The organism is Phytopseudomonas straminea (genome assembly GCF_900112645.1).
In the GTDB taxonomy this organism is placed as follows: domain Bacteria; phylum Pseudomonadota; class Gammaproteobacteria; order Pseudomonadales; family Pseudomonadaceae; genus Aquipseudomonas; species Aquipseudomonas straminea.
This window is the reverse complement of record NZ_FOMO01000001.1, coordinates 681,154-737,036: the sequence shown is the minus strand read 5'-3', so window position 1 is coordinate 737,036 and position 55,883 is coordinate 681,154. Positions and strand designations below refer to the sequence as shown.

Annotated in this window: 55 protein-coding genes (2 of these 55 only partly in view); 15 read left to right on the top strand and 40 right to left on the bottom strand. The window is 64.0% G+C overall.

The window, feature by feature from the left end; all coding sequences use genetic code 11:
- Positions 1-763, top strand: the 3' portion of a protein-coding gene (locus BM279_RS03355; protein WP_093500909.1) for an alpha/beta hydrolase. 71 nt of this gene lie to the left of the window's left edge; 763 of the gene's 834 nt are visible here — the last part of the coding sequence; the start codon falls outside the window, past its left edge; the stop codon is at positions 761-763.
- A gap of 307 nt (positions 764-1,070) precedes the next feature.
- The gene (locus BM279_RS03350; protein WP_208604514.1) at positions 1,071-2,444 is read left to right on the top strand and encodes an alanine/glycine:cation symporter family protein; all 1,374 of its coding nucleotides are present in this window, start codon (positions 1,071-1,073) and stop codon (positions 2,442-2,444) included.
- 139 nt (positions 2,445-2,583) lie between these two features.
- Here the strand turns inward: BM279_RS03350 and BM279_RS03345 are convergent, their stop codons facing one another.
- The 9 genes from BM279_RS03345 to BM279_RS03305 form a co-directional block, all read right to left on the bottom strand.
- Complete coding sequence (locus tag BM279_RS03345) at positions 2,584-4,167, bottom strand: gamma-glutamyltransferase family protein (protein WP_093500907.1); 1,584 nt, start codon at positions 4,165-4,167, stop codon at positions 2,584-2,586.
- A gap of 66 nt (positions 4,168-4,233) precedes the next feature.
- A complete protein-coding gene (locus tag BM279_RS03340; RefSeq protein ID WP_093500905.1) occupies positions 4,234-5,559 on the bottom strand; it encodes a TRAP transporter large permease in 1,326 nt (441 codons plus the stop codon).
- Positions 5,556-6,074, bottom strand: coding sequence for a TRAP transporter small permease subunit (locus tag BM279_RS03335; RefSeq protein WP_093500903.1), 519 nt, complete (start codon positions 6,072-6,074; stop codon positions 5,556-5,558). Before BM279_RS03335 ends, BM279_RS03340 begins: the two co-directional genes overlap by 4 nt.
- Entirely contained in the window at positions 6,071-7,180 is a 1,110-nt protein-coding gene (locus BM279_RS03330) for a TRAP transporter substrate-binding protein (RefSeq protein ID WP_093500901.1), read from the bottom strand. Before BM279_RS03330 ends, BM279_RS03335 begins: the two co-directional genes overlap by 4 nt.
- 356 nt (positions 7,181-7,536) lie before the next feature.
- The gene (locus BM279_RS03325; protein ID WP_093500899.1) at positions 7,537-7,983 is read right to left on the bottom strand and encodes an Lrp/AsnC family transcriptional regulator; all 447 of its coding nucleotides are present in this window, start codon (positions 7,981-7,983) and stop codon (positions 7,537-7,539) included.
- Positions 7,984-8,041: 58 nt separating this feature from the next.
- Positions 8,042-8,497, bottom strand: a complete 456-nt coding sequence (locus BM279_RS03320) for a GNAT family N-acetyltransferase (protein WP_177323593.1) — start codon at positions 8,495-8,497, stop codon at positions 8,042-8,044.
- 70 nt (positions 8,498-8,567) lie between these two features.
- Complete coding sequence (locus BM279_RS03315; RefSeq protein WP_093501232.1) at positions 8,568-9,032, bottom strand: hypothetical protein; 465 nt, start codon at positions 9,030-9,032, stop codon at positions 8,568-8,570.
- 2 nt (positions 9,033-9,034) lie between these two features.
- A complete protein-coding gene (locus BM279_RS03310) occupies positions 9,035-9,871 on the bottom strand; it encodes an amino acid ABC transporter permease (RefSeq protein ID WP_093500897.1) in 837 nt (278 codons plus the stop codon).
- On the bottom strand, positions 9,868-10,689 hold the full coding sequence (locus BM279_RS03305) for an ABC transporter substrate-binding protein (protein WP_093500895.1): 822 nt from the start codon (positions 10,687-10,689) through the stop codon (positions 9,868-9,870). Before BM279_RS03305 ends, BM279_RS03310 begins: the two co-directional genes overlap by 4 nt.
- A 111-nt stretch (positions 10,690-10,800) precedes the next feature.
- Between BM279_RS03305 and BM279_RS03300 the strand changes: the two genes are divergently transcribed.
- Together BM279_RS03300 and glsB are read left to right on the top strand one after the other, a co-directional pair.
- Positions 10,801-11,697, top strand: coding sequence for a homocysteine S-methyltransferase family protein (locus BM279_RS03300; RefSeq protein ID WP_093500892.1), 897 nt, complete (start codon positions 10,801-10,803; stop codon positions 11,695-11,697).
- 83 nt (positions 11,698-11,780) lie between these two features.
- Positions 11,781-12,689: a glutaminase B gene (glsB, locus tag BM279_RS03295; protein WP_093500889.1), complete on the top strand. Its 909-nt coding sequence runs from the start codon at positions 11,781-11,783 to the stop codon at positions 12,687-12,689.
- Between the two features lie 66 nt (positions 12,690-12,755).
- Here glsB and BM279_RS03290 read toward each other — a convergent pair whose 3' ends face one another.
- The 3 genes from BM279_RS03290 to BM279_RS03280 all read right to left on the bottom strand — a co-directional run bounded on the left by BM279_RS03290 (position 12,756) and on the right by BM279_RS03280 (position 15,887).
- Entirely contained in the window at positions 12,756-13,154 is a 399-nt protein-coding gene (locus BM279_RS03290; RefSeq protein WP_093500887.1) for a hypothetical protein, read from the bottom strand.
- A gap of 88 nt (positions 13,155-13,242) precedes the next feature.
- Complete coding sequence (locus BM279_RS03285; RefSeq protein WP_093500885.1) at positions 13,243-14,232, bottom strand: asparaginase; 990 nt, start codon at positions 14,230-14,232, stop codon at positions 13,243-13,245.
- A gap of 206 nt (positions 14,233-14,438) precedes the next feature.
- On the bottom strand, positions 14,439-15,887 hold the full coding sequence (locus tag BM279_RS03280; protein WP_093500883.1) for an alanine/glycine:cation symporter family protein: 1,449 nt from the start codon (positions 15,885-15,887) through the stop codon (positions 14,439-14,441).
- Between the two features lie 165 nt (positions 15,888-16,052).
- Between BM279_RS03280 and BM279_RS03275 the strand changes: the two genes are divergently transcribed.
- Positions 16,053-16,865 (top strand): helix-turn-helix domain-containing protein, encoded by an 813-nt coding sequence (locus BM279_RS03275; RefSeq protein ID WP_093500881.1) that lies wholly within the window; start codon positions 16,053-16,055, stop codon positions 16,863-16,865.
- A gap of 400 nt (positions 16,866-17,265) precedes the next feature.
- On the opposite strand, the gene BM279_RS03270 is transcribed toward BM279_RS03275, so the two are convergent.
- The 3 genes from BM279_RS03270 to aspA form a co-directional block, all read right to left on the bottom strand.
- Complete coding sequence (locus BM279_RS03270) at positions 17,266-18,033, bottom strand: substrate-binding periplasmic protein (protein ID WP_093500879.1); 768 nt, start codon at positions 18,031-18,033, stop codon at positions 17,266-17,268.
- Positions 18,034-18,190: 157 nt separating this feature from the next.
- A complete protein-coding gene (locus BM279_RS03265; protein ID WP_093500877.1) occupies positions 18,191-18,958 on the bottom strand; it encodes a substrate-binding periplasmic protein in 768 nt (255 codons plus the stop codon).
- Between the two features lie 166 nt (positions 18,959-19,124).
- Entirely contained in the window at positions 19,125-20,582 is a 1,458-nt protein-coding gene (aspA, locus tag BM279_RS03260; RefSeq protein WP_093500875.1) for an aspartate ammonia-lyase, read from the bottom strand.
- 177 nt (positions 20,583-20,759) lie between these two features.
- Between aspA and BM279_RS03255 the strand changes: the two genes are divergently transcribed.
- The gene (locus BM279_RS03255; RefSeq protein WP_093500873.1) at positions 20,760-21,671 is read left to right on the top strand and encodes a LysR substrate-binding domain-containing protein; all 912 of its coding nucleotides are present in this window, start codon (positions 20,760-20,762) and stop codon (positions 21,669-21,671) included.
- 52 nt (positions 21,672-21,723) lie between these two features.
- On the opposite strand, the gene aauR is transcribed toward BM279_RS03255, so the two are convergent.
- The 9 genes from aauR to adhP form a co-directional block, all read right to left on the bottom strand.
- Positions 21,724-23,046: a two-component response regulator AauR gene (gene aauR, locus BM279_RS03250; RefSeq protein WP_093500871.1), complete on the bottom strand. Its 1,323-nt coding sequence runs from the start codon at positions 23,044-23,046 to the stop codon at positions 21,724-21,726.
- Complete coding sequence (locus BM279_RS03245; protein WP_093500869.1) at positions 23,039-24,940, bottom strand: sensor histidine kinase; 1,902 nt, start codon at positions 24,938-24,940, stop codon at positions 23,039-23,041. Before BM279_RS03245 ends, aauR begins: the two co-directional genes overlap by 8 nt.
- A 99-nt stretch (positions 24,941-25,039) precedes the next feature.
- Positions 25,040-26,713, bottom strand: coding sequence for a gamma-glutamyltransferase (gene ggt / locus BM279_RS03240; protein ID WP_093500867.1), 1,674 nt, complete (start codon positions 26,711-26,713; stop codon positions 25,040-25,042).
- Between the two features lie 74 nt (positions 26,714-26,787).
- Entirely contained in the window at positions 26,788-27,522 is a 735-nt protein-coding gene (locus BM279_RS03235) for an amino acid ABC transporter ATP-binding protein (protein ID WP_013793461.1), read from the bottom strand.
- On the bottom strand, positions 27,519-28,187 hold the full coding sequence (locus BM279_RS03230; RefSeq protein WP_178109863.1) for an amino acid ABC transporter permease: 669 nt from the start codon (positions 28,185-28,187) through the stop codon (positions 27,519-27,521). Before BM279_RS03230 ends, BM279_RS03235 begins: the two co-directional genes overlap by 4 nt.
- Positions 28,184-28,930 (bottom strand): amino acid ABC transporter permease, encoded by a 747-nt coding sequence (locus BM279_RS03225; RefSeq protein ID WP_093500863.1) that lies wholly within the window; start codon positions 28,928-28,930, stop codon positions 28,184-28,186. Before BM279_RS03225 ends, BM279_RS03230 begins: the two co-directional genes overlap by 4 nt.
- Before the next feature lie 171 nt (positions 28,931-29,101).
- On the bottom strand, positions 29,102-30,010 hold the full coding sequence (locus BM279_RS03220) for a glutamate/aspartate ABC transporter substrate-binding protein (protein WP_013793458.1): 909 nt from the start codon (positions 30,008-30,010) through the stop codon (positions 29,102-29,104).
- Between the two features lie 283 nt (positions 30,011-30,293).
- Positions 30,294-31,091: a hypothetical protein gene (locus tag BM279_RS03215; RefSeq protein WP_093500861.1), complete on the bottom strand. Its 798-nt coding sequence runs from the start codon at positions 31,089-31,091 to the stop codon at positions 30,294-30,296.
- Positions 31,092-31,180: 89 nt separating this feature from the next.
- The gene (gene adhP, locus BM279_RS03210; protein WP_093500859.1) at positions 31,181-32,203 is read right to left on the bottom strand and encodes an alcohol dehydrogenase AdhP; all 1,023 of its coding nucleotides are present in this window, start codon (positions 32,201-32,203) and stop codon (positions 31,181-31,183) included.
- Between the two features lie 250 nt (positions 32,204-32,453).
- Here adhP and purE point away from each other — a divergent pair, with 250 nt between their 5' ends.
- The 4 genes from purE (at position 32,454) to BM279_RS03190 (ending at position 34,969) form a co-directional block, all read left to right on the top strand.
- Complete coding sequence (gene purE, locus BM279_RS03205) at positions 32,454-32,945, top strand: 5-(carboxyamino)imidazole ribonucleotide mutase (protein WP_093500857.1); 492 nt, start codon at positions 32,454-32,456, stop codon at positions 32,943-32,945.
- Positions 32,945-34,030, top strand: a complete 1,086-nt coding sequence (locus tag BM279_RS03200) for a 5-(carboxyamino)imidazole ribonucleotide synthase (protein ID WP_093500855.1) — start codon at positions 32,945-32,947, stop codon at positions 34,028-34,030. Before purE ends, BM279_RS03200 begins: the two co-directional genes overlap by 1 nt.
- Positions 34,031-34,125: 95 nt before the next feature.
- Positions 34,126-34,374: a GlsB/YeaQ/YmgE family stress response membrane protein gene (locus BM279_RS03195; RefSeq protein ID WP_093500853.1), complete on the top strand. Its 249-nt coding sequence runs from the start codon at positions 34,126-34,128 to the stop codon at positions 34,372-34,374.
- Positions 34,375-34,435: 61 nt separating this feature from the next.
- Entirely contained in the window at positions 34,436-34,969 is a 534-nt protein-coding gene (locus tag BM279_RS03190) for a DUF3299 domain-containing protein (RefSeq protein ID WP_093500851.1), read from the top strand.
- A 41-nt stretch (positions 34,970-35,010) separates the two neighbouring features.
- On the opposite strand, the gene BM279_RS03185 is transcribed toward BM279_RS03190, so the two are convergent.
- From BM279_RS03185 to BM279_RS03145, 9 genes are all read right to left on the bottom strand, one after another.
- A complete protein-coding gene (locus BM279_RS03185; RefSeq protein ID WP_143103560.1) occupies positions 35,011-36,162 on the bottom strand; it encodes a lipase family protein in 1,152 nt (383 codons plus the stop codon).
- 33 nt (positions 36,163-36,195) lie between these two features.
- Positions 36,196-36,600 (bottom strand): DUF4198 domain-containing protein, encoded by a 405-nt coding sequence (locus BM279_RS03180; RefSeq protein WP_244154103.1) that lies wholly within the window; start codon positions 36,598-36,600, stop codon positions 36,196-36,198.
- Positions 36,601-36,952: 352 nt separating this feature from the next.
- Positions 36,953-38,188 carry a TIGR02270 family protein gene (locus tag BM279_RS03175; protein ID WP_093500846.1) on the bottom strand — a complete coding sequence of 412 codons (1,236 nt, stop codon included), beginning with the start codon at positions 38,186-38,188 and terminating at the stop codon, positions 36,953-36,955.
- The gene (locus BM279_RS03170) at positions 38,188-39,084 is read right to left on the bottom strand and encodes a hypothetical protein (RefSeq protein WP_093500844.1); all 897 of its coding nucleotides are present in this window, start codon (positions 39,082-39,084) and stop codon (positions 38,188-38,190) included. The genes BM279_RS03175 and BM279_RS03170 overlap by 1 nt, the downstream gene beginning before the upstream one ends.
- Entirely contained in the window at positions 39,081-40,298 is a 1,218-nt protein-coding gene (locus BM279_RS03165) for a PAAR-like domain-containing protein (RefSeq protein WP_093500842.1), read from the bottom strand. The genes BM279_RS03170 and BM279_RS03165 overlap by 4 nt, the downstream gene beginning before the upstream one ends.
- Positions 40,298-41,335 carry a 3-oxoacyl-ACP synthase gene (locus BM279_RS03160; RefSeq protein WP_093500840.1) on the bottom strand — a complete coding sequence of 346 codons (1,038 nt, stop codon included), beginning with the start codon at positions 41,333-41,335 and terminating at the stop codon, positions 40,298-40,300. The genes BM279_RS03165 and BM279_RS03160 overlap by 1 nt, the downstream gene beginning before the upstream one ends.
- Positions 41,332-42,444, bottom strand: a complete 1,113-nt coding sequence (locus tag BM279_RS03155; RefSeq protein ID WP_093500838.1) for a DUF2169 family type VI secretion system accessory protein — start codon at positions 42,442-42,444, stop codon at positions 41,332-41,334. The genes BM279_RS03160 and BM279_RS03155 overlap by 4 nt, the downstream gene beginning before the upstream one ends.
- Positions 42,445-42,453: 9 nt before the next feature.
- Complete coding sequence (locus BM279_RS03150; RefSeq protein ID WP_093500836.1) at positions 42,454-42,903, bottom strand: DUF6484 domain-containing protein; 450 nt, start codon at positions 42,901-42,903, stop codon at positions 42,454-42,456.
- 21 nt (positions 42,904-42,924) lie between these two features.
- On the bottom strand, positions 42,925-45,150 hold the full coding sequence (locus BM279_RS03145; protein ID WP_093500834.1) for a type VI secretion system Vgr family protein: 2,226 nt from the start codon (positions 45,148-45,150) through the stop codon (positions 42,925-42,927).
- A 284-nt stretch (positions 45,151-45,434) separates the two neighbouring features.
- Between BM279_RS03145 and BM279_RS03140 the strand changes: the two genes are divergently transcribed.
- A complete protein-coding gene (locus BM279_RS03140; protein WP_093500833.1) occupies positions 45,435-46,094 on the top strand; it encodes an HD domain-containing protein in 660 nt (219 codons plus the stop codon).
- Positions 46,095-46,102: 8 nt separating this feature from the next.
- Positions 46,103-47,269, top strand: coding sequence for an N-methyl-L-tryptophan oxidase (gene solA / locus BM279_RS03135; RefSeq protein ID WP_093500831.1), 1,167 nt, complete (start codon positions 46,103-46,105; stop codon positions 47,267-47,269).
- A 211-nt stretch (positions 47,270-47,480) separates the two neighbouring features.
- Here solA and BM279_RS03130 read toward each other — a convergent pair whose 3' ends face one another.
- The 4 genes from BM279_RS03130 to BM279_RS03115 form a co-directional block, all read right to left on the bottom strand.
- On the bottom strand, positions 47,481-47,969 hold the full coding sequence (locus BM279_RS03130) for a GNAT family N-acetyltransferase (protein WP_093500829.1): 489 nt from the start codon (positions 47,967-47,969) through the stop codon (positions 47,481-47,483).
- A 19-nt stretch (positions 47,970-47,988) separates the two neighbouring features.
- The gene (locus BM279_RS03125) at positions 47,989-48,450 is read right to left on the bottom strand and encodes an RES family NAD+ phosphorylase (RefSeq protein ID WP_093500827.1); all 462 of its coding nucleotides are present in this window, start codon (positions 48,448-48,450) and stop codon (positions 47,989-47,991) included.
- Positions 48,450-48,920, bottom strand: coding sequence for a type II RES/Xre toxin-antitoxin system antitoxin (gene parS, locus BM279_RS03120; RefSeq protein WP_093500825.1), 471 nt, complete (start codon positions 48,918-48,920; stop codon positions 48,450-48,452). Before parS ends, BM279_RS03125 begins: the two co-directional genes overlap by 1 nt.
- Before the next feature lie 81 nt (positions 48,921-49,001).
- A complete protein-coding gene (locus BM279_RS03115) occupies positions 49,002-49,544 on the bottom strand; it encodes a gamma carbonic anhydrase family protein (RefSeq protein ID WP_093500823.1) in 543 nt (180 codons plus the stop codon).
- 100 nt (positions 49,545-49,644) lie between these two features.
- Here BM279_RS03115 and prlC point away from each other — a divergent pair, with 100 nt between their 5' ends.
- Positions 49,645-51,693, top strand: coding sequence for an oligopeptidase A (prlC, locus tag BM279_RS03110; protein ID WP_093500820.1), 2,049 nt, complete (start codon positions 49,645-49,647; stop codon positions 51,691-51,693).
- Entirely contained in the window at positions 51,690-51,977 is a 288-nt protein-coding gene (locus tag BM279_RS03105) for a YheV family putative zinc ribbon protein (protein WP_093500818.1), read from the top strand. Before prlC ends, BM279_RS03105 begins: the two co-directional genes overlap by 4 nt.
- Positions 51,978-52,040: 63 nt before the next feature.
- On the opposite strand, the gene BM279_RS03100 is transcribed toward BM279_RS03105, so the two are convergent.
- The 3 genes from BM279_RS03100 to BM279_RS03090 form a co-directional block, all read right to left on the bottom strand.
- Positions 52,041-53,567 (bottom strand): tripartite tricarboxylate transporter permease, encoded by a 1,527-nt coding sequence (locus BM279_RS03100; protein ID WP_013793433.1) that lies wholly within the window; start codon positions 53,565-53,567, stop codon positions 52,041-52,043.
- 10 nt (positions 53,568-53,577) lie between these two features.
- Complete coding sequence (locus tag BM279_RS03095) at positions 53,578-54,057, bottom strand: tripartite tricarboxylate transporter TctB family protein (RefSeq protein WP_013793432.1); 480 nt, start codon at positions 54,055-54,057, stop codon at positions 53,578-53,580.
- Positions 54,058-54,118: 61 nt separating this feature from the next.
- Positions 54,119-55,087 carry a tripartite tricarboxylate transporter substrate binding protein gene (locus BM279_RS03090; protein WP_093500815.1) on the bottom strand — a complete coding sequence of 323 codons (969 nt, stop codon included), beginning with the start codon at positions 55,085-55,087 and terminating at the stop codon, positions 54,119-54,121.
- 646 nt (positions 55,088-55,733) lie between these two features.
- On the opposite strand from BM279_RS03090, the gene BM279_RS03085 reads away from it, so the two are divergent.
- Positions 55,734-55,883: the 5' portion of an FAD-binding oxidoreductase gene (locus BM279_RS03085; RefSeq protein ID WP_093500813.1), read on the top strand. It continues 1,269 nt past the right edge of the window; 150 of the gene's 1,419 nt are visible here — the first part of the coding sequence; its start codon is at positions 55,734-55,736; its stop codon lies beyond the right edge, outside the window.

Below are 55,883 nucleotides of genomic sequence, written 5' to 3'. Positions count from 1 at the left end.
TTGCCAGTCACCGCAAGAGCGGCTTGGCGAGCTGACCGGTCAGCACCATCGCTTACAAACGCTCGACAGCAAACCCTTTCCGTTATTGCTCGGTGCCCCAGCCCAGGTGCCGGCGGCGGCGCGTATGCGCGTTTATCTGGAAGGCGATGGCCAGGCTTGGGCGACGCCGTCACAGCCCAGCCTCGACCCCTCGCCGCGCGATCTGCTGGTGGCGCGCCTGGCGTTCGCCGATCCGACGCCCAGCCTGTACCTGGCGCGGCCCTGCCAGTTCGTCACCGCGCCTAGGTGTGCCACGAGCCTGTGGACAAGTCGGCGTTTCGGCAGTGACGTGCTGGGCAGCCTCGACGGGGCGCTCGATCTGATCAAGGCTCGCTACGGCAACCAGACGTTCGAGCTGGTCGGCTATTCCGGCGGCGCCGCGCTGGCACTATTGCTGGCCGCGCGACGCGATGATGTCGTTAGCGTGCAAACCCTCGCCGGCAACCTCAGCCCACGCTACTGGGTTCAGTTGCTGCAGTTGAGCCCCCTCGAGGGTTCGCTGGAGCCGCTGGATTACCGCGAGCGGCTGCGCGCCGTTACCCAGCGGCACCTGGCCGGCGATGCGGATAGCGTGGTGCCGGCTGGCGCGCTGCATCACTACCTGGATGGGCTCGGTGAAGCGCGCTGCGTGCAAACCGTCAGCCTGACGCAGGTATCCCACCACACGTGCTGGGAACAGGCCTGGGCGACCTGGCGTTCACAGCCGATAGCGTGCAACGACTGATTGTCCGGTCGCAGGCGCCGAGGCGCGCCGATCACCTGTGCGAACCCCGTCGCGCAGCTGAATTGCCTGTTTTTTCCGCCCCTTTCGCGGCCAAGTTGTTATAGCCTTGCCGACCTGGCAACAATCGCCCGCGCTGCAATCGATTGATTCGCCTAAACATTTTGTTACGCCCTCGGGCCTGTGACAGACCATCCGATGTTGCACGGACGCAGTTGCGTTCACTCGCTCGGCACCGCGGCTCTACCAGCCAGCGGTGCCTTCCTGCCGGCCACGAGCCGCACTGGACAGAACAACAAGGACACCCGCCATGGATCAATTTCTCGCTGTGCTCACGGCCATCAGCAGCTTTATCTGGGGGCCGTTTCTGCTCATCCCCCTGTTGCTGCTCACCGGCCTGTATCTGACCATCCGCCTGCGTGGCATCCAGTTCCGCGTAATCGGCCACGCCTTCTGGCTGGCCTTCGTCAAACGCTCGGAAAAGGGCGACGTACCCGGTGACGTTTCCCACTACCAGGCCCTGGCCACCGCGCTGGCGGCGACCATCGGCGTTGGCAACATCGCCGGGGTGGCCACGGCCATCGGCATCGGCGGCCCCGGTGCGTTGTTCTGGATGTGGATGACTGGCCTGGTGGGTATGGCCACCAAGTACTCCGAAGCCTTGCTGGGCGTGAAGTACCGGGTCACCGACGCCAAGGGCGAGCAGAGCGGCGGGCCGATGTACTACCTCACCAACGGTGTCGGCGGCACCCTGGGCAGGACCCTGGGCATCGCCTTCGCGATCTTCGGTGCGGTGGCTTCGTTCGGCATTGGCAACATGGTGCAGGCCAACACGGCGGCCCATCAGCTGCAGGACACCTGGGGCATTTCGCCAACGCTCAGTGGTCTGGTGCTGGCCATCGGCACCGCGGTGGTGATCATCGGTGGCATCAAGAGCATCGGCCGTTTCGCCGCCGGCGTGGTGCCGGTGATGATCGTGCTGTACATCATCAGCAACGTCGCCGTGCTGGTGGTGTTCGCCGATCGCCTGCCGGACGCCATTGCCCTGATTTTCATCGATGCCTTCAGCGGTAGCGCGGCAGCCGGTGGTTTCCTTGGCTCGAGCATCATCCTGGCGGTGCAGATGGGCGTGGCCCGTGGCATCTTCTCCAACGAGTCGGGCCTGGGTACCGGCGCGATCGCGGCGGCGGCGGCGAAGACCGACAAGCCGGTGCGCCAAGCCATGGTGTCGATGACCCAGACCTTCCTCGACACCTTGGTTATGGTCACCTTCACCGCACTGGCGATCATCGTCACCGGTGCCTGGACCCAGGAAGGCCTGAAAGGCGCGCCGATGACCGCGTGGGCACTAGAGCAGGGCCTGGGCGGCGGCTGGGGTATCTACACGGTGACCATCGGCGTGCTGGTCTATGCCTTCACCACCATCCTCGGCTGGTCGTACTACGGCGAGCGCTGCATGGAGCGGCTGATGGGCCGCGTGGCGGTGATGCCGTACCGGCTGATCTTCTCGGCGGTGGTGTTCGTCGGCGCGGTGACCTCGTTGGAGGTGGTGTGGACCTTCTCCGACATCGCCAACGGCCTGATGGCGCTGCCCAACCTGATCGGCCTGTTGCTGCTCTCCGGCGTCGTGGTCAAGGAAACCCGGGACTACATGAGCCGCAAGAACTGGAAGACCGAGGACTGACGACCCTTAGGGTGAATCACGCTCTATCGATCTACCGTTGCGCTGGATGTGAAACGCGACGCCCAGCCTGCGAGGCTAGGCACTCGCCAATGCAAGCGCCCCGCTGATCAGCGGGGCGTTTTCGTTCTGCGGCTCAGGATCACAACCCGCACACGCTGCCGTCGCTGCGTGGATCGGCAGCGCCTTCCAGCACGCCATCGGGGTGGCGCAGCAGGGCGCCGGCGTGACCCATGGTGTCGCTGAAGACCTCGTCCAGCACGTCGACGACGTGCCCCGCCTGGCGCAACCGCTCGACCAGTTCGGCCGGGAAGCGGCTCTCCAGCTTCAGCGTGGTGCTCACGTCGCCCCAGGTGCGGCCCAGCAGCCAGCGCGGCGCACTGACCGCGGCCTGCAGGTCGCTGCCCAGTCGGTAGCGGCTGAAGATCGCCGCCTGGGTCTGCGGCTGGCCCTCGCCGCCCATGGTGCCGTAGCTCAGGGTGCGGCCATCGTCGAACAGCGCCAGGGCCGGGTTGAGCGTGTGGAACGGCTTGCGCCCCGGCTCCAGGGCCTGCAGCGCGGTCGGGTCGAGCGAGAAACTGATGCCGCGGTTCTGCCAGGCCACCCCGGTGGACGGCAGCACCACGCCGGAGCCGAACTCCCAGTACACGCTCTGGATGAAACTCACCGCGCGTCCCTCGGCATCGATGCAACCCATCCAGATGGTGTCGCCCGGCTGCGCCGGTTGCGGCCAGGCCAGCGCCTGTCGCGGATCGATCCTGTCGGCCAGACGCTGCAGGTTGGCGTCGGTCAGCAGGCTCTGCGGGTCTTCCGGCACGCGGCGCGGGTCGGTCACCACGCGGTCACGGATCAGGAAGGCCTGCTTGGTCGATTCGACCAGCCCGTGCACATGGGCGAACCCCTCGGCCTGTTCGATGCCGAGCTTCTCGAAGATGCCAAGGATCAGCAGCGAAGCCAGGCCCTGGGTCGGCGGCGGCATGTTATACAGGGTGGCATCGCTCAGCCGCACGCTCAGCGGTTCGACGACGCGGGCCCGGTAGCCCTGCAGGTCGGCCAGGCGCAGCGGGCTGCCCAGGCGCTCGAGGTCGGCGGCCATGCGCGCGGCCAATTCGCCCCGGTAGAAGTCGTCCAGGCCGGCGTCGGCGAGGCGCTGCAGGGTGTCGGCCAGGGCCGGCTGGCGCAGCAGGTCGCCTTCGCGCGGTGGCTGGCCCTCGCGCAGGTAGACCTCGGCAAAGCCCGGCACGTCGTGCAGCTCGGCCAGCTTGGCGCGGGTCAGCTGCGCCTGGCTGCGGCTGACCACGATGCCGCGCCGGGCGTGGCCGATGGCATCGGCGAGCAGCTCGGGCAGCGCCCGCTGCGGCTGCCAATGGGCTGTCCGTGCCAGGGCCTCGGCCCAGCCGCCGACGGTACCGGCCACGGTCAGTGCGGCCAGCGGGCCGCGACTGGGAATCTGCGTGTGGCCGGCGTAGAAATCGCGATCGGCCAGAGCCGCGCTGCTGCCGCAGGCATCGATGGCGATGGGCTGCTTGCCCGGTTCGTGGATCAGCCAGAAACCGTCGCCACCGATGGCATTCATGTGCGGATAGACCACCGCGATGGTGGCCGCCGCAGCGACCATCGCCTCCACGGCGCTGCCGCCAGCCTTGAGCACGTCGCGCCCGGCCTGGGCGGCAAGATGGTGGGGCGCAACGAACAGGCCGCCGGTGGCGTGGGTGCTCTTGAGCATGAGTGAGGATTCCTTGTTGTAGTCGGGCTGCAGCGATCATAGCGTCCGCAGCCCCTGGAAGATCTACTACCAACCGATAGCGGCAGGCAGCCAGGTAGCCAGTTGCGGGAAACAGAACACCACGGCCACGGCGAGCATCTGCAGGAACACGTAAGGCAGGGCGCCGATGTAGATGTCTTTCGTGCTGATCCCCGGTGGCGCCACGCCTTTAAGAAAGAACAATGCCCAACCAAAGGGCGGGGTAAGGAACGACATCTGCAGGTTCAGCGCCACCAGGATGCCCAACCACACCAGGTCGGTGTCGTAGGCGATGAACACCGGCAGGAACATTGGCAGGGCGATGTAGGAGATCTCGATCCATTCCAGAAAGAAACCGAGCACGAACAGCACTGCCATCAGGAACAGGATCGCCCCCAGTTCGCCGCCGGGCAGCAGCGTGAACAGCTCGTGCACCAGCGCCTCGCCACCCAGGCCGCGAAAGGCCAGGGAGAACGGCTGCGAGCAGAACAGGATGAGGAAGATCATCGCGCTGATGGTCAGGGTGCCGTGCAGGGTCGCCTTCAGGGTTTTCCAGTCCAGGCGCCGGGCGCAGGCGGCGATCAGCAAGGCGCCGAGGGCACCCATCGACGCCGCTTCGGTCGGTGCGGCGACGCCGCCGATGATCGAGCCGAGCACTGCCATCACCAGCAGCAGTGGTGGTAGCACGCTGCGCGCCATGTCCTTGAGCAGTTGCGCGCGGCTGGTCAGGGCACGCTCTTCAGCCGGAATCGCTGGCACCCAGTCCGGGCGCAGCCAGCCGAGTAGCAGCATGTAGGCGACATAGATCAGCGCCAGCACCAGGCTGGGAATGAAGGCGGCGGCGAAGATCGAGCCCACCGACTGGCCGAGGATGTCGGCCAGCAGGATCAGTACCAGGCTGGGTGGAATGATCTGCCCCAGGGTACCGGAGGCGCAGATGGTGCCGCAGGCCACGGTCTTGTTATAGCCACGGCGCAGCAGCGTCGGCAGGGTCAGCAAACCGATGGTCACCACCGTGGCACCGACGATGCCGGTGGAGGCGCCGAGCAGCACACCTACCAGAATGATCGCCAGGCCCATGCCGCCGTTCAGGCCGCCCATGGCGCGACCGATGGTGTCGAGCATGTCCTCGGCGACCCGGGATTTCTCGAGCATCACGCCCATGAAGGTGAACAGCGGAATCGCCAGCAGCGTGTAGTTGCTGACCACCCCGAACATGCGCGCGGGCAGCAGGGCGAAGAGCATCGGGCCGAAGCCGACCATGCCGGCGACGAATCCCGAAACCGCCAGGGAAATGGCCACCGGCACACCCACCATCATCATGGCGAAGAAGCCGATGACCATTCCGATGGCCAGCCATTCGTTGGGGGTCATGGGCGTGCCTCCTGCGGTCGCGTCGGCTGCAGCAGGGTGCACAGCGCCCGCAGGCTGTCGGCCAGGCCCTGAAGGCCGAACAGAGCGAAGCCCAGTGGCAGGAATGCCTTGATCAGAAATCGGTACGGCAGCCCGCCGGGATCGGGCGAGCCTTCACCCATGTTGTAGGACTGCAGGGTGTATTTGTACGCCAGGTGGGCGATATAGAAACCGATGGCCGCGGTGGCTATGCCGCTGAACAGATCGACCGCTGCCCTGGTCTTCACGGCGAACTTCTCGTAGAGAAAATCCACCCGCACGTCCTGGCGATGCTTGAGGGTATAGGCGATGCCGAGCAGGGCGATGGGCGAAATCAGGTACCACTCGAGCTCCTGCAGCGCGACGAGGCTGAAGTCGAACAGGTAGCGCATCAATACGTCGAACGACACCAGCAAGACCAGCAACAGCACGCAACCGCGGGCCAGTGCCCCGAGGGCTTCCACCAGCGCCTCGATGCGGCCAACGATGGCCATCATGATTCGCCCATCCCGATTTCCATGAACGCCTTCTCGCCGACGGACGCCCAGGACACGTATTGCTTGCGGAAGGCGAAGAAGTGCTCGTAGATCTTCTTCGTCGCCGGATCGCTCGTCGCCATGCTCGATAGGGTGTCGCGGGTGACTTCGTGCAGGCGCTTGATGATGTCGTCCGGCAGCGGCCGGGCGATCACGCCCTGGTTGTTCACCAGGTCCTGCATGGCCTCGGCGTTGACCGCATCGCACCACGACCAGCTGTCGACGTTGCAGGCCTGAGCACAGAACCGCACGATGGCCTGCAGGTCGGCCGGCAGGCTGTCCCAGGCCTGCTGGTTGATGATCAGCTCGGTGACGTTGGTCGGCTCGTGCCAGCCGGTGGTGTAGTAATTCTTGGCCGCCTTGTGCAGGCCCATGCGGCGATCCTGATAGGGGCCTACGAACTCGGCGGCGTCGATCACGCCACGCTCCAGCGCCGGGAAGATTTCGCCCCCCGGCAGCAGGCGCACGGCCACGCCCAGCTCGCTGTAGACCTTGCCGGCTAACCCTGCGATGCGCATCTTCAAGCCCTTGAGGCTGTCGACGTTTTCCAAGGGCTGGCGGAACCAGCCGGTCATCTGCGTGCCGGTGTTGCCCATGGGCATCGGTACCAGGCCGTGGGGCGCGTAGAGTTCTTCCCAGAGTTTCAGGCCGCCGCCGTTGTACAGCCAGGCATTCATGCCCTGGGTGTTCATGCCGAACGGCACGGCGGTGAAGAACTGTGCGGCAGGAATCTTGCCAGCCCAGAAGAAGGCGTTGGCGGCGTTCATTTCCACCATGCCGCTGGCTACCGCATCGAAGCCCTCCAGCGCTGGGATCAGCTCGCCGGCCGCGAAGTGCTGAATCTTCAGGCGCCCACCGGACATTTCCTCGACGCGCTTGCAGAAGTCGGTCGGGCTGCCCGGGCCCTGCACGTAGAAGGGCGAGCCCGGCGCATAGGCGTTGGTCATCTTCCAGTTGAAGGTCTTGCTGCTGACGGCAGCGCTGGCCACGCCGCTGGCGCCCATCGCCAGGCCAGCGCCGGCTGCGAGGGCGCCGGCGCCGATGAAATTGCGTCGATTGAGGCTCATGGGATTCTCCTTTCGCGGTGGCCATTGCGGCAGGCGTTTGCCTACCGGATGTAAAGTCGTTACCGAGAGCCTTCAGCAACAGCCATGCCAGGAGAAAATTATTTTAAGTATATGATTTTAAATGTATTTGATGATTTTCTTGGTTCGCCCTCCAAATGCCAGGCGCACACAAAACAAGCGTGGCGCAGGGTCGTGAGGTGACGAAACGATAACCGCAGCAGGGAGTACTGAACATTTGTCAGATCACGCCTGCTGTCCGGGTACGTTCCGTCAAGCAGGGCCTTGGTGAGCGTGCGAATGTCATTTGTGCACCAAAACGCATCGGCGGCACGCTTTTGACGCAGTGCGCAGTGAGGTTACAGGCGTGCGCCGCCACGCCGATGCTTGACCCGGGTCATCAGCGCCTTGCAGTCCACCGTGAGGATCTCCGGGTGGTTGAAGATGTGCTGGCGCACGAAAGCGTCGAAGGTCTCGTAACTGTCGGTCAGGGTGTGGATGTGCAGGCTTTTCAGGTCGCTCATGATGTACAGGCTGACCACTTCGCGGGTGGCCGACAGCCGTTCGGCGACCGCCTCGATGGCGTAAGGGGCCACAGTGAGGTCGACGAAGGTGGATATGCCCTTGCCGAGCTTTTCCGGGTTGACCACTGCGGTGAATTTCTCGATCACGCCGCTCTCTACCAGCGCCTGCACCCTGGTGCGGGCGTGGGCGCGGGAGATGTTCAGCTGGCGGGCGATATCGGCGAACGAGGTGCGTGAATCCTTGATCAGGATGTTCAGCAAGGCGTTGTCGAGTTTGTTCATGGGGCACTCTGTCGGTGGTTGAGGCCGACAGAGATGCGGATTATGTGCCAGCCGGTGTTCAGAGCAACTTGCGGTACTGCTCGAACCCCGAGCGTTCGCCGATGCGTTCGTACAGCAGTTTGGCCTTGGCGTTGGTTTCGTGGGTCAGCCAGTGCACCCGTGAGCAGCCGGCCTGGGCCGCCTCGGCGTAGACGTGTTCGATCAGCTGGCGGCCGATGCCGTTGCCGCGCACGTCCTTGCCGATGAACAGGTCCTGCAGGTAGCAGTAGTCGCCGGTGGTCCAGCAGGAGCGGTGGTAGATCCAGTGCACCAGGCCGATGGCTTCGCCGTCGCGCCAGGCCAGGGCGGCGAACATCGGTTCGCTCGGGTCGAGAAAGCGCTGCCAGGTCAGGTCGCTAGTCGCCGCATCGATCTCGGTCATGTAGAAGCGCTGGTAGCCCTGCCACAGCGGCAGCCAGGCGGCGTGATCAGCGGCGCTGACAGCGCGGATGTCCACGGGAATGCGAACGGTCATCGGCAGGTCTCCTGTAACTCGGTCGACCGCCATCCTGCGGGGTGACGGCGCTCACCGCAAGCGCAGTGGCTCAGCAGATGACCAGCTGCCCTTTCGGCCATTCACCGTCCCAGCCGCAGGGGATATGCCCGGCCTCGTAGATCTGGATCAGGCTGTCGAAGAACAGTGGCGGCACCAGCGCCTGGCGGTAGGCGGCTTCCATCAGGTAGGCGTGCAGGATCCACTGCAGGTCGGCGAGGACGGCGTTATCAGCAAGGTCGACCGGCAGCTTTTGCCATAGTGGCTGCAGGGCGGTCTTGGCCTGGCCTGCCAGCTCGTTCCAGGCCTGATACTGGGCCAGATGCAGCCGCGCCAGGCGCCCGGTGATGGCGTTGCGTGCCTCCAGCGTGGTGGCTTCCCAGGCGTCGCCGGCCAGCGACGAGCCCAGCTCGCTCTGCTCGATCTGGCGCACGCCGGCAAGCGCCGCCGGCTTGCCGATGTTGGCGAACCAGTCGATGCGCAGCAGGCGCTCGATGGCGGCGGCGGGTATCTGCATGCTCATCGCACGTTCAGGTAGGCCTTGCCGTAATGCCGTTCCAGGCGTGTTTGAATCAGCTCGAGGCCGATCGACAGCAGCCAGTAGATCACCGCGGCGGTGGTCAGCATCTCGATGTAGCGGTACGACGAGCGGCCGTAGGACTGGGCCAGGAACATCACTTCCCAGACGCCCATCACCGAGATCAGCGACGAGTCCTTGAGCATGGAGATGAACTGGCTGGTGGTCGGCGGGATGATGGTGCGCATTGCCTGGGGCAGGGTCACCCGCCAGAAGATCACCACCGGCTTGAGGCCCAGCGCCAGGGAGGCTTCGCGCTGGCCGGCCGGCACGCCGAGCAGACCGGCGCGGAAGATTTCGCTCAGGTAAGCACCGTAGTTCAGCGACAGGGCGATGATTCCGGCGGTGACCGCACCTGGCACCACGCCCAGCTGTGGCAGGCCCAGGTAGATCAGCAGGATCTGGATCAGCAGCGGTGTGCCGCGAAAGAACGAGGCGTAGAAGGTGGCGATGCCGAACGCCACGGCACTCTTCGAAAGTCGCGCCAGGGCGGTGACGAAGCCCAGCGCCAGGGACGCCCAGATCGAGCAGAAGCACAGGAACAGGGTCAGCGCCGCGCCTTGCAGAAAACCGTTGGGCGCCAGGCTGGTACCGAGCAGGTTGGGCAGCTTGTCGAGGATGATCGAGAACTTCAGATCGAAGCTCAGGAAGAACGCCACGCACAGGGCGAACAGGCTCGCCCAAGTGAGGTACAGGCGAGTGCGAAAGCCGAACAGGCGTTGCAGCAACGACTCGCCCGCCATGGGAGGCGGGCGAGGGGATTCAGGTGGGGGTGTCATTGGCTGATATCGGAACCGATCCACTTCTTGGAGATGGCCGCCAGGGTACCGTCCTGGCGCAGCTCTGCGAAGACGCTCTCGACCTTGGCGCGCCATTCGGCGTCATCCTTCTCGATGGCCACGGCGTTGGGTTCGGCGTACAGCGCGTCGCCGGCCAGCTTGAAGCGTTTGTCCTGATCGATGCGCGGCTGGGCGGTGACCAGGTTGGTGAGGATCGCGTCGAGGCGCACGCCGGCACCCAGGGCCAGGTCGTGGAAGGCCACGGTATCGTTGTCGTAGGGCGCAACCTGCACGGCGTCGAACGGATAGACCAGCGGCTTGTCCTCGGCGCCTTCGATAACCAGGTCCTTGTTCAGGTAGCCCTCGTAGGAGGAGGCGCTGGTAACGCCGACCTTCAGGCCCGAGAGGTCCTTGGCCGAGTGGATGCGGTCATCGCTGGCGTTGACTACGATCACTGCCGGCGATGCGTAATAAGTGACCGGGAAATCGAACACCTGGGCGCGCGCCTGGCTGGGCGTCATCGAGCAGATGCAGATGTCGTAACGGCCGTTCCAGCGGCCGGCGGCGATCACGTCCCAGGACGGCGTTTCCAGGCGCAGCTTGACGCCCAGCTTATCGGCCACGGCCTTGGCGACATCGACGTCGAAGCCGTCGAGCTGGTTCTGATCATTGAGAAAGGAGAACGGCGGGTAGTTTTCCATCAGCACGTTGACCAGCTCGCCGTTCTTCTCGATGCGGTCGAGGGTCGGGCCGGCCAGAGCCAGATTGCAGACGGAGGCGAGGGTCAGGCCGAGGGCGGCGAGCAGAGTGGTTTTCACGGAAATCCTTGGGCGAGAAAAAGGTTGTGAGCGGCAATTTCGGCGTATTAAATAGTTATAAATAGAAGCATCCAAATGAATTTAATGCATATCGATATGACTGGAGCTTATATGAGCGAGCGATCTCTGATTCTGCTGGATGGCGGCATGGGCCGCGAGCTGCAGCGCCGCGGCGCGCCGTTTCGCCAGCCGGAGTGGTCCGCCCTGGCCCTGACCGAGGCGCCGGAGCAGGTGGAAGCGGTGCACGCCGCCTATATCGCCAGCGGCAGCCAGGTAATCACCAGCAACAGCTACGCCGTGGTGCCCTTTCATATCGGTGAACAGCGCTTCGCCGCCGAGGGCCGCGATCTGGCCGCGCGTGCCGGCCAACTGGCGCGCAGCGCAGCGGACAAGGCTGGCAATGGCGTGCGCGTCGCCGGCTCGCTGCCGCCGTTGTTCGGCTCGTACCGCCCGGACCTGTTCCAGCCTGAGCGCGTCACCGAGGTGCTGACCCCGCTGCTTGATGGCCTCGCCCCCCACGTCGATCTGTGGCTGGCGGAAACCCAGAGCGCCATCGCCGAGGCGCTAGCCATTCACGCCCACTTGCCCAAAGACGGCAAGCCGTTCTGGCTGTCGTTCACCCTGCGCGATGAAGACGTGGATGAGGTACCGCGCCTGCGTTCGGGCGAGCCGGTGGCCGAAGCGGCGCGGGCGGCGGCCGAACTGGGCGTCGAGGTGCTGCTGTTCAACTGCAGCCAACCGGAAGTGATCGGTGACGCCATCGACGCGGCGCGCGAAGTCTTCGCCAGCCTCGGTGCGAACGTCGCTATCGGCGCCTACGCCAACGCTTTCCCACCGCAACCCGAGGAAGCCACCGCCAACGACGGCCTCGACCCGCTGCGCGAAGACCTCGACCCGCCGGGCTACCTGCGCTGGGTCGCCGACTGGCGCGCACGCGGTGCCAGCCACCTGGGCGGTTGCTGCGGCATCGGCCCGGAGCACATCGCCGAATTGGCGCAGCGCCTCTGAACGTCGCTGTGCTTTGCGGGTCAGTCGTGGCGTCTATGGCTGATTGAGCCCGGCAGCCGCCGGGCCGGATTGCGAGCGTGTCCATGCAAGCGTTGTTGAATGAAATCCTCGACCAGGTCCGCCCTCTGATCGCCCAGGGCAAGGTCGCCACCTACATTCCTGCCCTGGCCGATGTGGCGGTGGATCAGCTCGGTATCGCCGTCTACGGCAACGATGGCGAGCTGTTCACCGCCGGTGATGCGCACACGCCGTTCTCGATCCAGAGCATTTCCAAGGTGTTCAGCCTGGTGCAGGCCATCCAGCATTCCGGCGAGAGCATCTGGGAACGTCTGGGCCACGAGCCTTCGGGCCAGCCGTTCAACTCCCTTGTGCAGCTGGAGCTGGAAAACGGCCGGCCGCGTAACCCGTTCATCAACGCTGGTGCCCTGGTGATCAGCGACATCAACCAGTCGCGCTTCGCCGCCCCGGCGCTGTCGATGCGCGATTTCGTACGGCGCCTGTCGGGCAACCCCCATGTGGTGATCGACCGCCATATCGCCGAATCCGAATACCAGCACCGCGCGCGCAATGCGGCGATGGCCTACCTGATGCAGTCCTTCGGCAATTTCCACAACGACGTCGAGATGGTGCTGCGCAATTACTTCAGCTACTGCGCCCTGAGCATGAGCTGTGTGGACCTGGTCAAGGCGTTCTGCTTCCTGGCACGCGACGGCTTCTGCAAACACAGCGGCGAGCAGATTCTCAGCGCCCGGCAGACCCAGCAGGTCAATTCGATCATGGCCACCAGCGGGCTTTACGACGAAGCCGGCAACTTCGCCTACCGCGTCGGCCTGCCGGGCAAGAGCGGCGTGGGCGGCGGCATCGTCGCCATCGTGCCGGGGCAGTACACCATCTGCGTATGGTCGCCGGGGCTCAACAAGGCGGGCAATTCCCTGGCGGGTATGGCCGCGTTGGAAGTGCTCAGCGAGCGGATCGGCTGGTCGGTATTCTGAGGAAGCCGGATCGAAGCGCACTTCGATCCCGGCAGGTGTGGGCTGCCTGAGCGGCAGCCGCGCGGTTTACTCGGCGTCGCGTTGCGCTTTGCGCAGCATCTTCAGGTCCTGGTCGCTGCAGGTGCCGGCCACCGGAGCGGTCAGGTCATAGCATGGGTGACGGAAGCCCATCGGCCAGTAGATGATGCTGTACGGCGGCCAGAAGATCGACACGACGCGAAAGCGCGTGCTCAGTTTGCCCTCGGAGATCGGCTGGCCAGTGGTGGTGCTGGTCAGCTTGTACGGCACGCCACCGGCGCGGTTCCAGAAGAACGGACGAATCTTGACCAGGCCTTGCGGGTGCTGCTCGGCGCGCTCGTTGATGGCAACGGTGCTGTTTTCCGGCAGTTTGAAGAAGGCTTTGGTCGAGCAGCCCGTGATGGCCAGGGCGAGCAGGAGGAATACGGCGGAGCGGAACAAAGGCATGGAACGTCCTTGTGAATAAGGGGAATAGACGCTGGCTTACTGTCAGCGGGGCGCGACTATACCGGCTCGTCGCACCCTAATCCATGCCTTACTCCACACGCTCGCCACACAGGTCGAGGCTGAACAGTCGCTCCACTTCGTCCTGTGCCAGGCCGGCACCGAGCAGGGCGAACAGTTTGCCCAGCGCCGCTTCGCGGGTCATGCCGCCCGCCGAAATCAGGCCCACCGAGGCCAGCTGGCTGCCGGCGGCGTAGACGCCGAATTCCACATGGCCGCGCGCGCACTGGCTGATCGCTGCCAGCACCACGCCGCGGCCGTGGGCCTCGCGCAGTACGTCGAGCAGTTCGGCGTTGTCCGACGGGCCGGTGCCGCTGCCGTAGCACTCCAGCAGCAAACCCTGCACGCCGCTGTCCAGCAGGGCGCGCAGGTGGCTGGCGCGCAGGCCCGGCACCAGCGGCAGGGCGAGCAGGTTGACCGCCTGGCGGCTCTGGCGGAAGTCGATATGCGCAGGCAGTTCGGCCAGGCGCTCGCCCTGGCGCAGGCGCGGTACGACTTGGAAGGCATCGAAGGCATCGCTGCTCAGCTTGCTGACCCGCGCGCCGTGCATCAGGGCACCGTTGAAGTACAGGTGCACGCCCGCTGCCACACCGTCGTGCAGCGCCTGCATGGCGCCAAACAGGTTGGGCCAGGCGTCGCTGTTGTCGGCGCCGGCCGGCAGCATCGAGCCGGTCATCACCACCGGTACCCGCAGGCCCAGCAACAGAAAGCTCAGGGCCGCGGCGCTGTAGGCCAGGGTATCGGTGCCGTGCAGTACCAGCACGCCGTCGCAGCCGTCTTGCTCGACGGCCTGACGGATCGCCGCGACCATCGCCAGCCAGTTGGCCTGGGTCATGTTGGCGCTGTCGATCAGCGGCAGCAGCTCGCGAAATACCCAACTCGGCACCTGTTCGCGCTGCTCGGCTTGCTGTGCGCGCAGGCGTGCCTCGAAGCCGGAGGCAGGGGCCAGACCGTTGGCGCTGGCCTGCATGCCGATGGTGCCGCCGGTATACAGCACGAGGAGTTTTTGTACGGCAGGCATGCCTTTTTCCTTATTGAAAGAATGGGTATGGAAAGGGGCAGGATACATCTGATCGCCACTCGTGAAAGACCTGGGAGGCAATCTCCAGGCCAAGCCGATCCCGGCTCGCTCGTCTCCGAGAGAGGGCATCGGCAAGAAAAGGAAAGCCGCCTGCGGGCGGCGGGATCGGATGGCGCGTGGCGCGCCATCCGATCAGGCGGTGCGACTCAGCGCTGAGTCGACAGCAGTTCCGGCGCGCCCTGCGGTTGAGCGTCAACGGCCGGCTTGGCGGTCGGCCAGGAGGCGCGATCCAGGTCCAGGTCAGCGAACTTGGAGCCGTCGAACACCGGCTGGTGGATACCGGCCTTGCGCTGCTCGTCGTAGTCCTTCATGACGCGCAGGCCCACTTTGATCAGCATGGCCAGGGCGGTCAGGTTGACGAACGCCAGGCAGGTCATGGTGATGTCAGCGAAGGCGAATACGGTGCCCAGGTTCTGCATCGAACCCCAGCAGATCAGTGCCAGGACCAGACCACGGTAGGCCAGCAGGGCGACCTTGCTGCGGCCAACCAGGAACTGCAGCGCGTTCTCGCCGAGGTAGTAGTTGTAGAGGATGCAGGTGAACACGAACAGGCTCAGCGCGACGCTGATGAACGTGCGGCCCCAGTCACCGACCACTGCAGCCAGGGAGTTCTGGGTCAGGACGATGCCGTCACCTTCGAAGCCCGGGGTGTAGAAGCCCGACAGCAGGATCAGCAGCGCGGTGCAGGTGCAGATCACGAAGGTGTCGAGAAACACGCTGAATGCCTGAACCACGCCCTGTGCGGCCGGGTGCTTGACCGAGGCCACGGCAGCCACGTTCGGGGCGCTGCCCAGGCCGGCTTCGTTGGCGAACACGCCGCGCTTGACACCCATGACGATGGCGCTGCCCAGCAGGCCGGCGAAGGCCGGCTCTAGGCCGAAGGCGCTCTTGACGATGGTGGCCAGCATGCCCGGCACCAGCTCGATCTGGCTGATGATCACGTACACGGTGACGGCGATGTAGGCCAGAGTCTTGACCGGAACCAGCAGGTCGGACACCGAGGCGATGCGCTTGATACCGCCGATGAACACCAGGCCCAGCAGCACGGCCAGAGCGATGCCGCTGTATTGAACCGGGATGTTGAAGGCGTTTTCCAGCGAGTGGGTCACGGTGAACGACTGCAGGCCATTGAAGGCGAAGCCGTAGGTGACCAGCAGCAGCACGGCGAAGACCATCGCCATCCAGCGCAGCTTCAGGCCGTGCTGGATGTAGTAGGCCGGGCCGCCGCGGTACAGGCCATCGCCGTCGCTGCGCTTGTAGACCTGAGCCAGGGTACATTCGAAGAAGCTGCTGGACATGCCGACCAGCGCGGTCACCCACATCCAGAACACGGCGCCCGGGCCGCCGAGGGTCACGGCGATGCCGACACCGGCGATGTTACCGGCGCCTACGCGGCCGGCGAGGCTGAGCATCAGGGCCTGGAAGGAGCTGAGCTGGCCACCGCTGCTGCGGATCGAGTCCTTGAACACGCTGAACATGTGGGCGAAATGGCGGAACTGGACGAAACGCGAACGCAGGGTGAAGTAGCTACCCAGGCCGACGATAAGCACGATCAACACTTTCCCGGAAAGGAAGTCGTTCAGTACTTCGAGCATGATGAGAATCCTCGATTCTTATTGTGATTGTTCGCAGGCGAACGCTGACGCGAGATGCGGTGGCTAATGTTTGAGCAAGGTGACCCCTCGAACAATTTCGCGGGTCGATACTAAGTGATGCGACCTGATGCTAGAATCACGTCACTCGCATCATCTGAGCCCATCATGTCCAGTCACCTCGGTGAGAATCTGCGGCTGCTCTGCAGCCACTACCGGTCCATTGCGGAGGTGTGCCGCAAGGTCGGCATCAACCGCGCCCAGTTCAACAAGTACCTCTCCGGAGAGAGCCAGCCCACGGCCTATAACCTCAAAAGGATTGGGGATTTCTTCGGTGTCGAGGGCTACGAACTGGGCCTGCCGGGTGAGCAGTTCGCGCGCCTGATCGGCGCCCGTGGCACCCAGATCGGCGCACCGGCGCAGCAGGATCCGTTACACGCGTTGTTACAGCCGTTACGTGATAGCTCCGGTGACCTGTCGCGTTATTGCGGCTATTACTTCGAATACGCCAACTGCATGTCGGTGCCGGGCACCATCCTGCTGTCGCTGGTGCACATGCGTGAGGAGGGCGGCAACTTCATGTTCGAGCGCCAGGAGCGTCAGGTGTTATCCACAGGCGGGCTGGCCGACGACTCGGCGCGCTGCCGCTACCTGGGCGCTGCCTTTCAGCTGCAAGACCGGCTGTTTCTCATCGACTACGAGTCGCTGACCGTCAACGAGATGAGCCAGACCATCCTGATCCCCAGCTTCAAGAGCCGCATCACCCGTCTTAACGGCCTGAAGACCGGGGTATCCAGCGGCGACCGACGTACGCCGGCGTGTACCCGGGTGGTCTGGGAATTTCTCGGCACCGAGATCAATCGCATCAGCACCTACCGCCAGGTGATGCTCTACCAGCCGGACGACCCGCGTATCGACGAAGACATCCGCCAGCGCCTGGCCCATGCGCCGGTGCGTGAAGGGTTGTTCGAGGTGGAGTGAGGCGGTATGGGGAGTACACCTTGATGGGCTGGCGCCCATCCTACAGCCCGAGCGGCTGCGCACGCGTCGTAGGGTGGGTGGAGGCGCTTGTTACGTTCTGAGCATGATTGAGGTTTTTGGCGCGCCGTAACCCACCACGGGCACAACGCTATATATCGCTCGGTGGGTTACGCGGCGTGCCGAGAGCGTTGCCATCGGCAGCTTGTGTTTGGCGCCGCTCACCCACCCTACGATCTATTTCAAGACGAGAGCCGCCGTGTGCGCAATGCATAGGAGTGGCTTTAGCCGCGAGCTCTTTGCACCCTAATAACGCTCGGGGCTAAAGCCCCTCCTACAAAATGAACTCTGCTCACCGACCGCTATTGGCTTTATCTGTGAAGGCATGCCCTTGCAGTGGCTATCAGCACAACTCCGGATGCTTGTTGCAGGTGCCGTAGCCTTCGTTCTTCATCTGGTCGAGGGCCTGTTGCAGGCGGGTGACCACTTCGTCTGGCGTCTCCAGGTTGAGCGCCAGGTACATGTCCGAGCGGTCGATGACCAGCACGGTGCGCAGGCCGGTCACGCCGGCCTGGCGGGCGTGGTAGCGCCATACTGGGTCAGTGGTGGCCCACAGGTCGATCTTGCCGCCGGTGAGCTTGGCGATGTTCTCCTGATCGCGCAGGGCGTTGGTCGCTTGCAGGCCGGCGCGCTCCAGGCTCTGGCTGACCGCGCCGTCTTTGTAGGCACCGATGCGGTACTTGGCGGCCTCCTCGAGGCTGCTCAGGTTTTCGATCTTCGAAGCCGGCGCAGCGAGCAGTACGCCTTCGACCTTGGCGATCGGCCCGACCCACTTGAACAGCGGGCGGCGCGCCTCGCTCATCGCGGTAGAGAACAGCCCGTAGTTGGCATTCGCCAGGGTATCGTCGTATACGCGGCTCCACGGGAAGCGCAGGGTCATGGTGTAGTCGATGCCGGCACGCTTGAACATCTCGCGCACGATGGTGGTGCTGACGCCCTGGATCTTGGCGTCGCGGGCGAAGTTCTTGTCGCCTTCGGCCATGTTGAACGGTGGGAAATTCTCGGTCTGCAGCACAACCTTGTAGTCCGCTGGCAGCTCGGCGTAGGCGGGCAGGGCGAACAGGCTGGAAATGGTCAGCAGGCCGGCAAACCATGCGGTGTTGACTCTCATCGGAACGACTCCTTGTTAGGCCGCCGCCCTTTTAGCGCGCCGCTGCACAAACGGCAATGAGTCGTCACGAGCAAAGCCCCAGACTGTGAACCGGTCTGGAGCTTTTGCGTGCTGTGTGCGTTCTAGAGTGCGGTGTGAGGAGGCCGCGGCGCGATGCTCAGCACAGTTCCGGGTGCTTGTTGCAGGTGCCGTAGCCTTCGGTCTTCATCTGATCGAGCGCCTGTTGCAGGCGGGTGACCACTTCGTCCGGTGTATCCAGATTGAGGGCCAGATAGAGGTCGGCGCGGTCGAAGGTCAGCACGTTGCGCAGGCCGGTCACGCCCTCCTGGCGGGCCTGGTAGCGCCACACCGGATCGGTGGTGCCCCACAGGTCGATCTTGCCGCCCGTGAGCTTGCTGATGTTCTCCTGGTCACGCAGCGTGTTGTTCGGCTGCAGGCCGGCCTTCTCCAGCGCCTGGGCGGCGGCGCTGTCCTTGTAGCTGCCGATGCGGTACTGGCGTGCCTGTTCCAGGCCTGTCAGGTTGGGAATGTTGGAGCCGGGCGCAGCGAGCAATACGCGCTCGACCTTGGCAATAGGCCCGACCCACTTGAACAGCGGGCGCCGCGCCTCGTTCATCGACGTGGAGAACAGGCCGTGGTTGGCGTTGGCCAGGGTGGCGTCGTAGATGCGGCTCCAGGGGAAGCGCAGGGTCAGGCTGTAGTCGATGCCGGCGCGCTTGAACATCTCGCGCACGATGGTGGTACTGACACCCTGGATATTGGCGTCGCGGGCGAAGTTCTTTTCGTTGTCCGCCATGTTGAATGGCGGAAAGTTTTCCGTCTGCAGCACCACCTGATAACCCGGCGGCAACTCGGCATGGGCAGGCAGGGCGAATGCCCCGCAGATGGACAGCAGGCACAGCAGCCATGCGGATTTGCTGGTCATTGGCGACTTCTCTTTGTTAGGACTGCCGCTCTTTTAGCCTGCGCGCGGGCAAACGGCAATCAATCCCTAACAAAGCGAAGCCCCGTACCGCTGAACGGTACGGGGCTTCGGGTCTAGTGGTGCAGTCAAGGTTGCAGCGCGGCTTGTGCTGCAACCTCAACAGACCTTAGCGCTGCTGCTCGACCGCGTCCTTGGCTGGCGGGGTCAGGGGCTTGAGCTGGTGCGGAGCGATCATGTTTTCCGGGCGCAGGATCTCGGCCAGGGTGCTGTCGTCCAGCAGTTGCTCTTCACGCACCAGCTCCAGCACGCCGCGGCCGCTGATCAACGCTTCCTTGGCGATACGGGTGGAGTTCTCGTAGCCGATGTAGGGGTTGAGCGCGGTGATCAGGCCGATGGAGTTCTCCATCAGGGCGCGGCAGTGGGCTTCGTTGGCGGTGATGCCGTTGATGCAGTGCTCGCGCAGCATGTCCATGGCGCGTTGCAGCAGGCGGATCGAGTCGAAGATCTTGTAGGCGATCAGCGGCTCCATGACGTTGAGCTGCAGTTGGCCGCCTTCGGCTGCCATGGTCAGCGCCAGGTCGTTGCCGATGATTTCGAAGGCGACCTGGTTGACCGCTTCCGGGATCACCGGGTTGACCTTGCCCGGCATGATCGAACTGCCCGGCTGACGCGCCGGCAGGTTGATCTCGTTGATGCCGGTGCGCGGGCCGCTGGACAGCAGGCGCAGGTCGTTACAGATCTTCGACAGCTTGACCGCGGTGCGCTTGAGCATGCCGGAGAACAGCACGAAGGCGCCCATATCGGAGGTGGCTTCGATCAGGTCAGCGGCCGGCACCAGTGGCTGGCCGCTGATCAGCGCCAGGCGCTGCACGGCCAGGTGCTGGTAGCCCGGGTCGGCGTTGATGCCGGTACCGATGGCGGTGCCGCCCAGGTTCACTTCGGTCAGCAGCTCCGGTGCCAGGCTGCGCAGGCGCGCCAGGTCTTCACCCAGGGTGGTGGCGAAGGCGCGGAATTCCTGGCCGAGGGTCATCGGTACGGCGTCCTGCAGCTGGGTGCGGCCCATCTTCAGTACATGGGCGAATTCCTCACCCTTGGCGGCGAACGACTGGATCAGGCTGTCCAGGCTGGCCAGCAGGGTGTCGTGGCCGAGCAGCAGGCCCAGGCGAATGGCGGTCGGGTAGGCGTCGTTGGTCGACTGCGCCATGTTCACGTCGTTGTTCGGGTGCAGGTGCTTGTATTCACCCTTGGCATGACCCATGGCTTCCAGGGCGATGTTGGCGATCACCTCGTTGGCGTTCATGTTGGTCGAGGTGCCGGCACCGCCTTGAATCATGTCCACCACGAACTGCTCGTGGAAATCGCCGCGGATGATGCGTGCGCAGGCTTCGCTGATCGCCGCGTGTTTTTCGGCGGGCAGGTGGCCCAGCTCACGGTTGGCGTCGGCGGCGGCCTGCTTGACCATCGCCAGGGCCACGACCAGTTTCGGGTAGTGGGCCAGGGGCACGCCGGAGAGGCGGAAGTTGTTCAGCGCACGCAGGGTCTGGATGCCGTAGTAGGCTTCTGCCGGGACTTCGAGGGTGCCAAGCAGGTCTTTTTCGACGCGGAACGATGCAGCAGCGGACATGATGTCTCAATTCTCTTGATTGGGCGGAAGATACCGCGATGGGCCAAAGAATAAGGGTTGTGGAGCGTTGGCGGCCAATGCTGTTGTTTGCTGGGCTATGCGCAATCGGCATAATGTAGCTGTGACCAATTCTTTGCACCAAACGTGTGCATTGCGCTGCGCGAGGCGAGGACGCCCATGAACCTGGAAACCAAATGGCTGGAAGATTTCGTCACCCTGGCCGCCACGCGCAGCTTTTCCGCCGCGGCGCAAAAGCGCTTTGTGACCCAGCCGGCCTTCAGCCGGCGCATCCAGAGCCTGGAGGCGGCGCTCGGCCTGACCCTGGTCAACCGCTCGCGCACGCCGATCGAGCTGACCGAATCCGGCCAATTGTTCCTGCTCACCGCGCGCAGCATGGTCGAACAGCTCGGCGAAGTAGTGCGCCACCTGCATCACCTGGAAGGGCAGCAGGGCGAGGCGCTGCAGATCGCCGCGGCACACTCACTGGTGTTCGGCTTTTTCCCGGAATGGATCGCCCGCCTGCGCCGTGACGGCCTGCCGCTGACCACCCGACTGGTGGCGACCAACGTCGGCGAGGCGGTGCACTCGCTGCGCGAAGGCACCTGCGACCTGATCCTCGCTTATCACGACCAGGACGCCGCCGTGCAATTGGCCCCCGATCTGTTTCCGTCGCTACCCCTGGGCGTCAGCGAGATGCTGCCGGTATGCGCCGTGGACGAGCAGGGCACGCCATTGTTCGATCTGGACGCCGGGCAGAGCGTACCGCTGCTGGCCTATAGCGCCGGCACCTACCTGGGCCGTTCGGTGAACCTGCTGTTGCGCCAGCGCGCCCTGCGCTCGACCACCGTGCACGAAACGGCCATGGCCGACAGCCTCAAGGCTATGGCCCTGCAAGGCCTGGGCGTGGCCTGGGTACCGCGCCTGTCGATGAACGCCGAGCTGGCGCGGGGCGAACTGGTGGTGTGCGGCAAGGAGCATTGGCACATCCCGCTGGAGATCCGACTGTACCGCTGGAGCATGTCGCGCAAGGCGGCGGTGCGGCTTTTGTGGCGCAAGCTGGAAGGGGGTGTGGGGCGGGAGGAGGGCTAGAAGTGGCGCGACCAGAGATTCCCACAGTGATCTTTAGATAGTTGCTCGGCTTTTACCCCAGTCCGTACTTCTTCACCTTGTCGAACAGCGTGGTCTTGGCCATTCCGAGGGCCTGGGCGGCCTGGCTGAGGTTGCCGGCGTGCTGTTCGAGGGCGTCGACCAGCAGGTTGCGTTCGAAGGCTTCCACGGCTTCGGCGAAGGTGGCGGCGTTGCCTTCCTGGGCGCCGCTTTTCTTGAAGGCCGGCAGGCCGAGGGCGAAGCGCTCGGCGACATTGCGCAGCTCGCGCACGTTGCCGGGCCAGTCGTGGGCCATCAGCGCGGCCAGGGTGTGGCGGTCCAGCTCCGGCGCGGCGCGGTCGAAACGCAGGGCCGAGAGCTGCAGGAAGTGCTCAAACAGCACGGCGATGTCTTCGCGGCGTTCGCGCAGCGGCGGCAGTTCCAGGGTCACCACGTTGAGGCGGTAGTAGAGGTCACTGCGAAACAGTCCGGCCTTGCCGGCTTCGTCAAGGTCGGCCTTGGTGGCGGCGATCACCCGGCAATCGACGTCGATGGGCTGGTTCGAGCCCAGGCGCTCCAGGCTGTGTTCCTGCAGCACGCGCAGCAGTTTGATCTGCAGGTTGAGCGGCATGCTTTCGATTTCGTCGAGAAACAGGCTGCCGCCGTTGGCGTGCTCGATCTTGCCGATACGGCGCTTGCCGGCGCCGGTGAAGGCGTGGGCTTCGTGGCCGAAGATTTCGCTCTCGAACAGGTTTTCCGGCAGGCCGCCGCAATTGAGTGCCACGAAGGCCTTGCTCTGCCGGCGGCTGAAATCGTGCAGGCAGCGGGCGACCAGCTCCTTGCCGGTGCCGGTTTCGCCTTCGATCAGCACGTTTGCCGAGGTATCGGCGACGTTGGCGATCAGTTCGCGCAGTTGCTGCATGGCCGGCGAGCGGCCGATCAGGCGCTGCTCCAGGGCCTGCTTGCCGGCCAGCTGGCGGCGCAACGACGACACCTCGCGGGCCAGGCTGCGCTGCTCCAGCGCGCGACGGGCGACGTCGACCAGGCGCTCGGGCGAGAAGGGCTTTTCCATGAAATCGTAGGCGCCGTCGCGCATGGCGCCGACCGCCATGCCGATGTCGCCGTGGCCGGTGATCAGCACCACCGGCAGGCTCGGGTCGCGGCGTTTGAGCTCGCCGAGCAGCTGCAGACCATCCATGCCGGGCAGGCGGATATCGCTGATGACGATGCCTGGAAAGTCCGCGCCGATGCGCTGCAAGGCGTCTTCGGCGCTGCCCACGCCTTCGCAGGGAATGTCTTCCAGGGCCAGGGCCTGCTGGCAACCGAGCAGCACGTGGGGGTCGTCTTCGACGATCAGCACGGTGAGGTCGTCATTCATCGGGTGTCTCCAAAGCAGCGGCAACCTGCGGCAGGTTGAGTTCGAAAGCGGTGCCGCCCTCGGGCGGATGGTCGGCGCTGAGGCTGCCGCCAGCAGCCGCGGCGAGGCTGGCGGACAGCGTGAGACCAAGCCCCAGGCCCTGCTCGCCGGGCTTGGTGGTGAAGAAGGGTTCGAACAGGTGGGTGCGGTCTTCGGGGGCGATGCCGGGACCGTTGTCGATCACGCGCAGGCGATAGCGCTCGCCCTCTGCGCTGCCCCGCAACCACAGCTGGCGATCTGCCTGGGCGCTCATGGCATCGGCGGCGTTGGCGATCAGGTTGACCAGAATCTGCTCCAGGCGGGTCTGGTTGATCGCCAGGCGTGCGTCGGCGAACTCGCGGTGAATGGTCAGTGGCGTGCGCTCCAGGCGCGGCTGCACGACCTGCAGCGCGGCGTCCACGGCCTTGCTCAGGCTGGCTTCGCCGCCATCGTTGGCGCGGCGGGCGAAGGCGCGCAGGCTGCCGGTGATCTTGCCCATGCGGTCGACCAGCTCGTTGATGGTCTGCAGGTTGGTGGTGGCCACGTCATAGGCGCCGCGGGACAGGAAACGCACAGTGTTGCCGGACAACGTGCGCAGCGCCGCCAGCGGCTGGTTGAGCTCGTGGGCGATGCTGGTGGACATTTGCCCGATGACCGCCAGCTTGCCGGCCTGCACCAACTCGTCCTGGGCCAGGCGCAGGGTTTGCTCGGCCTGGCGGCGTTCGCGAATCTGCGCCTTGAGGCGCTCGTTGCTGGCACGCAGGTCGGCGGTACGCTCGGTGATCTTGCGCTCCAGCTCGCTGTTGGCGCGCTGCAGGGCTTCGCGGGCGGCCAGACGGGTGGCGATCACCTTGCGGCGCTCGTTCCAGGCGATCAGCAGAAAGGCCAGCAGGGCGAAGGCGGCGGCGGCCAGCATGCCGTGGCTGACCGCTTCGCGGCGCAGGTCCTGCAGCGGGCTGAGCAGGGTCAGGTGCCAGGGTGTGTCTTCCAGCGGGCGGCTCTGGGCCAGATAGTTGGTAACCTCGCTGGCATCCTGCGCGTTATGGCCCGCGAAGCTGACCTGCTCGACGCCATTGGCCAGCGCCTCGCGTGCCAGAGGCATCAGCTCGTCGAGTGACGACCAGTGATATTGCAGGCTGCGCGCCAGGCGTTCCTTGGTGTCGGCATTGAGTGGGCGCACGGCCTTGAGCCGTCGCGCCGGATCACTGGAAAGGATGATGATGCCGTTCTCGTCGCTGACGTAGGCTTCCAGTCGCGCCCGCTGCCAGCGCTGCTCCAGTGGGTCGAGGCGCACCTTGACCACCGCCACGCCGATGATCCGGCCGTTGGCACGCAGGCCATGGGACAGGTAGTAGCCTGGCTCGCCGGTGGTGCTGCCGATGCCGTAGAAGCGGCCTTGTTCGCCTTTCAGCGCATCCTGGAAATAGGCGCGAAACGACAGGTCCTCGCCCAGGTAGCTGTCGGCCTGGCGCCAGTTGCTGGTGGCCAGCACCCGGCCTTCGGTGTCCATCACGTAGATGGCCAGGCTGCCGCTGCGCTGGTTGAGGCCTTCGAGGTAGTCATTGACGCGTTGGCGCCGGTAGGCGTCGGGCGTCAGCAGCAGGCGGCTGACGTTGGATTCGAGCTCCAGCAGGCTGGGCAGGTAGGTGTACTTGTTGATCTCGCTTTCCACTGCCCGGGCGTTGAGCTCGAGCTGGCGCTCGCCGCTGTCGACCAGGCTGCGGATACCCGACTGTTCGCTCAGGTAGTAACCGGCGTAACCACAGGCAGCCACCAGCGCCAGCATCAGCAGGGTCAGTGACAGGTGGCGGACGTAGCGCGGTTTGGCAGCCAAGGCGGGCGGCACCCCAGGGAGACTGATGGACACGCATTGCATCACAGTCACCGCGACCGAGCCAGCCCGCGCAAGGGCAGGGCGGATCGGTCACCGCTGCGGGCGCAGCGGTGCCGTGAAACGTGAGTCATGCCATGCCGCTCAGGGTTTGACCACCATGCCGACACCGCGACCGCGGGGGTCGGAAGCGGTTTGCAGGCTGCGCCCGTCGACGCGGATGGCCTGGATATCGCCCATGTTCCAGCCCTGGTCTTCGAGCACGTAGCCCATGGCCTTCAGCTCGTCGGCGACCTTGCCGGTGAGCGGCGCGTAGGCGTCGTAATAGATGGTGTCCTTGGGCAGCAGCTGGTGGTGCACGCGCTGGGCGGCTACAGCCTTCTCCAGAGGCAACTTGAAGTCGTAGACGTTGTTGAGCACCTGGAAGATCGAGGTGAAGATCCGCGAGCCGCCGGGCGTGCCCAGCACCAGGCTGACCTTGCCGTCACGGGTGACGATGCTCGGGCTCATCGACGACAGCATGCGCTTGCCCGGCTCGATGGCGTTGGCATCGCTACCGACCACACCGAAGGCATTGGCCACGCCAGGTTTGGAGCTGAAGTCGTCCATCTCGTCGTTGAGCAGGAAGCCGGCGCCTTCGACTACCACGCCGCTGCCGAAGTCCCAGTTGAGGGTGTAGGTATTGCTGACCGCGTTGCCGTCGGCGTCGACGATGGAGAAGTGCGTGGTCTGGTGCGGTTCCAGGCCGGGGCGAACCTTCTCGGTCGGCGAGATGGCGGTCGGGTTGACCTCGGCGGCGCGGCGCTTGAGGTAGCTGGCGTCGACCAGCTTGGCGACCGGTACCTTGGAGAAGTCCGGGTCGCCCAGGTAATCGGCACGGTCGGCGAACACCCGTTTCTCGATCTCGGCCAGGAGGTGGATATAGCGCGCGGAGTTCAGCTCGACGCCCTTGAAGTCGGCGGCGCGCTGCTCCTTGATGCCGATCAGCTGGGCCAGGGCGATGCCGCCGGAGCTGGGCAGCGGCGCGGTGTACAGGCTGTTGCCCTGCCAGTCGACGCGCATCGTCTCGCGCCATTTGACGCGGTAGTCGGCCAGATCCTGTTTGGTGATCAGCCCGCCGTCGTGCTGCATCTGGGCGACCAGCAGGTCGGCGGTCTTGCCTTTGTAGAACTCATCCGGGCCATTGGCCGCAATGCGCTCCAGGGTCGCTGCCATCAGCGGCTGCTTGAAGGTTTCCCCCGGGCGCATGCTGCCGAAGTGTGCGGTGAAGTTGGTCTTGCCGTTGAACAGGCCGATGGCGTCTTCGCGGTACTGGAACTGTTGGTCGGCGACCTTGAAGCCGCTGTTGGCGTAGCCGATGGCGGGCGTCAGCAGCTCGCTCCACGGCAGCTTGCCGAAGCGCTTGTGGGCTTCCCACAGACCCATCACCGTGCCGGGCACGCCGGCGGCCTTGGCGCCGACCAGGCTGAGGTTTTCGATCACCTCGCCCTTGTCGTCCAGGTACATGGTTTTGGTAGCGGCCTTGGGCGCGGTTTCCCGGTAGTCGAGGAAGTACGGCTTGCCGTCCATGAACAGGGTCATGAAACCGCCGCCGCCAATGTTGCCGGCTTCGGGGTAGGTGATGGCCAGGGTGAAGGCGGTGGCGACGGCGGCGTCGACCGCGTTGCCGCCTTTCTTGAGGATATCGGCGGCCACCTTGGCGGCGTATTCGTCAGGCGCGGCGACCGCGCCGCCGTCCAGATTGGCGGCCAGCACGGCATTGCTGCAGGCGGCGATGGCGACGCTGAGTGTCAGGGTTTTGAAGTGCAGAACACGCATGATGGAACCTCGATTTTTATTGTGCTTGTCGAGTCTAGAAGGCCCGCTATCAAGGCGATAGCGGGCCTGGCGCATCAATGCTGAAGGATCTTGGCGAGGAACTGCTGGGCGCGGTCGGAGCGGGCGCTGATATCGCCGAAGAACTCTTCCTTGGGGCAGTCCTCGACGATCTTGCCGGCGTCCATGAAGATCACCCGGTCGGCGACCTTGCGGGCGAAGCCCATCTCGTGGGTCACGCACATCATGGTCATGCCTTCGTGGGCCAGCTGCACCATCACGTCGAGCACTTCGTTGACCATCTCCGGGTCGAGCGCCGAGGTCGGTTCGTCGAACAGCATCACCACCGGATCCATCGCCAGGGCGCGGGCGATGGCCACACGCTGCTGCTGGCCACCGGAGAGTTGACCCGGATGCTTGTGGGCGTGCTCCTTGAGGCCGACGCGCTCGAGCAGGGCCAGGCCCTTCTTGGTGGCTTCTTCCTTGCTGCGGCCAAGCACCTTGATCTGCGCGATGGTCAGGTTTTCGGTGATGGTCAGGTGCGGGAACAGCTCGAAGTGCTGGAACACCATGCCGACGCGCGAGCGCAGTTTCGGCAGGTTGGTCTTCTTGTCGGCAATCGAGGTGCCGTCGACCACGATGTCGCCCTTTTGGAACGGCTCCAGGGCGTTGACGCACTTGATCAGGGTCGACTTGCCCGAACCGGACGGCCCGCATACCACGACCACTTCGCCTTTCTTGACGTCCGTGGTGCAGTCGGTCAGCACCTGGAAGTCCCCATACCACTTGTTGACGTTCTTGATGGAAATCATACGGCTAACCTTTTTTGCAGGAGCTTGACCAGCTGCGAGGCAGCGAAGCTGATGGTGAAGTAGACCAGGCCGGCGAAGATCAGGAATTCATGGGGCTGACCCAGAATGTCGCCGCGCGAGCGGGCGGCGTTGAGGAAGTCCATCAGACCGACGGTGTAAACCAGCGAGGTGTCCTGGAACAGGATGATGCTCTGCTGCAGCAGCAGCGGAGTCATCTTGCGAAACGCCTGGGGCAGGATGATCAGGCGCATGGTCTGGCCGTAGCTCATGCCCAGTGCCTGGGCCGCGCCCATCTGGCCGCGCGGAATCGACTGGATGCCGGCACGGACGATTTCGCAGAAGTACGCCGCCTCGAACATGATGAAGGCCACCAGACAGGACGCGAACGCGCCCACGGGGGTGTCTTCACCGGTGATCCAGCGCAGGATGAACGGCACCGCGAAGTAGAACCAGGTGATCACCAGCAGCAGCGGGATCGAGCGGAAATAGTTGACGTAGGTGGCAGCGATCTTGGACAGCAGCACGCTGTTCGACAGGCGCATCAGCGCCAGCAGGGTGCCGAGAACCACGCCACCGATGACGCCCATGACCATCAGTTGCAGGGTCATGGCCATGCCTTCCCAGAGGCCTGGCAGAGCGGGAATGATCTGACTGAAGTCCATCATTTGCCTCCCACGGAAATCAGGCCCGGTACGGCGACCTTACGCTCGACCATGCGCATGATCATCATCAGGCTCATGTTCAGGGTGAAGTAGATCAGCGTCGCCAAGGTGAAGGCCTCGAACAGGTTGGCGCTGAATTCGGCGGTCTGCTTGGTTTGCGCGAGCAGCTCCATGAGGCCGATCAGCGAAGCCACCGAGGAGTTCTTGAAGATGTTCAGAAACTCGCTGGTGAGCGGCGGAATGATGATCCGGTAGGCCTGGGGCAGCAGTACATTTTTATAGATCTGTGGCAGGCGAAAGCCCATGGCATAGGCCGCCGCAGTCTGGCCCTTGGGCAGTGCCTGGATGCCGGTGCGCACCTGCTCGCAGACGCGGGCGGCGGTGAATAGGCCCAGGCATACGACCACGCTCAGGTAGGCCGAGGTAGCCGGGTTGAGGTCCTGCTTGAACCAGATTTCCAGCGGCTCGGGCAGCAGGTCCGGCACCAGGAAGTACCAGAGGAACAGCTGCACCAGCAGCGGTACGTTACGGAAGATCTCCACATAGGCGGTGGCGATCCCGGAGATCAGGCGGTTCGGCACGGTGCGCATCACACCGAGCAGCGAGCCAAGCGACAGGGCGATCAGCCAGCCGACCAGGGCGATGGCGATGGTCCAGCCCAGACCGGTGATGAACCACTCCAGGTAGATTTCATCGCCAATGCCGGTGGACTTGAAGAAGATGCCCCAGTCCCAGTTGTAGTTCATCGGGTTTCCCCTCAGGTGAGTGGACGCAGCGAAGCCGGCGGCGGGCAACAGCTTCCCGCATCCGCGTCAGCGAACGATTTTTGGCTTCGTCAGGAAATGGATGGAGAGGCCGCCGGCCACTCCGGGTTCCCGCTACGCCCCTTCTCGTGAAAGGGGCGTGGCATCACACCGTCAGATCTGCTCGGCAGACTTGTCGGTGGGATTGGCGATCAGCTTCTTCAGCTCTTCGCTCATCGGGAAATTGAGGTTCAGGCCTTTTGGCGGAACCGGCTGCTGGAACCACTTGTTGTAGATGTCGTTGATTTCGCCCGAAGCGAAGGTGTCGGAGATGGCCTTGTCGACCACCTTCTTGAAGCCTTCGTCGCCCTTGCGAACCATGCAGCCGTAGATTTCGAAGGACTGCGGGGTGCCGACCACATGCCAGTCGTCCGGCTTCTTGGCCTTGGCCATTTCGCCGGCCAGCAGGGCGTCATCCATCATGAAGGCCACGGCGCGGTTGGACTCGAGCATCAGGAAGGACTCGCCGTGATCCTTGGCGGAAATCACGTTCATGCCCATCTTCTTCTCGGCATTCATGGCCTTGAGCAGGCGCTCGGAAGTGGTGCCGGCGGTGGTCACCACGTTCTTGCCCTTGAGGTCTTCGAAATCGTTCACGCCGCTGCTCTTCTTGGTCAGCAGGCGGGTACCCACTTCGAAGATGCCGACGGAGAAGTCGACCTGGCGCTGACGCTCGACGTTGTTGGTGGTGGAGCCGCACTCCAGATCCACGGTGCCGTTCTGCACCAGGGGGATACGGGTCTGGGAGGTGACCAGGTTGTAGCGCACTTTCAGGTCAGGCATCTCCAGCTCTTTCTTGAGCTCTTCGACCACTTTCAGTTGCAGGTCGTGGGAGTAGCCAACCGGCTGTTTGGAGGTGTCACCGTAGTAGGAGAAGGGGATGGACGAGTCGCGGTGGCCCAGGGTGATGGTGCCCGAATCCTTGATCTTCTTCAGGGTGCCGGTCAGTTCGGCGGCGAAAACCGGGCTGGACATCAGGGTGGCGGCAACGGCTACAGCCAGTACGCGGGGGACGATACGCATGGGTCGATTTCCTCGGTGTTGTTGTTATTGAGGACGTACGGCGAGGTACGTACCTCCATGTGGAGCGGCTATCGCTTTCCTGACAGGTAGAGAGCAGGATGTGTGCCAGACCTTCTCGGCGCCATGATTAGTGCGCAAGTTTATGAATTTAAAGGCTTTTAATTTTTAGTTTGCGAGGGTAGGCAGGGCGGGGCGGTCGGTTGTTCGGTTTTTCGACCTGAAGGCGTTCGGATTTCCGAATGAAAACGGGCGGCCATGCTGGCCGCCCACCGGGGGACGTTTACTAGCGGTTACGTAGGAAGGCGTTAATGAATTCGCCCTGGTTGGCGGCGTCACGCTCGGTGGTGAACAGGATGCGATTGCCCTGCTCGCGGATCTTCATTTCCTTGCCGAAGCTGCACTCGACGGTATTGAGTTTGGCGGCCTGCTCCTTGAATTCTGGCGAGCTGCTGCACAGGTTGTTCATCTGGTTGACCACCTCGCCGCAGTAGCCGGACACGCTCAGCTCCTTGAGCAGCGGCTCGTCCAGGGCCTGCCAGTTGACCTCGGTCTTTAGGTCGGTGCCGCAGCTGGCCGACGCCTCCTTGTCCATCTGCTGCAGGCGTTCGACGTGGTATTGCTGGCGCTTCTCGCGGTCGAACTTGGCCAGCTTGTCCTGCACGCCATCCTTTTTCTGCTTCTCGTACAGCGCCAGCAGCTCGGCCGGCTTGACCGCCTTGCTGGCCTTCTCGTCGAAGCTCAGGTACAGCGGCTCACGGTTGCCCGGCAGGTACAGCTGGTAGGACTCGCCGCCCCATTCCTGGCGCTGGCCAACCAGTACGTAGGCGCTGCCATCGAGGGTGGTGGCGTAATCGCTTTCGTCCTGGCTGCGCGCGTTGACGTCGGTCAGCAGCACCACTTCATCGAGCGGATGGTTGATACCGCTGATCTGCACGAGGGCCTGCTTCTCGTCGCTGCTGGGCGCGACCACGACGCTGACGCCCTTGTCGGCGGCGAAGGCCTTGGGATATTTCGCCAGCTCCAGAGCGCTGGCATTGAAGGTCAGGAAGGTTGAGGCGATAAGCAGCGACAGCCGTGTCATGGCATGGTCCTTTGGTGGGTGATGAGGCGATTCTAACTGCGTCTGACAGCGCGTGATGTGAGCCCGTTCCGCGCTGTCAGACGCCACGATCAGAATTGCATCACTACCCGGCCTTCGATCTGCCCCGCACGCATCTGTTCGAGCACGCCGTTGACGTTGTCCAGCCGGTCACGGTGGATTGTCGCCTTCACCAGTCCCTCGCCAGCGAAGTCCAGCGCCTCCTGCAGATCCGCGCGGGTGCCGACGATGGAGCCGGTGATGCTGATGGCCTTGAGCACCACATCGAAGATCGGCGTCGGGAAGTCGCCGGGTGGCAGCCCCACCAGGGCGACGGTGCCGCCCCGCCGGGCCATGCCGATGGCCTGGCCGAAGGCGCTGTTGGATACGGCGGTGACCAGCACGCCGTGGGCGCCACCGATGTCGCGCTGAATGACCTCGGCCGGGTTTTCCTGGCGAGCGTTGATGGTCAGGCTGGCGCCGAGCTTTTTGGCCAGCGCCAGCTTGGCGTCGTCCACGTCGATGGCGGCCACGTGTAGGCCCATGGCGCGGGCGTACTGCACCGCCACGTGACCGAGGCCGCCGATGCCGGAAATCGCCACCCACTGGCCGGGCCGGGCACCCGTCACCTTCAGGCCTTTATAGACGGTGACGCCGGCACAGAGGATCGGCGCGATCTCGGCGAACTCGACGGTCTTGGGCAGGATGCCTACATAGTTGGGGTCGGCCAGCACGTATTCGGCGTAGCTGCCGTTGACCGAGTAACCGGTGTTCTGCTGATCGGCGCAGAGGGTTTCCCAGCCGGTCAGGCAGTGTTCGCAGCAACCGCAAGCGGTGTACAGCCAGGGCACGCCGACCCGGTCGCCTTCGCGTACCCGGGTCACGCCGGCACCGACCGCGGCCACGTAGCCGACGCCTTCATGGCCTGGAATGAACGGCAGGCTGGGCTTTACCGGCCAGTCCCCGTCGGCGGCGTGCAGGTCGGTGTGGCAAACGCCCGCCGCCTCGATCTTCACCAGTATCTGCCCGGGGCCGGGCAGGGGCACTTTCACCTCCTCGAGCCGCAGGGGCTCGCCGAAGGCATGGACGACGGCGGCTTTCATGGTCTGCTGCATGGCGCGATCCTCCTCGATAGGAACCCCAGTATGGAAGGCCCGGCAGGGCGGATATTGCTCCAGGACAAATTCCGGTGCCCATGGCGCCACCGGCCGACAGGCGGTCGGTTATCGATTTGTGCGCGACTGCAGTATAATTGCCGATTTGCGCAAACCACGCCTTCCGCGTGGTTTGTTGTTTCTGCCGCGGCGCCAAGCGCCCGATCAATCGACATGGCGCCCTGCGCCCGAGACGTAGAGAGGCACGACGATGAGCGCACTGGTTGGCGTAATCATGGGTTCCAAATCCGACTGGAGCACCCTGAGCCATACCGTCGAGATGCTCGACAAGCTGGGCATCCCCAACGAAGTGAAGGTGGTTTCCGCCCACCGCACGCCGGACCTGCTGTTCCAGTACGCCGAAGAAGCCGAGGACCGTGGCATCCAGGTGATCATTGCCGGTGCCGGTGGCGCTGCCCACCTGCCGGGCATGTGCGCTGCCAAGACCCACCTGCCGGTGCTCGGCGTGCCGGTGCAGTCGTCCATGCTCTCGGGCGTCGACTCGCTGCTGTCCATCGTGCAGATGCCGGCCGGTATTCCGGTGGCCACCCTGGCCATCGGCAAGGCCGGCGCCATCAACGCCGCGCTGTTGGCGGCGAGCATCCTCGGTCATCAGCACCCGCAGTTCCACGCGGCGCTCAAGCAGTTCCGCGACGAGCAGACCAACACCGTGCTGGAAAACCCGGACCCGAGGGCACAGTGATGAAGATCGGCGTAATCGGTGGCGGCCAGCTCGGCCGCATGTTGGCCCTGGCGGGCACTCCGCTGGGGATGAATTTCGCGTTTCTCGACCCGGCGCCGGACGCCTGTGCGCAAGCCCTGGGCGAGCACATCCGCGCCGATTACGGCGATCAGGATCACCTGCGCCAGCTGGCCGACGAGGTCGACCTGGTGACGTTCGAGTTCGAGAGCGTGCCGGCGGAAACCGTGGCTTTCCTGTCCCAGTTCGTGCCGGTGTACCCGAGCGCCGAGTCGCTGCGCATCGCCCGTGATCGCTGGTTCGAGAAGTCGATGTTCAAGGACCTGGGCATCCCCACGCCCGAGTTCGCCGATATCCAGTCCCAGGCTGACCTCGATGCGGCCGTTGCCAGCATTGGCCTACCGGCGGTGATGAAGACCCGCACCCTGGGCTACGACGGCAAGGGCCAGAAGGTCCTGCGCAAGCCCGAAGACGTGGCTGGCGCCTTTGCCGAGCTGGGCAGCGTGCCGTGCATCCTCGAAGGCTTCGTGCCGTTCAGCGGTGAAGTGTCGCTGGTCGCCGTGCGCGGCCGTGATGGCGAAACGCGCTTCTACCCGCTGGTGCACAACACCCACTACAGCGGCATTCTGAGCCTGTCGATCGCCAGCACCGCGCACCCGCTGCAGGCGCTGGCCGAGGATTACGTCGGCCGTGTGCTGAAGCAGCTCGACTACGTCGGTGTGCTGGCCTTCGAGTTCTTCGAGGTCGATGGTGGCCTGAAGGCCAACGAGATCGCCCCGCGCGTGCACAACTCCGGGCATTGGACCATCGAAGGCGCCGAGTGCAGCCAGTTCGAGAACCACCTGCGCGCCGTCGCCGGCCTGCCGCTGGGCTCGACCGCCAAGGTCGGCGAGAGCGCCATGCTCAACTTCATCGGCAGCGTACCGGCTGTGGATAAAGTGGCGGCTATCGACGATTGCCACCTGCACCACTACGGCAAGGCCTTCAAGGCCGGTCGCAAGGTCGGTCACGCCACGCTGCGCTGCGCAGACCGCGCCACCCTCGACAGCCGTATTGCTCAGGTGCAGGCGCTGATCGACGCCGGCTGAGGCCCGGCGCAGGAGTTTGAACCTCTCCCGCGCCGTCTCCGTCAGATGAAAGGCGCCGCATTCGTGCGGCGCCTTTTTCAATTGCGGAGGGCGTCATGGGGATTATCGGCACTATTTTCATCGGCCTGATCGTGGGTCTGGTGGCTCGCTTCCTCAAGCCGGGCGATGACAGCATGGGCTGGATCATGACCATCCTGCTGGGCATCGGTGGCTCCATCGCCGCAACCTACGGTGGTCAGGCGTTGGGCATCTACGAAGCGGGTGAAGCGGCGGGTTTCATCGGTGCGGTCGTCGGTGCGATCATCCTGCTGGTGATCTTCGGCATGATCACCAAGAAAAGTTGAACCGGTAGCCTGACGCATCGACGTGAGGCTGCCTCCCGTTGCCATTACGTGAGTCCCGTCGATGCGTTACCTGTTGCTGGTCCTGCTGTTGCTGAGCGGCATCGCCCGCGCCGAACTTCCCGAAACCGACTGGCTCGACCTGATGCCCGAAGAGGATCAGCGCGCCCTGGAGCAGATGCCGGAAATCTCCCACAACGGCCCCGAAGGCTCAGGCACCTTCGACAGCAAGGGCGGTTTGAAGCAGCAGGACAAAGGCCTGCCCGCCGTCATGTATTCCGCCAAGACCGTGCCGGGCATGAACGGCAAGAAGATCCGCCTCGGCGGCTACCCGGTACCGCTGGAAACCAACAACGCCGGACGCAGCACATTGTTCTTCCTGGTGCCATACCCCGGCGCCTGCATCCACGTCCCGCCACCACCACCGAACCAACTGGTGCTGGTGCGCTACCCCAAGGGCATCGCCCTGCCCGATATCTACGAACCGTTATGGGTCAGCGGCACGCTGAAGGTCGAGAAGGTCAGCAACGATCTGGCCGATGCGGCTTATGCGCTGGATGCCAGCAGCGCCAGGATGGTCGAGGAAGGGGATCTTTAATGTGTGAAAACGGCGCCTGAAGGCGCCGTTTTCTTTTGGACTCAGGAGCGTATGACCAGGTGCATGGCTTGACGCGCCATATCGACGACTGCTCGGGCGAGCAGGTCGAGTACCCAGCGCAGGAAGAACGTGGTCACTTCAATGGTCGCGGGGACCGCACGGCCCAGGAACTTGAAGATTTTCACGATCAGGGCGCGGACCGAATCGCTGATGTCTTTGCAAATCTGGGCGCCCTGCACCAGGATCCCGGCAATCTGATCCAGCACTGTAACGCCGATGGTGATCGCGCTGCCGATAACGATATTGGCGGCCTTCTTGAGGAGGTACTGCATGGCCTTGGAGATCATCCACAGCGTTGCCGCAGAAAACATGGTCGGGCCGTAGCTGGCGCTTTCCAGCCAGATATCGATTTCCCGATCCAGAGGCGGCTCCGGATTGCGGTAGAGCCCTCTCCAGCTGGCATCGCCAATCGAAGGCAGGTAGGAGGTCATGCGGTGAGCGTCAGGGCTGATCTGCGCGCCCTTCCACGGAATCATGCAGACATTGCCGGTAACCGGCACATGGCTGAACGGGAAGATCGGCACCATGCTCACCGGGTCAGCGCTGTGGTAGACCCGGTGGATATTGTCAGCGCCGAGCTTGCCACTCAGGTGGCGTGCGAAGCCGGCCACACCCGTGCGTGGTGAGCCAAAGGTGTAGAGCTTGATGCCGGCTACGCCAAGTTCGCTCAGATGATCGGCCGCCAACGTGGCGAGGGCGCCGCCCAAACTATGGCCAACGCAGTGCACAGTGCTGGGGTTGCGGCCGCGCATGAAGTTGTCGATATCGCCACGCAACGATTTGAATGTTTCGTTGAAGCCTGCGTGAACCGGCCAGGTGCTTGGTCCTCGTTGCAATCCCGCGTTCGCATCGGTCAGGGCGTCGGCAATGCTGTCGGTGCCGCGAAAGGCCAGCAGCATTTCCCCTTGGCGACCGCCCACACCCTGCACGGCGTAAGCGAATCCGGTGCGCGTGCGGAATATCGCGCCGCTGGTTCCACTGGCCATTTGCAGATTGGAAAAGTCGAACGAGTTGCTCAGCCCGAGACGGGCGGCTTCATCCGCGATGCCTCCCATCGATGACACGACGGCGTCTTTGACCGTGTAGACGTGAGTGGCGATTTGTGCGGATTGTTTGGGGCTCAAGGGGTTCACAGCCGAATCCTTATGGTCTGGTGAGAGAGGGCGTTATTGGATAACGCAGATGCCAAAGGTCTCTGTTTCAGGGTGTGCAACGGGCTCGCTATTAAGCTCACAGACGAACTTCAGGGGCCGATTCTTTACCTCCCCTAGATCGTCGTAGTTGTGCTTGGTGAAGACCCAGCCCTTGTGATCCTTGCCTTGATAACGAAGCGTCAGGCGCTGGCCGATCACCGGCTCATGGGGCATGAAACCAGCGGTTAGTGACTTCGCCGTTACCGCCGGAAGGTGGAAGCGACCTTGTGCATCGCTTTGCACCGTGTTCTTACGATGTTCGTTTTTCCAGTGCCAGTGGTATTCCTGTTCGATTTCAACGCCTTGAACCGGCTTGCCGTCAAGCAGCACCGTGCCTTCGACTGCTGAGAACAGATAGAGCGTCTTGGAAAAAGCCATGGCGTAACCCTGTGTGAGTAGTCCGATAAGTAACAGCGCGCAGCAGACTATTGATTTGCGGTTCAAGGTCATTCCCTCGTCGAGTGAATGTGATTCGTGGAAGGGCAGAAACCGCAAGGCACAATGTGGCGTGGCGTGTTCATGGGTAAGCGAGTCCTTGCTTGAAGGTTTCTGAAGGCCGGTATTCGGGATTTCGGCGGCCGCTGCGGTGTCCGCAATTTTCGCTAGTTGGCCGCTCGGCTTGCACAGGTACGCTAGCCGCATGATTCGCGTCGGTTACCGAGTATAGCGAGGGGCATGGCAGGGATTTCTTGAGCATGTTCGCACTCTCCTTGTGTCGTCGACGGCTGGCTCAGCTGTCGAGCAATCGCTTTTGCCGACTCGCCGGCGCATCCGTCGCGAACAGCACACGGGTGGGCTGATAGCGCGCCAGCAGGCTGGCGGCGGCCCTTCGTTGTCGCTGCGTCCCGCTGCGGAGTACCGCCATGCATTGCTGCTCACTGAACGGCTGGCCCAGCAGGTAGCCGGTGCCTGGTTGCAAGCCCTGTTGCCGGCTCTGCCACCACCGTTCGACCCGATGGGGATCGGGCCAGGGCAGGTCGATGTCCGGATCCATGGTGACGTTGGCGTCGGACGGATCATCGGTAGGGCCTTCGTCGTAGTCGGGATAGACGTCCAATTCCAGGTCGAGTTCCGCGAGGTCGGTGCCGGTGATCAGGCTGAAGGCTTCACCCGCGGCACGGGCCGTGGGCAGTTCGTGCATCTGGCGGATCAGCCAGGGGATGGTCTGCGGATCGCCAAGCAAACCGATGGCCTGGATCGCCATATGGCGGTGCGCCGCGCTCTGCATCAGGCCACGCAACCAGGTGATGCTGGCCTCCCGCGGTTGCCAGGCGAGCAGCACCTCGAGCGCAGGCCTGCGCCGTTCACCTGGCTGCTCGGCGAACAGGCGCAGGTTGCCGAGCGCCTCCTGATCACCCATCTGGGCACTGGCCCAGTTGCTCCAGAAACGGACTTCATCGTCGCCGTGCAGGCGGTGCTGACGCAGCGGCTGCAACAGATCGCGACGCCGCAGGGTGCCAGCCAGCCGAGCCGCAGCAGCCAGTACGCTGGCATCACCGTGGCCCAGGGCCGACAGCAGCGCCGGGCCCGGATCCTTGCCGTGCAGGACATGGGCAGCCAGAGCGATCCGGCGGCGCTGGGCGTCCGTGGAACTCAGGTCGCGTTCGATCAGCGCGGAGACCTCGTGCCACTCCAACCAGCCCAGTGCCGCTACAAGATACGCCTCGCCTTCAGGATGCTCTTGCAGATGCTGGTACAGGGTTTCCAGGGCGTTCTCATTGCCCAGCCGTAGCGCCAGCGCAGCCGTAGCGAATACCTCGCCCTGGGCGTGTGGGGTGAGTTGCTCCAGCAACAGATGAAGCCCCTTGAGGCCGGCGATCTGTAGACCATCGAGATGAGCCTCGATCCGCTCGTCCAGATCGCCGAGATGGGCCAGGTCATAATGCGGCGCGCCGACGGCGTAGGTGCGCAAACCGCTTAGGAATGCAGCTTCTTCGGTGTGCTGGTCGAGGAGGGTGGTGATCATTACTCGATTCGGGTCCACGAAGCGCCGTCGAAGGCCAGAATGTCATTTTCCCCGATGGACCAGAGCAGCCCATCTGCACTACTCAAGCTATGGCAGCTGTTGGGGATCAAATCACCGAAGTCGACCAGCTCAAGCTGGTCTCCGTTGAGCCAGTACAGCGCATGGAGTGTAGAGATATAAAGCTTGCCGGCGAACCACTCGAGATCCCAGATATCTGAATCGGTAGCCTCATGATCGATGGTTTCCCATTGATCGTTTTTACCCCGCAGAAGAATGCCGTGCATGCCACACGCATAAACCCAGCCGTCTTCGGCACAGCACACCCGAGTGAGGTTTATGTTGGTGGGGCTGGCGCAATTCTTCCAAGCCTTGCCATCGAAATGCCAGATTTCGCCATACCAGCCGACGGCGTAGATATCGTGCTCGCTGTAACCATGTATGGATTCGAAGCCGAAAACCATATCCTTGGCTGGTTGGTTCGGCATGTCGCCGTGCAAGGCAATCCAATTGCCTGGGCCGTCTCGTTTGAATACCTGACGATCCATGCCGCACACATAGGCGAAACCACCGATATTGCGTATCTCCCGCATGATGCTCAACGCTATGCCGGGACAGGCTATCTGCTCGTCATAATCGTCGTTGTTGCCCATCACACGGATATCGCCGTGCTCGCCCAGTGCGATAGCTTGATCCTTTGGCGTTTGAGTAACGCAGATCGAATGAGCGTTCCAGCGCCCTATCTCATACATACCCCATCCGCCATTATCCCAGGCATAAAAAGAGGTATGTGGTAAGCCGTCCGCCGCAAGATCAGGGTCAATGCACAAGACATAAGCGAGGTCGCCGTAGCGCACGGCCCCGCTGCGGTAACGGTAACCAACGTCCTTGAACATCATCGTGTAGTACTCCCTGAGTTATCTATTGACCGTTTGCCCTTGTCGTATTGCTGCCAAGCTTTCTCGGCAACCTTGCTGTCGGTTTTGCCACTGGGTGACGAGGGTATTTTCGTGTCCGGTTTCACGCCTACTTCGGGGCTGGAGTGATAGGCGTTGAGTTGCGACTCCAGGCACTGCTGATCACACCCGCTCTGGAAGACCATATTCACTGACGCCGCGCCGCATTCCGTGGCTTGGCGTAAGGTCCATGTGCCATCGGGAGCCAGCTTTTTTGCTCTGACGCCTTGATAGGTATGCATCAAACCGTGGGTCGCGGTCGTATTGTCAGGGCCTTCCGCACACACGCAGGGTGCTCGATCAAGGTCATATTTCGAGTTCTTGAATTGCGCTCTTAAGGAACCGCCTTCTTTGCGGGTACCTGGCTCAAGAAATGCGGAAGCCTCTATGAGATGGTGGCCTGTCTGGCCAGGGCAACAGCCCGGCTGGCGGGCTTTGCCGCGGCCTTGGGGTTTGTAGGGTGTCAGCATGCAGCGTCGAGCCTGCAGGCATTTATTGGCTCGATTTTTACTTGCGAGTCGTTCGTAGGCGCTCTTAACCGATGCATTGGCCTGGGCTCTGGCTGGGGAGCCCTTAGCGGTAAGCGCCCGTGCTTTTTTTGCCTTCACCAGTTCAGTGGTTGGCGGGCATGGATCGCCATCTCCATGAGGGGTGTATTCCTTACAGGCATCCTTCTCTTTTTTGATGTCTTCCTTGCACGGCCCTTCACCCTTGCTTACCGCCATCTGATCCAGATACGGCCAGGTCGGTGTATTCCCCGGAAACGACCCATGGTTATGGGTCGTCAGATCCATATGCCGCACCACGTTCTTGCCTTCGAATTTGACGTCCATCGACCAGGAGGTGAAGTACACCTTGCCCTTGATCTTGCTGGTGATGATGCCTTTCTTCGGGGCGCGGCCGGGTTCGTCGCCGTAACTGGTCTTGTAGTAGCTCTTGTTCTTGAGCATCACCTCCTTGCGGGTGATGCGGATGGTGCGCGTGCCCTTGGTGGTGTCCTTGGACAGCCCGGTGTTGGGGTACGGGATCGGGATGCCCAGAGGCATGGGCGGCGTTTGCGGCGGGGTGAAGCAGACGTCGGGAAAGGCGGCGATGGATTTGCCGCTGGCCGCCTTGCAGGAAATCTCCCGGTTGTTGGCATAGACCTCGTTGGCCATCAGGCGGCTCCTACTCGTTGGTAACGCAGCAACGCCACGGCGCGCTCGCCAGCGTCGTTGCCCAGTTGATAGACGATGTTCGCACCAGGGCTGTAGCCCTTGCGCGAGGCGGCCAGTGCCACGGCGAGCATGGCCGGGCCGATGGCGGCGCCGCATTCGCCGATGCAGTCGGCGGGGTGCCAGATGTCGAACTCTTCCTTGACCACCCGCAGCGTGCGGCTCAGCGCCAGGGCGGCTTCCTTGAAGTAGTACTGCTCGCCGGAGTTGTCGGTCAGCCGGTAGTCCATCTGCTCCATACGGCAGTTGCCGTCCTTTAGCGCCGCCTGGGTAGCCTGCACCAGACCGTCCGCGCGCAGCGGGATGTCGTCGGCTTCCACGGTGGCCTTCTCGACGCCAAAGCCCAGCCCGAAGCAGATCAGCTGTTCGGCGTCCTGGCGCACGGGCGCGCCGACCACCACCGCCGCCGCGCCTTCGCCGGGAATGAAACCGTTGGAATGCCGGCTGGTGAGTAGCCGCTGGCGCTGTTCGAAGGCGGTCAGGGTGGCGGCGTTGAGAAACGAGTCGACGCCGGCGATCAGCACGTGGCGGTGGCCGCCTTCGTGGATCAGCCGGCGCGCATTGAGCAGCGCCACGCCCGCACTGACCCGGCCCCGCGGGATCAGCGTGGAGGCGCCATGAAAGCGCACGCCCAGCTCGCGCTCGATATCGTGCAGCAGGCTGTTGTCCAGGCCGTCGCAACGCCCTGGGCGATCCACTTCGGCGACACCGAGCAGCAGCGGCGTGGTGGCGCAATCGATACCCGGCACGCCGGCCAAGCTCTCGGTGATGGCACGAGCAGCCATCTTCACCAGCTTGGTACGCCCGCGCCAGGGCTCTTCGAGCGGTACGCTGGCGGCGATCTGCCATTCGCCGCCGCCGTCGATGAAGCGGGTTTCCTGGAAGTTGTCGAGGGCGCAGCGGATCGCCGCGCAACTGGCCGGCGCGCTCAGACCCACGGCGCTGACCATGCCGCTGGAGAGGATGCTGAGGGCGCTCATGACGATTCATCCTCGGCCAGGCGGCTGCGGCTCAGGGCGGCCAGGGACGGGTAATAGTCCTTGCCCAGCTCGCGGGCTCGCCACCAGGCTCGGGATTTCTCGCCGACCAGCACCTGGGCGATTTCGAACAGGCTGCGTTTGAGTGGTCGACGGGTACGCCAAGTGATTTCCACATGGTTGGCGTCGGTGTCGACCAGCAGGGTATCGATGACCGCTTCGGCCGTTTCATGGCCGCCGGCGCTGAGGAAATAGGTCACCGGCATGCGCACGCTGGGCACCCGGAAGCCGGCGCGTTCGGTCGGCAGCAGGCCGAGCAGGAACACCTCTTCGCCGCCCTTGAGGTAGTCGGTCTGCTGGTCGGCCGGGGCCGCCTGAAAATAGCGCTCGTCGAAGTCCCTGGGCAGGAAGGGAAACTGCTCGTCCTGCCAGGCCTGGTCGTAGGTGCCGGCGAAACCGACCCGTGCCTGCCAGTGCTTGCCCAGCGGGCCGAGGGCCATGGGCTCAAAATCGCCATGGGGCGCATCCACGGGCTCGCCAAGCTTTTCAGTGTTGGGCATCGGCATGCCGACCACGGTGCCGCCGCCCAGGCTGCGCGGGTACCAGCCCTGGCCGGCCGGGTTGCGCAGGTTGCACAGCAGTTGCTCGGGGTTGCCCGGCGCCGGGTGGCTGCCGCCGAAGGCGCTGGCGTAGGAGATGTCCTGGCGCACGAAGGGCTGCGGCGCGCCGGCGCTGGTGCCCAGGGCGCCGGGCTGCCAGTGGCGCGGACCGAACACGCTGAACGCCTTGCTGACCCGGCCGACGCGGATGCCCACGGTCAGCTGGCTGACCGGTCGCCCGCCCGGCGCCTGGGCGCTGCCACTGACCAGCACGTCGCAGTACGGCTTGAAGGGGGCGAAGTCGAACTCGCGCAACGGCGCGGAGAGCGCCGGGTCGCCGGAGAAGGTATCGCTCATCAGCAGCGGCTGCTGCTCATCGAGCAGGCGCGCCACGCTGCCGTCCACCGGCAGGCTGAAGGTGCCCTTGACGATGACCACCAGGTATTCGCGGCCGTCGGCGTCCAGGCCCTGGTTGTAGGCGGCCACCATCCGGGTGGCATTGAGCAGTTCCATGGGCGGCTCTTAGTTGATCTGCACCGAACCGCCCTTGATGCGGTTCACGCCGCTGGAGCGGCTGGACAGGTAGGCGCCCTTGATCAGCACCTTGCCTTCGCGGGTCAGGGTGATGCTGGCCTTGCCGCAGCGCAGCACGATCTCGCGCTCGGCGCTGAATTCCAGGCGCTCGCCGTCCAGATGGGCGATGGCGGCCGGCGCCGGTGCCTGTGGCAGGCGCTGGATACGGCCGATCACCAGTGGCTGGCTCGGGTCGCCACCAACGAACATCAGGGCCACCTGGGCGCCGATGTCCTCGCGGCTGAGGGCCGTGGTGGTGGTCGCGGCGATGCCGGTCTCCGACGGGCAGCCGGCAAAGGCCACTATCGGGCTGGAAGCTTGCGGCACATCGAGCAGTACGCCGATGACCACGCCGTCCAGGCGAGTGGCGGCGGCGGGGGTGTGGTGCTGGACAGTCATTGGGTGGCTCCTGGGCGCGGCCTAGTTCTGCAGGATCTTCTGGCCTTTCATCACGATGTTCTTGGCGGCCTTGGCGTTGATCGCCCCGGAGCCGTCGATGCTGATGTTCTTGCCACGAATGACGATGGTGCCGTCCTTCTTCATGGTGATGCTGGCAGCGCCGGTCTGCAGGGTGATCGAGTCGCCGGCCTTGAGTACGAAGTTCTTGCCGACGTTGAGGGTGTCGTCCTTGCCGATGCGGGTGTTGCGCTCGCCGCGCACGTAGCGCGATTCGCTGCCGCCGACGGCGGTCGTCTGGTTGGCACCGATGAACACGCTTTCATTGGCGGTGACCAGCTCGGTGCGGTCGGCGCCAATGGTGATGCGCTCGTTGTTGCCCACGCTTTCGGTACGGTTGGCACCGATGCTGATGGTTTCGTTACTGCCCACGCTCTCGGTGCGGTTGGCGCCGATGCTGATGGTTTCGTTGCTGCCCACGCTCTCGGTACGGTTGGCACCGATGCTGATCGATTCGTTGCTGCCCACGTTTTCGGTGCGGTTCACACCGATGGTGATGGACTCGTTGTTGCCGACCTTTTCGGTACGGTCGACGCCGATGGTGATGGTCTCGTTGTTGTCCACCGTCTCGGTGCGGTCGTGTTTGACGTGCACCGTTTCGTTGTTGTCGATGGTCTTGGTGCGGTCGTGGCCGACCCAGTGGGTCTCGTCGTTCTCGACCTCGATGTCCTGGTTCTTCTCGGCATGGATGAACAGCTGCTCTTCGCCCTTCTTGTCCTCCATGCGGATTTCGTTGAAGTTGGCTGGCGTGCCGCCCTTGCTCGAGCGGCTCTTGGTGCCGCTTTGCGTGGCGTTGGCGGGCAGGTCGTAGGGCACCGTCTGCTCGGCGTTGTAGACGCGGCCGGTGATGATCGGCCGGTCAGGGTCGCCTTCCAGAAAGCTGACGATCACTTCCTGGCCAATGCGCGGGATCTGGATCGAGCCCCAGTTCTTGCCGGCCCAGTTCTGCGATACGCGAATCCAGCACGAGCTGTTCTCGTTGGACTGGTCGTGGCGGTCCCAGTAGAAGTGCACCTTCACGCGGCCGTACTGGTCGGTCCAGATTTCCTCGCCCTTGGGGCCGACCACCATGGCCGTCTGCGGGCCCTGCACGATGGGCTGCACGGTCTGCGGCAGCGGGCGGAACACCTGGCTGGCGTCGATGCAGGTCAGGTTGCTGTCGAACTGGAAGCTCTCGCTGCCGCGACCGCTTTCGTAGAGGTCCTGGGTGATTGTGTATTCGGCATCGACGATCAGGTACTCGCGGTTCTGATCGTCGCGCGGGTAATCGGTGAGGCTGAACAGGTGCCCGCTGCCCAGGCCGCGGGCATTGCCCTTCAGGCGGATCTGCTCGTACTGCGCCTGGATGGCCTCGATGCGATTGCGCGCGTACTGCTCGCCGTCCTTGCTCTGCACGTATTCGCCCGGGTAGTCGTAGAGCGGATAATCGGCGTTGCTGTGCTCGCGGGCGATGCTGGAGCGCACTTCCAGGCGTGCGCTGGGGCGCTGGAAGTCATAGTCGTTGAGCGCCAGGGAGCCGGGCTGCACTTCGTGGGCCAGGTGCCAGTCGTGAATGTGGTCACGCTCGCGCATCTGGTCGTCGAGCGGGTAGAACGGCACGCGCCCATAGCCGGGCGCCGTACCGTGGGCGCCGTAGGCATCGCAGAGCACCAGTACATGGCGCTCCTGCTCATGGCGGAAGTAGTAGTAGATGCCTTCCTGCTCCATCAGCCGGCTGACGAAATCGAAGCTGGTCTCGCGGTACTGCACGCAATAATCCCATTCGCGGTAGGAGCGGGTCAGGGCGTCTTCGAAGTCGGAGAAACCCAGGTCGCGGAACACCTGCTTGACGATGTCCGGCACGGTCTTGCTCTGGAAGATCCGGCAGTCGGAGGTGCGCGACAGCAGCCACAACCAAGGCTTGAGGGTGACCTGATAGCTGGCGAACTGGCCACGGTGGGCGGTCTGGCTGCAGCGCGCGACGATGCCGTGGAAGTAGCGGTCGCTGCCGTCGGCCAGTTGTACGGCCAGGCCCATGGGCTTGCCGAGCAGGGCGTTGAGCTTGAGCGAGGAATTTTCCGAGGCCAGGCTGAGCTCGTAGTGGAACAGGCGGCCCAGGGATTCGCTGCCGGCCAGGCGCTCCATCACCAGCACGTTGTCGCCGAGCGGGCTGTTGACCTTGGCCATGCGCGACTGTTGTGTGATTGCCATGTGCGTATCCCTGCGATGCCATCCTGTGCCGAAGATAACCGCGAACGCGGTTATCTGCTGAGACGCCGTTCGGAATGTGCGCTCATTGGGGGCGAGTCTGTCGAAAATCCTTCATGCGTCGAGGCGATCCTGGCGCGCGGCCAGGTCGCTCGGCGAAGCTGCCAAAGGTGGCGCAAGCGCTATGAGCTTGTCCAGTAATGGCAAGGCGCCACACTCCGCTGCATGACTTGCGAGCCCTGGCGGCTGGCCCGTAAGGTGCGGCCTTCCCTTTCTGGCGATCTGTCATGAATCTGGATCCTTTCGCCCCCTACGCCGAGCTGGCTGGCCAGCTGTTGGCCGGCTGCGCGCCATCCACCGACGATGGCGCCCATGACCTGTCGCACCTGCAGCGGGTATGGGCCAACGTTCGGCGCTTGCAGCGCGAGGAGGGCGGCGATCTGCAGTTGCTGCTGGCGGCGGTGCTGCTGCATGACTGCGTGGCGGTGGAAAAGGATTCGCCGCTGCGCTCCAGCGCTTCGCGATTGTCCGCTGCGCGCGCCGGTGAGGTGCTCGCAGGCCATGGCTGGCCGAGCGAGCGCATCACCGGCGTGCGCCATGCCATCGAGGCGCACAGTTTCTCCGCCGCCATCACGCCGACCAGCCTGGAGGCCCGCATCCTGCAGGATGCCGACCGCCTGGACGCCATCGGCCTGATCGGCGTGGCGCGTTGCTTTCATGTTTCCGGGCGCCTGGGCAGTGCGCTGTACGATGCCGAGGATATCGACGCACGCCAGCGGTCGCTGGATGACCAGCGTTTCGCCCTGGACCATTTCCACACCAAGTTGCTGGGCCTGGCCGCTGGCTTCCAGACCGCCACCGGTGCGCGCCTGGCCGGGCAGCGGCACGCGCGGATGGTCGCCTTCCTCGACGCCTTTCGCGAAGAAACCCAGCCCTTCGAGCAGTAGAGAATCCCATGCACTACGACGTTATCGTGATCGGCCTGGGCGCCATGGGCGCCGCCACCCTTTATCAACTGGCCAAGCGCGGCGTGCGGGTGGCCGGCGTCGACCGCCATGCGCCGCCCCACGACCAGGGCTCCAGCCATGGCGACACGCGCATCACCCGCCAGGCGGTTGGCGAGGGCGCGGCCTATGTGCCGCTGGCGCTCAATTCCCAGCGCATCTGGCGTGAGCTGGAGGCGCAGAGCGGCGAGGCGTTGTTCGAAGCCTGCGGCATGCTGATGCTGAGCAGCAGCCAGGAGCCGACCCGCGGCCACGGCACGCCTGACTTCGGCGGCGAAACGGCGGCGCTGGCCAAACGCTTCGGCATCGAACACAGCCTGCTGGACGCCGCCGCCATCCGCCAGCGCTTCCCGCAATTCGGCGGCTTCGGCGATGCGGCCACCGGCTATTACGAGCCGGGCGCCGGCTACGTGCGCCCCGAGCGGGCCATCGACGTGCAGCTGCGGCTGGCCGAGCAACTGGGTGCGGTCTTGCACACCCATACGCGGGTCGAGGCTATCGAGTCCGATGCCGGAGGCGTTCGGGTGCGCACGGGCGGCGGCACGCTGACGGCGGACAAGGCCATCGTCTGCGCCGGCATGTGGACGGGCCGGCTGCTGGGCGCGTCGGTCGAGGGCTTGCTGAAGGTCTGCCGCCAGCAATTGGTGTGGTTCGAGCTGGACGAGCCGGAGCGTTTCGCTGCCGACTCGCCGGTGTACATCCTGCTGCATGGCGCGGCGGATACCGACAGTTGCTACGGTTTTCCGCCGCTGCCGGGCGAGAACGCCATCAAGGTCGCCACCGAGCAGTACCTCGAAGGCTGCGATCCCGACGCGCTGGATCGCCACGTCAGCCAGGCGGATACCGACGCCCTGTACGACGCCCACGTGGCTGGCCGGCTGCTCGGGGTTTCCCGGCGGGTGCTGAAGTCCAGGGTGTGCACCTACACCATCACGCCGGACTTCAATTTCATCATCGATACACACCCGCAGATGGCCAACGTGACCCTGGTGTCGGCCTGCTCGGGGCATGGCTTCAAGCATTCCGCCGGCATCGGCGAGGCCCTGGCCATGCAGCATTGCGGCGAGCCCGGCGCGGCTGACCTGTCGGCGTTTTCGCTGGCGCGCTTCAGGTCGTAGCCTGCTCGGGCGCTAGTAGCTTATCGACTGCAGCAGGGCAGGAGCAGCCGTTCGCCGATCCACTGTAGGAGCGCGCCATGCGCGCGAAAAATCGCGGGCATGGCCCGCTCCCACAGATAATCACCAGCTCGTAGTCTGTGGTTGAGCATAGCGATACCCAGGAGATCATCCCGGGTTTCGCTGCGCTCTACACCGGGCTACGGAATCGGCGTCAATCATTCAGCCAGCGATACATCACATGGCAGTCCACCAGGCCCAGCGTGCGGTGGCGGTAGGCCCTAGGCAGGGTGCCGACGATGGCGAAACCGTGTTTCTGCCAGAGCGCCACGGCGACGGTGTTGCTGGCCACCACCGAGTTGAACTGCATGGCCTGGAAGCCCAGCTCACGGGCGACCTGCAGCGAGTGCTGGCACAGCGCGCTCGCCACGCCCTTGCCGCGGGCGGCCGGCGAGGTCATGTATCCGCAGTTGCACACGTGGTCGCCCGGCCCTGCGGCGTTGGCCTTGATGTAATAGGTGCCGAGGATCTGCCCATGTTCTTCGGCCACGAAGGTGGCGCGGGGCAGCTCGACCCAGGTTTTCCAGGCCGTCGCGCGGTCCATGGCCGGGTCATAGGCGTAGGTTTCCTGGCCCTGCACGACATCGCGGATGATGGGCCAGACCTGATCGAAATCGGCTTCGTTGATGGGGCGAATATTCACGGGGTTTCCTAGAGGCTCATCACGCCTTGAACATGCGTGGGTCGTAGGTGAAATCGTAGGTGTCGACGATGCGGATGCGGCTGATGGCCGGGTGCAGCGGGTTGACCACCAGGTTGCGCTCCAGCGGCAGTACCGCGGAGGGCACGATCAGGCCGAGGTGGCTGACGGCGCGCAGCCAGGCGCTGCCGAAATCCATGCTCGGGCGATCCACCGGCAGCGCGCTCCAGCCTTCTGGCAACTCGCTCGCTGCGGGCTCCCAGTAGAGATCCGCGTCGTCCGGCAGCTCGAAACAGGTGATCCTCATCGGCATCGCTGGCGGGCCTTCGGCGTGCACGAAGGTTTCCAGGCAGCAGATGCCGGGGCTCAGGCCCATGTATACGGCGGCGATGTCCTGCTCATTCCAGCGCCCGCCTTCGATGGCGGCGCCACGCCCGGACAGGTCGGTGGCCCGCTTGGCCTTGGCCACGCGCCAGGCACGCATCAGGCGGCGCCACCCCAATCGAGAGCGTTGAGCACCCGGCGTACCTGCTTGGCGCCGATTTCCGTCTCGCAGAGCATGATCGGTGCCTGGTCGCCGAGGGAGCGATTGGCGCGGGACATCCACTCGGCGGCTGCCTGGCGGCTTTCGAACACATCCTCGGCCAATTGGCAGACCATGGCGATGCGATCCAGGCGCTCCGAGGCCACCGGATCGAGCACCTTGCGCTCGCGGCGGCGGCGTTCGAGGGTCGAGATCGAGGCGTTGAGCAGGATCTCCAGGCTGCGCTCGGGCAGGGTGAACGTCGCCTTGACGGCCTGCACCAGGTCGGCGGCGAAGCCGTCGCGAATCTGCTGCAGACGTTCGGCTTCACTGAGCTTTTCCCGGCCGGCGCTGAAATCCCAGAAGGCGGCAACCACGGGCGAATGGTCGTCCTTGCCCGGTTTGGCCTGACGCATTGCGGTAACGGTCATGTTGCCTCCTTCATTTGAATTAAATTAAGCGTCAAATGAAGGTTACACCTTTGCGTTCGTGCTTGCACGCTCGGCTGTCGGCTATTGATCGTAGCCCTCGGCGATGTGCTGGTCCTTGAGTTTCACGTAGTTGCCGGCGGTGTAGCTGAAGAAGTTGCGCTCCTTGTCGGTCAACGGCCGTGCCTGTTTCACCGGGCTGCCGACGTACAGGAAACCGCTCTCCAGCACTTTGCCCGGTGGCACCAGGCTGCCGGCGCCGATGATCACGTCGTCCTCGACCTCCGCGCCGTCCATCACCGTGCTGCCCATGCCGACCAGAATGCGGCTGCCCAGGGTGCAGCCGTGCAGCATCACCTTGTGGCCGATGGTCACTTCGTCGCCGATGATCAGCGGGAAGCCGTCCGGGTTGAACGGGCCGGCGTGGGTGATGTGCAGCACGCTGCCGTCCTGCACGCTGGTGCGCTTTCCGATGCGGATGCGGTGCATGTCGCCGCGGATCACGGTCAGCGGCCACACCGAGCTGTCCTCGCCGATTTCCACGTCGCCGATGACCACCGCCGAGCTATCGACGAACACCCGATCACCGAGCGTCGGTTTTGTGCCCTGATACGTACGAATCGCCACGATAGAAACCTCTGAAGTTACGTCGGGGGTTGATTGTAATTAAGATGACCGCCATATCACTGGTCAGTGTTTTTAATTCATTCCACCACAGGTACCCGACGTGAGTGCGAACAATCCCCTGCTGCAAGATTTCGACCTGCCGCCGTATTCGTCCATCCTGCCCGAGCATGTAGAGCCGGCGGTGGATGCCATTCTCGCCGAGAGCCGCAGCGTGGTCGCCAAGGTGCTGGCCAGCCAGGGCGATGCGCCGCGCTGGGAAAGCCTGATCGACGCGCTCGACGAGCAGGGCGCCAAGCTGGGCCGCGCCTGGAGCCCGGTCAGCCACCTCAATGCGGTGCGCAACAACCCCGAGCTGCGCGCCGCCTACGAGGCCTGCCTGCCGAAACTGTCGGAATACTGGACGGAAATGGGCCAGAACCGCGCCCTGTTCCAGGCCTACGAGGCGCTGGCCGCCAGCCCCGAAGCGGCCAATTTCGATGTGGCGCAAAAGACCATTCTCGAACACGCCCTGCGTGACTTCCGCCTGTCCGCTATCGACCTGCCGCCCGAGCAGCAGAAGCGTTATGGCGAGATCCAGATGCGCCTGTCCGAGCTGGGCAGCCGCTTCTCCAACCAGCTGCTGGACGCCACCCAGGCCTGGACCAAACACATCGAGGATGAAAGCCTGCTGGCCGGCATCACCGAGTCGGCCAAGGCGCAGATGCAGCAGGCCGCCGAAGCCAAGAACCTCTCGGGCTGGCTGATTACCCTGGAATTCCCCAGCTACTACGCGGTGATGACCTACGCCGACAACCGCGCCCTGCGCGAAGAGCTGTACGCGGCCTACTGCACCCGCGCCTCGGACCAGGGCCCGAACGCCGGGCAGAACGACAACGGCCCGGTGATGGCCGAGATTCTCGAGTTGCGCCAGGAGCTGGCGCGCCTGCTGGGCTTCGGCAATTACGCCGAGCTGAGCCTGGCCAGCAAGATGGCCGAGTCCAGCGAGCAGGTGCTGAGCTTCCTGCGTGACCTAGCGGTACGCAGCAAGCCGTTCGCCGAGCAGGACCTGACCGAGCTGCGCGCCTTCGCCGCCGAGCAGGGCTGCAACGACCTGCAAAGCTGGGACGTGGGCTACTACAGCGAGAAGCTGCGCGAGCAGCGCTACAGCATTTCCCAGGAAATCCTGCGGGCCTACTTCCCGATCGACAAGGTGCTGAGCGGCCTGTTCGCCATCGTCGAGAAGCTCTACGGCATTCAGATCAAGGAACTGCGTGATTTCGACACCTGGCACCCGGACGTGCGCCTGTTCGAGATTTCCGAGAACGGCCAGCACGTCGGGCGCTTCTTCTTCGACCTCTACGCCCGCGCCAACAAGCGTGGTGGGGCCTGGATGGACGGTGCCCGCGACAAGCGCCGCGCCGTCGGTGGCGAACTGGTCAGCCCGGTGGCCAACCTGGTGTGCAACTTCACGCCGGCTTCGGCCGGCAAGCCGGCGCTGCTGACTCACGATGAAGTCACCACGTTGTTCCACGAATTCGGCCATGGCCTGCATCACCTGCTGACCCGCGTCGAGCATGTCGGCGTGTCCGGCATCAATGGCGTGGCCTGGGACGCCGTCGAGCTGCCGAGCCAGTTCATGGAAAACTGGTGCTGGGAGCCCGAGGGCCTGGCGCTGATCTCCGGCCATTACCAGACCGGCGAGCCGCTGCCCCAGGACCTGCTCGACAAGATGCTCGCCGCCAAGAACTTCCAGTCCGGCCTGATGATGGTGCGCCAGCTGGAGTTCTCGCTGTTCGACTTCGAACTGCACGTTACCCACGGCGATGGTCGCAGCGTGCTGGAGGTGCTCGAAGGCATCCGCGACGAGGTCTCGGTGCTGCGCCCGCCGGCCTACAACCGCTTCCCCAACAGCTTCGCGCATATCTTCGCCGGCGGTTACGCGGCCGGTTACTACAGCTACAAGTGGGCCGAGGTGCTGAGCGCCGATGCCTTCTCGAAGTTCGAGGAAGAGGGCGTGCTCAACCCGCAGACCGGTCGCGCGTTCCGCGAGGCGATCCTGGCCCGCGGAGGTTCCCAGGCGCCGATGGTGCTGTTCGTCGATTTCCGCGGTCGCGAGCCGAGCATCGACGCGCTGCTGCGCCATCTGGGCCTGAGTGCGGAGGCGGCATGAGCGACGCCCCTGTAGAAATCACGCCCAAGCGTTTCATCGCCGGTGCCGTGTGCCCGGCGTGCAGCGAGATGGACAGCATCAAGATGTGGAACGTCGATGGCGTGCCGCACCGCGAATGCGTGCAGTGCGGTTACGCCGACACCTTGGACGAGCGTGGCAACTCGGTGGCCAAGGAGCTGCCGACCCGCGTCAACGTCAGCGGCCTGACGCCGAAGAAACCGGCGGATCCCAAGGTCAAGGCCGTGCAGTTCTTTCCCAATCCGAAGCTGAAGAAGCCCGAATAGGTTTCATCTCGCGGAAACGAAACAAGCGCCCCAGGGCGCTTGTTTCGTTTCAGGAGTGGGCGATCAACTCGTCGATAACGCTTCGGCGGGTTTCTTGTCCTTCCTGGCGCGCAGCAGGCTGTAGGCGTGCCAGAGCACCGACAGCGCCGCCAAGCCGAGGAACAGCGCCGAGATCGGGCTGGTCAGGAAGGCGGTGAAGCTGCCGTCGGAAAGCATCAGCCCGCGGCGCAGGTTGGTCTCGGCCATCGGCCCGAGGATGAAACCGATGATGAACGGCGGCGCAGGCATGCCGGCCTTGATGAAGCCGTAGCCGAGGATGCCGAACAGCAGGATGCTCCAGGCATCGAACAGGCGGCTGTTGAGGCCGAAGGCCCCGACCACGCAGAGCACCAGGATGATCGGCAGCAGGATGTGCTTGGGCACCGACAGCAGCTTGATGAAGATGCGCAGGCCGTAGAACTCCAGCACCAGCATGATCACCGTGGCCAGGATCAGCGCGGCGAAGATGGTGTACACCAGCGGCCCCTGGGTGATGAACAGCAGCGGGCCGGGCTGGATGCCGTGGATCAGGAAGCCGCCGAGCAGCATGGCGGTCACCGTGTCACCCGGAATGCCGAGGGTCAGCAGCGGCACCATGGCGCCACCGATGGCCGCGCTGTTGCAGGTTTCGCTGGCCACCACGCCGCCAGGGTTGCCCTTGCCGTAGGAGTCCGGATCCTTGGCGCGCTTCTTCGCCACGATGTAGGAAATGATGTTCGAGGTGCCCGAACCCACGCCCGGCAGCACGCCGATGCCGAGGCCGATCATCGCCGAGCGGAAGGCGTTGCGCAGCTGGCCGACGAATTCCTTCAGCGAGAAGCCGAAGCCGCGCACCTTGGACATGTCCAGCGGCTTGACCTTGGTCATGCCGGCGTGGCGCCCGGTCTCGGCCAGGCGAATCACCTCGGCCACGGCGAACATGCCGATCATTACCGCCAGCATGGCGAAGCCGCCGTTGAGGTTGGACTGGTCGAAGGTGAAGCGACGAATCGCATCCACCGGGGCGATGCCGACGGTGGAGAAGGCGAAGCCCAGGGCGCCGGAGAACACGCCCTTGGTCAGCGAGCCGGTGGACAGCGTGGCGATCAGGGTCAGCGAGAAGATGGCGATGGCGAAGTATTCGTGGGGGCCGAAGCTGAGCGCCACCTTGGCCAGCATCGGGGCGATGAACATCAGCGCGCCGATCCCGAAGAAGGTGCCCAGGAACGAGAACACGATACCGATGCCGAGGGCCTTGAAGCCTTCGCCCTTTTCCATCATCGGCCCGCCATCGAACACCGTGGCGATCGAGGAGGGCGTGCCGGGAATTTTCAGCAGGATCGACGGGATCAGGCTGCCGGAAATCGCCCCCACGTAGAGCGCTACCAGCAGCGACAGACCGGCGGCCGGGCCCATGGTGAAGGTCAGCGGCAGGCACAGCGCCACGGCCATGGTGGCCGAAAGGCCCGGCACGGCGCCGAAGATGATGCCGACCACCACACCGATGGTGATGAGGATGAAGATCTGCAGCGAGAAGACGGCGGCGAAGCCGTGTGTCATCAAGTCGAGCATGGCGCGCCTCCTAGATGTTCAGCACGCCGGAGGGCAGCATCAGATCGAAGCCCTGGCGGAAGATGAGGTAGATGACGATGGCCGAGATGATCGCCGTGATTGCGTAGGTCACGTGGCCGATCTTCTGGCCGTGGGGCGTCAGCACGATGAACTGCAGGTACAGGTAGATCGCCGTGACGATGGGAAAGCCGATGGGCTCCAGGGTGGCGATGTAGGCGGCGATCAGCGCCAGGGTCTTGATCACCGTGCCGTATTCGGAGACCTCGCCCTTCTTGTCGTCGGCCGGGCTATCTGCGGCCGGCGCGTTGCGAAAGCCGAATACCAGCTGCAGCACGCCCAGCCCGCACATGAAGATCGCCAGTACGTAGGGCACGAATGCGGCGTCGATGAACGACTTGCGCGGCAGGCTCATGGTGGCCAGCAGGTAAGCGATGCCAGCGGCCAGCATGAAGCCGCCGGTGATCAGCTCTTTTCGCTTGAAAGCATCCACAGCGAACTCCTATGGATCGGGGAATGAAAAAGCCGCAAGCGTGGGCTTGCGGCTGCAGGGATCAGTTCGATTGCCGCAGGGCGTCCTTGAACTGCATGAACTCCTCGCGGTGCTCCTTGAGCATGGCGATGGCGTCGTCCGTGCCGTAGTAGGCCACCGGCTGCTTGTAGGTCTTGGCCAGTTCCTCGCCGTAACTGGGGATCTCGGTGATCTGTTTCATGACCTCGGCCATCTTGGCGACGATGGCGGCGTCGGTGCCTTTGGGAAAGGCGACCACGTAGGGCTTCTCGACGATCAGGTCGACGTCCTTCTCGCGGAAGGTGGGGATGTCGCCGACCAGCGGGTTGCGCGCCTCGTTGGGCTGCGCCAGGGCGTTCATTGCGCCGCTCTGGATGTAGTCCTGCAGCGCGCCGTAGCTGATCGCGCCCATGTCGATGCGCCCGCCCAGCAGCGCGACGATGCGCTCGGCCACGGTGCCGGTGTCGATGTAGCGCAGCTCGGTCCCGGTGCGCTTCTCGAACATCAGGCCCTGCAGGTGGGAGAAGTTACCCATCTCGGTGCCGTAGGAGATGCTCTTGGGCTTTTCCTTGGCCTGGGCGATCAGCTTCTCGACGCTGTCGATGCCCGACTGCTTGGAGGCCACGAAGATCGATGCCTTGTCGACGCCGGCGATGCAGGAAATGTCGAAGGCGTCATAGCTGTCTTCACTGAGGCCGGCGACTTCGTTGACGATCAACTGGCCGGTGTGGGTAAACAGAATGGTGTGGCCGTCAGCCGATGATTCTTTTACGTGGGAGGCGGCCACCGTGCCACCGCCACCGCCCATATTGGTGATCACCATCGGCTTGCCGGTGATCTGGGTGAAGTACTTGGCCATCATGCGGGCGTTGAAGTCGGTGTCGCCGCCGGCGTTGGCCGGCACCACCACCTGCACCGCACGGGTCGGCCAGTTCGGCTCCTGGGCGTAGCTGGTGGCGGAAGTGGTCAGCAGGGCTGCGGACAGCAAGGTCGCGGACAGAATTTTATTCATTGGAAGTTCTCCGATAACGCCACGCCTGAACAACTCGATGGCTTGTTTTCAGCGCGCACTTAATAGGAAGCCCAACCCGCCCGATAATTAATCAGCAGGTAAGTCATATGGCGATTGGGGATGGGGAGGCGGCGTTAGTGCCGGTCTGGACTGCTGCGGTTACTCATGGCGAGAGCGGATCCTATGATTATTATTAGTTAGTGTCGTACGTTGTCGTATGACGACAAGAGGATGATTGTCTGCGCTGTTCGGCCTGTCAATAAAGCATCTTTCGATAACCCGATTCATAATGTTTAATTTTCATAACTTTCTGATTAATAACTAGTTTATTAAATGTTTCATTATCTTTCTTATATATGGATTTAGATATTGATCATTAAGTAGGCGGATTCTTGCCGATTGATAATCCGTTGATGGGCGGATTTTTGCCGATTTAAATTTCGTTATACGATGACTTATGATTGATCGGCGCCAGTAACTTGCTTGGCCGAACTTTATTTGGCGGCTCGATAAGTCTTGCCATGTATTGCCCCCAGCGCTGAGTTCATCTGCCGAGGCCTGGGTAAGGCGGTCTCTCTCCCCGGCTGTCGAGTTCGCACTGTCGAGTCAGCGGCCATTCTGACCATTCCCTGCGGAGTACCCTTGCATGAGCCACCTGCCAGCCGAATTGCTACGGACCCTGGGCGAGATCGTCGGCCCGGCCGGCCTGATCGATGACCCTGCCGCCATGCAGGCCTACCTCAGCGACTGGCGTAACGCCTACTGCGGGCGCGCCGCGCTGGTGGTGCGGCCGGCC

Coding starts and splice junctions, on each gene's coding strand:
- BM279_RS03350 (WP_208604514.1), top strand. CDS start 1,071: ATGGATCAATTTCTCGCTGTGCTCACGGCCATCAGCAGCTTTATCTGG.
- BM279_RS03345 (WP_093500907.1), bottom strand. CDS start 4,167: ATGCTCAAGAGCACCCACGCCACCGGCGGCCTGTTCGTTGCGCCCCAC.
- BM279_RS03340 (WP_093500905.1), bottom strand. CDS start 5,559: ATGACCCCCAACGAATGGCTGGCCATCGGAATGGTCATCGGCTTCTTC.
- BM279_RS03335 (WP_093500903.1), bottom strand. CDS start 6,074: ATGATGGCCATCGTTGGCCGCATCGAGGCGCTGGTGGAAGCCCTCGGG.
- BM279_RS03330 (WP_093500901.1), bottom strand. CDS start 7,180: ATGAGCCTCAATCGACGCAATTTCATCGGCGCCGGCGCCCTCGCAGCC.
- BM279_RS03325 (WP_093500899.1), bottom strand. CDS start 7,983: ATGAACAAACTCGACAACGCCTTGCTGAACATCCTGATCAAGGATTCA.
- BM279_RS03320 (WP_177323593.1), bottom strand. CDS start 8,497: ATGACCGTTCGCATTCCCGTGGACATCCGCGCTGTCAGCGCCGCTGAT.
- BM279_RS03315 (WP_093501232.1), bottom strand. CDS start 9,032: ATGCAGATACCCGCCGCCGCCATCGAGCGCCTGCTGCGCATCGACTGG.
- BM279_RS03310 (WP_093500897.1), bottom strand. CDS start 9,871: ATGACACCCCCACCTGAATCCCCTCGCCCGCCTCCCATGGCGGGCGAG.
- BM279_RS03300 (WP_093500892.1), top strand. CDS start 10,801: ATGAGCGAGCGATCTCTGATTCTGCTGGATGGCGGCATGGGCCGCGAG.
- glsB (WP_093500889.1), top strand. CDS start 11,781: ATGCAAGCGTTGTTGAATGAAATCCTCGACCAGGTCCGCCCTCTGATC.
- BM279_RS03290 (WP_093500887.1), bottom strand. CDS start 13,154: ATGCCTTTGTTCCGCTCCGCCGTATTCCTCCTGCTCGCCCTGGCCATC.
- BM279_RS03285 (WP_093500885.1), bottom strand. CDS start 14,232: ATGCCTGCCGTACAAAAACTCCTCGTGCTGTATACCGGCGGCACCATC.
- BM279_RS03280 (WP_093500883.1), bottom strand. CDS start 15,887: ATGCTCGAAGTACTGAACGACTTCCTTTCCGGGAAAGTGTTGATCGTG.
- BM279_RS03275 (WP_093500881.1), top strand. CDS start 16,053: ATGTCCAGTCACCTCGGTGAGAATCTGCGGCTGCTCTGCAGCCACTAC.
- BM279_RS03270 (WP_093500879.1), bottom strand. CDS start 18,033: ATGAGAGTCAACACCGCATGGTTTGCCGGCCTGCTGACCATTTCCAGC.
- BM279_RS03265 (WP_093500877.1), bottom strand. CDS start 18,958: ATGACCAGCAAATCCGCATGGCTGCTGTGCCTGCTGTCCATCTGCGGG.
- aspA (WP_093500875.1), bottom strand. CDS start 20,582: ATGTCCGCTGCTGCATCGTTCCGCGTCGAAAAAGACCTGCTTGGCACC.
- BM279_RS03255 (WP_093500873.1), top strand. CDS start 20,760: ATGAACCTGGAAACCAAATGGCTGGAAGATTTCGTCACCCTGGCCGCC.
- aauR (WP_093500871.1), bottom strand. CDS start 23,046: ATGAATGACGACCTCACCGTGCTGATCGTCGAAGACGACCCCCACGTG.
- BM279_RS03245 (WP_093500869.1), bottom strand. CDS start 24,940: ATGCAATGCGTGTCCATCAGTCTCCCTGGGGTGCCGCCCGCCTTGGCT.
- ggt (WP_093500867.1), bottom strand. CDS start 26,713: ATGCGTGTTCTGCACTTCAAAACCCTGACACTCAGCGTCGCCATCGCC.
- BM279_RS03235 (WP_013793461.1), bottom strand. CDS start 27,522: ATGATTTCCATCAAGAACGTCAACAAGTGGTATGGGGACTTCCAGGTG.
- BM279_RS03230 (WP_178109863.1), bottom strand. CDS start 28,187: ATGATGGACTTCAGTCAGATCATTCCCGCTCTGCCAGGCCTCTGGGAA.
- BM279_RS03225 (WP_093500863.1), bottom strand. CDS start 28,930: ATGAACTACAACTGGGACTGGGGCATCTTCTTCAAGTCCACCGGCATT.
- BM279_RS03220 (WP_013793458.1), bottom strand. CDS start 30,010: ATGCGTATCGTCCCCCGCGTACTGGCTGTAGCCGTTGCCGCCACCCTG.
- BM279_RS03215 (WP_093500861.1), bottom strand. CDS start 31,091: ATGACACGGCTGTCGCTGCTTATCGCCTCAACCTTCCTGACCTTCAAT.
- adhP (WP_093500859.1), bottom strand. CDS start 32,203: ATGCAGCAGACCATGAAAGCCGCCGTCGTCCATGCCTTCGGCGAGCCC.
- purE (WP_093500857.1), top strand. CDS start 32,454: ATGAGCGCACTGGTTGGCGTAATCATGGGTTCCAAATCCGACTGGAGC.
- BM279_RS03200 (WP_093500855.1), top strand. CDS start 32,945: ATGAAGATCGGCGTAATCGGTGGCGGCCAGCTCGGCCGCATGTTGGCC.
- BM279_RS03195 (WP_093500853.1), top strand. CDS start 34,126: ATGGGGATTATCGGCACTATTTTCATCGGCCTGATCGTGGGTCTGGTG.
- BM279_RS03190 (WP_093500851.1), top strand. CDS start 34,436: ATGCGTTACCTGTTGCTGGTCCTGCTGTTGCTGAGCGGCATCGCCCGC.
- BM279_RS03180 (WP_244154103.1), bottom strand. CDS start 36,600: ATGGCTTTTTCCAAGACGCTCTATCTGTTCTCAGCAGTCGAAGGCACG.
- BM279_RS03175 (WP_093500846.1), bottom strand. CDS start 38,188: ATGATCACCACCCTCCTCGACCAGCACACCGAAGAAGCTGCATTCCTA.
- BM279_RS03170 (WP_093500844.1), bottom strand. CDS start 39,084: ATGATGTTCAAGGACGTTGGTTACCGTTACCGCAGCGGGGCCGTGCGC.
- BM279_RS03165 (WP_093500842.1), bottom strand. CDS start 40,298: ATGGCCAACGAGGTCTATGCCAACAACCGGGAGATTTCCTGCAAGGCG.
- BM279_RS03160 (WP_093500840.1), bottom strand. CDS start 41,335: ATGAGCGCCCTCAGCATCCTCTCCAGCGGCATGGTCAGCGCCGTGGGT.
- BM279_RS03155 (WP_093500838.1), bottom strand. CDS start 42,444: ATGGAACTGCTCAATGCCACCCGGATGGTGGCCGCCTACAACCAGGGC.
- BM279_RS03150 (WP_093500836.1), bottom strand. CDS start 42,903: ATGACTGTCCAGCACCACACCCCCGCCGCCGCCACTCGCCTGGACGGC.
- BM279_RS03145 (WP_093500834.1), bottom strand. CDS start 45,150: ATGGCAATCACACAACAGTCGCGCATGGCCAAGGTCAACAGCCCGCTC.
- BM279_RS03140 (WP_093500833.1), top strand. CDS start 45,435: ATGAATCTGGATCCTTTCGCCCCCTACGCCGAGCTGGCTGGCCAGCTG.
- solA (WP_093500831.1), top strand. CDS start 46,103: ATGCACTACGACGTTATCGTGATCGGCCTGGGCGCCATGGGCGCCGCC.
- BM279_RS03125 (WP_093500827.1), bottom strand. CDS start 48,450: ATGCGTGCCTGGCGCGTGGCCAAGGCCAAGCGGGCCACCGACCTGTCC.
- parS (WP_093500825.1), bottom strand. CDS start 48,920: ATGACCGTTACCGCAATGCGTCAGGCCAAACCGGGCAAGGACGACCAT.
- BM279_RS03105 (WP_093500818.1), top strand. CDS start 51,690: ATGAGCGACGCCCCTGTAGAAATCACGCCCAAGCGTTTCATCGCCGGT.
- BM279_RS03100 (WP_013793433.1), bottom strand. CDS start 53,567: ATGCTCGACTTGATGACACACGGCTTCGCCGCCGTCTTCTCGCTGCAG.
- BM279_RS03090 (WP_093500815.1), bottom strand. CDS start 55,087: ATGAATAAAATTCTGTCCGCGACCTTGCTGTCCGCAGCCCTGCTGACC.